Raw genomic sequence first — 52,408 nt, forward strand, 5'->3', positions numbered from 1 at the left:
GGTCGTGGCGCTCATGCGGCGCACCGCCCGTCGGCGGTGAGTATTCGAACGAGAACGTCCATGACCATCTCCCCTTCACGCTACCCATGTAACTTTACGGCCGTAAGTAGAGCATGAGAACTTACGGCTGTAAAGTCATCGCCATGGCTCCACCGGCAGCACGCAGACGCAACCCCCGAGGTCAAGGAGGGCAACTCCGCGACGAGATCGTGGCCGCGGCCCGCGAGCTGCTGGTCGAGACCGGATCTGACAGCGCGGTGACACTGCGGGCGATCGCCCGCAAGGTCGGCATCGCGCCGCCGTCGATCTACGCGCACTTCGACACGCCCGACCAGATCGTCGAGGCCGTGATCACCGAAACCCGCTCGCTGCTGGTGCGTCAGCTCGAGACCGCCCGGGCGGGAGCGGATGACGCGCGTGGACGGCTCCTGGCCGACTGCCGCGCCTATCTCGTCTTCGGTGCCGAGCAGCCCGAGCTCTACGCCCTGCTGTTCTCCCGGCCGCGGCCCAGGGGCAGCAGCACCACAGAAGAACGCGTCGACCAGGCGGTACGCCAACTCGCGCCCATCGTCGGCGAGACCGTCGCGAGTCAGCTCGCTTCCGCCGAAGCGTTCTCGATCCTTCTGCGCGACGTCGCCGACACGATGCACGACGGCACGTCCCGTGCGGAGGACGCGTTCACCACGGCGACCGCGATCTGGGCGGCCCTGCACGGCCTCATCCTGCTCCGCGCCCGCATTCCCCGGTTCCCGTGGCCGCCACCCGGTCCGCTGGAGGACGAGATCATCACTCGGCTCGCGTTCCCGTAGGCCCTGCCTCCGGATGACGAGGTCCTGCGCACGGCCACGCGGGATGCGCGACATCCGCTCACGTCGTCGCGAGGATCGCCATCAGCAGGCCGCCGATGCAGAGGGCGGTGAGCGCGCCGGTCCAGAAGGCGTCGTCGCGGAGGGCGCGGGGGGTCCGGAACCGGCGGCGGCGACGGGGTGCCTGCGGTGCGGGTGGGGGTGTGGCTGGTGGGGGTTCCGGCGGTCGTACGGTCGGCATGAGCGGGGGCGGGCATGCCTGGACCGGGAGTACCTGGATCAGCTGGTGGGGCAGCGGGCGGTTCATGCGGGGTGGGCCTCGCTCCGGTGTTTGCGCAGCAGGACGTTCGCGTCGGTCTCGGTGCTGTAGTCGTGTTCGGTCCGTGCGCTGGACCGGAGTTGGGCGAGTTCCGCGCAGGTGTCGCAGTCGTCGACCGGCCGGGGCGGGGCGGCGACCAGGAACGGACCGTCCGTCCGCGCACGGGCGTTGGCCGCGCGGACCCCGGCACTGAGGCGTTCCTGGTCCGTCGCCGGTCGCAGCGACGCGGGGTCGGCCTGCCATTCGCGCCCACCGCCGACGGGGCGCAGCAGGGCGTAGGGGCCCGACCTGTCCTGGTACTCGCCGACCCTGTCCGTGGCCGGGTCGTAGAGCAGCGCTCCGGTTTCCATCGGCTCCTCCTCCTTTTTGTACAACTTCCATACAGAATGCGACAGTTGAACTACTCTGTGCATTCCTGGGTGTTACGAGGATGGCCCAGGTCGGAGGCGGATGCAGCGCCAACGGGCTCAACTTCCGCACGGGGCGCGCCAAATTCCACAAATTCCACAGGAGGTCGTAATGCCGCAACGGCTGGTGGTCACGGAACGCAGCCATGAGCCCAGGAAGCGGTTCGCCGAGGAGTTGCGGCGGTTGAGGGTCGAACGGGGCCTGACCCTGCGGGACTTGTCGAGGGAGGTCGGGTGGGACGCGTCGCTGTTCGGGAAGATGGAGAGCGGGAACACGCTGGGTGGGCCTGAGGTCGTACAGGCGCTGGACCAGTACTACGGGACGGGCCCGCTGCTACTCACCTTGTGGGAGCTGGGGTTGGGGGACCCGACCCAGTTCAAGGAGCAGTACCGCCGGTACATGATGCTTGAGGGCGAGGCGACGAGCTTGTGGCAGTACTCCGTGAGCATCGTGCCCGGTCTGCTTCAGACGGACGCGTACGCCCGCGAGGTGCTCTCGCTGGGTGGCTACCGAGGCAAGGAGCTGGACCGGCAGGTCGAAGCGCGCACCGGTCGGCGGAAGTTGCTGGAAAGGCTGGAGGACTCGCCGCCGTTCCGCGCGCTCCTCTCCGAAGCGGTGCTGCGCACGCCTTTGCAGGACAAGCAGGCATGGCGGCACCAGCTTGAGTATCTGGCGGAAGCGGGTGAGCGGCCGGACGTCAACATCCAGGTTCTGCCGTACAGCGCCGGACTGTCAGGGTTGGTGAGCACCGACGTGATGTTCCTGCGGCTGCTGGACGGCACTACCGTGGCCTACACGGAGAACGCGCACCGTGGTGAACTCATCGAGGAAAATGCCCCGGTTGAGCAGTTGCAACGTGCGTACGATGCGATGCGCGACGTGGCGTTGTCCCTGCCTGAGTCGCGATCGTTCGTCCTGCGGATGTTGGAGGAAGTACCGTGCGAGCCATCGACCTGACCAACGTGACGTGGCGCAAGAGCAGCTACAGCAACCCGGACGGCGGCAACTGCATCGAGATCGCCCCCAACATCCCCACCCTCGTCCCCGTCCGCGACAGCAAGAACCCCGCCCACGGCACCCTCGTCTTCGGCACCGACACCTGGGCGGAGTTCGTCAACTCGGTCAAGACTCAGTAGACGAGCGCCTGCGTCTCGTCGGCCATCGCTTCCTGCACGAACACCTGCGCCCCGGCGATCCGTACGCCCTCGATGACGTCCTTCTCCGTGATGTCCCGTCGGGCCGCGCACTGCGTGCACAACGTCACGCGGCCGGCGGCGAGGATCGAGTCGAGCAGGTCGGGGAGCGGTGCGGCGTGCGGGAGTTCGAACTCGGCGGCGCGGCCCGGCAGCGCGAACCACGCCGACTCGCCGGTCAGCCACAGGGAGACATCGACCCCGCTGGCAACGGCCACCGCCGCCACCGTGAACGCCTGTGAGCAGCGTTCGGGGGCGTCGGCCCCCGCGGTCACCTTGATCACGAGCTTCTTCGCCATGACCGAATCGTAATCAACTTCCTTACAACTCCCTGCAACGGCCATGAGTCTCCTGTGCGCGCATATGGAATGCGCATGCCAGGTTCCGTGGGGGACGTTGTGGAAGTACCAGAAGAACCAACTGAAGAACCAACTGAAGAAGCGACAGCCGAAGGAGCAGTGGCCGAAGAGGCGCCCCGGCCGCCGCGCCGCCGTGGCCGCACGACACTCCTGATCGCGGTCGCCGCGGTGCTCGGTGTCGTCGCCGGAACCTGTACGGGTTTCGTGGTGCAGGCGAACCGCGCACCCGACAAGCTTCCTTCGCTCTCGCAGGCGACGCTGACGCAGGCGAAGGGCCCCGCTCCGGAGCCGCTGTCCGCCGCCGAGGACCGGAAGGTCAAGACGGACGGCGACCTGCGCAAGCTGCTGCTGAAGCGGCCGAGCGGGGCGCGGGACGCGGGCTACGAGGTCGGCGCGGACGGGTGGATGGACCTGGCCGAGGACGCGGAGACGTTCGACAAGCCGGCCGGCGCGTTCAGCGACCTCGTCGCGAGCGAGTTCCGCCGCGCCGCCGTCGCCAACTGGCGTGAGGGCAGCTCGCTGTACGTAGAGATCCGGCTCGTGCAGTTCCGCCAGGAGGACGAGCTCACGGTCTCTTCCGACGCGGAGGACGCCTACTACTGGGCCGAGAAGGAGTCCCACACTGACAGCTGGCCCATCCCGGGCACGGGCGACGGAATGGCGTACGTCCACAACTCGCCGGACACCAAGGCCGGTTACACGGACGTCTACAACGCGGAGGCGCACGCCTGGCGCGGTGACGTCGAGATGGACATCTGGGTCTCCTCGTCGAAGCCCGTCCCGAAGAAGAAGATCATGGACTTGGCCGAGCGCCAGATGGAGCGGCTGTGACCACCGAGAACCAGCCGGAGCAGAAGCCGGAGACGGACCTGCTCGTGCCCGAACTCGTCGGCAGCTCCGAGGAGTTGACCGCAGAGGTCGTCAAGAAGCCGGTGCGCAGGGGACGGGTCGCGGCGATCGCCGGGGCCGCGCTGCTCGCCGTCGCCGTGATCGGCGGGGTCGGGTACACCGTCGTGGCCGTGAACGGCGCGGACCGGGACGCGGGGGACGCCGTATGGACGCTCCCGAAGGTGAGCTCGGAGAAGGCGGTGGGCGGCAAACCGAGCACGCTCGCGGCGGCGCTCGTGCCGTACGGGCCGGACGGGTGGAGCCAGGGGCCCGACATCGCGGAGTACGGGCACGACGTGGACTACACGGGGGCGCAGGCGACGGCGTTGCGCAAGGACGAGCTGAAGGAACTCCCGCTCAAGCAGCGCAAGCGGCTGGAGAAGGAGATCGACAAGCAGCACACCAAGGGCCTGGCGATGCGCAGCTACGTCAGCACCGACGCGCAGGCGTCCGTCTACACGGACAAGGCGTCGACGGTGAGCATCGTGCTGGCCCAGATCGCGGACAAGACGGCGGTACGGAACGCGTCCCGCTTCCAGAACGAGCTCTTCGACTCCCTGGGCGTCTTCCGCCCCGGCCCGTCGATCAACGGCTACAAGGACGCCAAGTGCTTCCTCTCCCCGAAGGACGCCGACGAAAAGCTCGACACGATCTACTGCTCCGCCTACCAGGGCGAAATCCTCGTCACCCTCACCGCGAAATCCGCCCGCCCGATGCAGACGTACGCCATCGGCCGCCTGCTCCAGGAACAACTCGACCGCATCAAGGACCCGGGGGAGGCGGTATGACCGACCAACAGCAAGAGACACCAGCACCGACACCGACGAACACACCACCGCCCCCTACGCCGACGATCCCTGCGCAGGCCTCGGAGCCCGCGGTCGACGCCACTGAGGTCCCGGCCGCACCGGCCGCACCGGTCGCTGCCGAAGCTCCGGCTGCGCCGGTGGCCGCGGAATACCCGGCAGTCCCGGCCACGTCCGAGTCTCCGGCCGCTCCGGCCGTCGTCGACGAGGCTTCGGTTGTCCCGGTCGCTGCCGACGTTCCGGCCGCACAGACGGTGGCGGTATCCCCGGCAGTCCCGGCTGTCTCCGAGGCTCCGGCTGCTCCGGTCGTCGTGGCCGCTGCTTCGGGCGTCCCCGTGGCTACCGAGCCTCCCGTCGTCCCGGCCGCCTCCGAAGCTCCGGCCGCTCCGGCCGCTCCGGTCGTCGTCGACGAGGCTTCGGTTGTCCCGGTACCCGCGGCACCCCCGCTACCCACCCAACCCCCGCTCCCCCCGACGCCTGCCCCAGAAGATCAGCCCATCACCCCCCGGAAGGACCGTCGGGTCCTCCGCGCCGTGCTGCGGTGGGGCGCCGCCGTCGTCGTGTTCGCGGTGGTCGGGGCTGGGACGGCCTATGGGATCACCGAGATGAAGCGGTCGGACGTGCCGGGGCTGAAGACGGCGTCGGACGGGCGGTGGACGTTTCCCACGGTCAGCAAGCCGCCGTTGCCTGCGGGCAGCCCGGGGCCGTTCGCCACGGCTAACGCGGCGGGGGCCCACTTCGCCGACCTGCGGGCGCTGGTGCTGCCGGCGCCGAAGGGAGCCGTAGGGGACAAGGCGCTGGACGGCAGCGACGGCTGGCTGGCGACGAAGGTGTTCCTCGCCGAGTTCTCCGCGGCCGACGACCGCACCGAGATCGCGCAGCAGCTGACCGACCAGGGCCTGCGGCACATCGCGGCGCGCGGCTGGACCACCTCGGACGGCACCCACACCCGGATCTACCTGCTCCAGTTCGACACGGCGACGGTCGCCGACGAGATCTCCAAGGGCCTGGCCGGCTACGCGTCCCCCACCCACCCGGTCCGCGGCGCCGACAGCTACGAGTCGGACGACGACTTCCCGGACGCGGCCAAGGTCACGAACGTCTCGCTCCAGCCGTACGTCGAGACGAAGCCGTACGGCGCCGAACAGGTCCGCCTGGGCTTCGTCACGGCCGGCGACACCTTCGCGATGATCGTGCAGTCGAGGAAGGGGCAGGCCGAGGCCGTTCCGTTCCAGCAGACGGTCACGTTGCAGAGCGAGCTGCTCGGCTAGCCGTACCTCGCAGCGAGCACCGGGCCCCGGCCGACTAAGCTGGGGCCCGGCCCTGATTACGCGCATCGCTCAAGGAGCACCCGTGGAGATCTTCTTCGAAACCCTGCTGGTCCTGGTCTGCGTCGGCGTTCTCGCCTTCGCCGGACTGACCGTGAAGAAGCTGTACCAGGGCCAGCGCTGACCCCCACCGAGGAACTGCTGACGTCATGATCGAGATCCCGTCCGACCTCCACAAGGACCTGGTCCCCCTCGTCTTCCTGCTCGGCGAGTGGGCCGGCGCGGGTGTGCACGACTTCCCGGGCTCCGAGAAGTGCAACTTCGGCCAGGAGGTCTCCTTCACGCACGACGGCCGCGACTTCCTGGAGTACCGCTCCCACACCTGGGTCCTGGACAACGACGGCAACAAGGTCCGCCCCCTGGAGACCGAGTCCGGCTTCTGGCGCATCGACGCGGACCGCAAGGTAGAGGTCACGATGACCCGCGACGACGGAGTCGTCGAGATCTGGTACGGCGAGCTCGCCAAGCAGAAGCCCCAGATCGACCTGGTCACGGACGCCGTCGCCCGCACCGCCGCCTCCGGCCCCTACACCGGCGGCAAGCGCCTCTACGGCTACGTCAAGAGCGACCTCATGTGGGTCGGCGAGAAGCAGACCCCCGAGGTCGAACTCCGCCCCTACATGTCCGCCCACCTGAAGAAGGTCGTCACCCCGGAGGATGTCGAGAGGTGGGCCAAGGCCCTGCCGGACGACATGCCGGACGACGGGATTGCTTTCTTCAAGTAGGCCTAGACTCGTGGGTGTGGTGAGCACCCAAGGCACAGACCAAGGCACTGACCAGGGCACCGACTGGAAGAGTGATCTGCGGCAGCGCGGTTACCGGCTGACCCCGCAGCGGCAGCTCGTGCTCGAAGCCGTGGACACCCTGGAGCACGCGACCCCCGACGACATCCTCGTGGAAGTGCGGAAGACCGCGTCGGGGGTCAACATCTCCACGGTGTACCGGACCCTGGAGCTCCTGGAGGAGCTTCAGCTGGTCAGCCACGCCCACCTCGGGCACGGGGCGCCGACGTACCACCTCGCCGACCGGCACCACCACATACACCTCGTCTGCCGCGACTGCACGAACGTCATCGAGGCCGATGTCGAGGTCGCCGCGGAGTTCCGGGCCAAGCTGCGCGACACCTTCGGCTTCGAGACCGACATGAAGCACTTCGCGATCTTCGGCCGCTGCAAGGACTGCACGCAGAAGAATCCGACCGGCAAGACGTCAGCTGAGTCTTCAATTACCGAGTCGTAGGCTTACCCGTATGAAGAGCCCACTGCTGTCCCTGCCCGGCGCCGTCTCCGCCGAAGGAGTGGACGAAGGCGTCGCCGCCCACTACGGCGACCTGTTCCGCGAGCAGCGCGCCCTCGCCGACGGCGCCGGTTTCGTGGACCTCTCGCACCGCGGTGTGGTCGCCGTCACCGGCGGCGACCGGCTGAGCTGGCTGCACCTCCTGCTCACCCAGCACGTCACCGACCTCCCCGTGGGCGTCGCCACCGAGGCGCTGATCCTCTCCGCGCACGGCCACATCGAGCACGCCCTGTACCTCGTCGACGACGGCGTCACGGTCTGGATGCACACCGAACCCGACACCCAGGACGCGCTGATCGCCTACCTGGAGTCGATGAAGTTCTTCTACCGCGTCGAAGTGGCCGACCGCACAAGCGAGTTCGCGGTCGTCCACCTCCCCGCCGGTTCCATCGCCCCGGTCCCCGACGGCGTCGTCGTACGCGAGACGCCGTACGGCCGTGATCTCTTCCTCCCGCGTGCCGACCTGGAGTCGTACGCCGAGAAGGCGGGGCCGCCGGCCGGACTCCTCGCCTACGAGGCGCTGCGCGTCGAACACCACCGCCCCCGCCTCGGCTTCGAGACCGACCACCGCACCATCCCGCACGAACTGGGCTGGATCGGCACGGCGGTTCATCTGCAGAAGGGCTGCTACCGGGGCCAGGAGACGGTCGCCCGCGTACAGAACCTCGGCAAGCCCCCGCGCCGCCTCGTCTTCCTCCACCTCGACGGCAGCGAGGTCCATCTCCCGGGCCACGGCACCGAGTTGAGGCTCGCGGAGGAGGGGGAGGACGGCCGGAAGATCGGCTTCATCACCACCTCCGTACGCCACCACGAACTCGGGCCGATCGCCCTGGCGCTGGTGAAGCGGAACGTGCCCCTGGACGCGCCCCTGCTGGCCGACTCGACGGCCGCGGCCCAGGAAGTCGTCGTAGAGCCGTAGAGCCGTAGAGCCCTAGAACCTTTAGAGGTCGACGACCACCGTGAACGGGCCGTCGTTCGTCAGCGCGACGCGCATCTGGGCGCCGAAGCGGCCCGTCGCCACCGTGGCGCCCAGGGCGCGGAGTTGGGCGACGACCTCGTCGACGAGCGGTTCGGCGATGTCGCCCGGGGCGGCGGCGTTCCAGGTGGGCCGACGCCCCTTGCGGGCGTCGCCGTACAGCGTGAACTGACTGATGACGAGGAGCGGCGCATCAATATCACTGCACGACTTCTCGTCGTGGAGCATGCGGATCGACCAGAGTTTGCGGGCCAGTTGGGCCGCCTTCTCCTTGGTGTCCTCGTGGGTGACGCCGACGAGGACGCACAGCCCCTCGCCCTCGATCGCCCCGACCGTCTCGCCCTCGACCACGACGCTCGCGCCGTCCACCCGTTGCACCACTGCTCGCATGGGTCCCATGATGCCGTGCGGGTGGGAAGTGGTAGCGGCGGGCCTATTTTTGTTCCTTAACCCCCCATCTGGGGCCGTTCGGGGGCACTCGGTCACATAGCGGCCAGTTGGGGTGGCACGATGCTGTCCACACGCCGGTCGAGGGGACGGGTAGAGGCACATGAGCACACCGAGTACCGGGCAGCCCCCCGGGACTGTCTCGCTGATCCGCGCGGGAGGCACGGCCACGCGCCGTCCGCCCGTGCAGCGCATTGACAGCCCGCTGCTGCCCGCCGAACCGGCCGCACCCGACCTGACCGCACTGCGCCTCCCGGAGCTGCGCGCGCTGCGCCGCGACGCCCAGCGCGACGAGGCCGACCTGAGTTACGTACGACGGCTCCTCCAGGGCCGTATCGACATCCTGCGGGCCGAACTCGCCCGCCGCTCCCCGGCGGGCGCGGCCTCCGTCGTCGACCGTCTCTCGGAGATCCTCACCGACGCGCCCGCCCGGCACCGCTCCTCGGCCCGGCACGTCACGCTCGGCACCCCGCACAGCGAGGAGTACCGGCTGCTGGCCGCCGAGATGCTCGCCGAGGTCGAACTCTCCGACCTGGAGGCGCGCACCGACCTGGAGCTGACCACCGCGATGGGCCGGCTCGTACGGTACGAACAGCAGGTGTCCCGCCGCCGTCAGGTCCTCCAACACACGGCCGACGGCTGCAGCGCGGAGATCGCCCGCAGGTACCGTGAGGGCGAGGCGCAGGTGGACGACCTGCTCGTGTGACTCGTGTGAGGGGTGCGCGTGACGGCCGAGGATTCCTTCATCGCACCTCCGGTACTCGCCGAGGTGGTCCGCTCCGGCTTCGTCGAGAGCCGCCACCGGGGCAGCCTGGTGGTACTGGCGCCGGACGGCTCCGTGGAACTGTCCCTGGGTGACACGACCACCCCGATCTTCCCCCGCTCCTCCAACAAGCCGATGCAGGCAGCGGGCGTCCTCCACGCGGGCCTCGACCTCTCCGGCGAACGCCTCGCGATCGCCGCCGCGAGCCACTCCGGCGAACTCTTCCACCGAGATCTCGTACGACAGCTTCTCGCCGAACACGGCCTGGACGCGGGCCAGTTGCAGTGCCCGCCTGACCTCCCGCTCGACCCCGTCGAGCAGGAGACGTACCTCGCCTCGGGCGCCGTACGCGACCGGATCGCCATGAACTGCTCCGGCAAACACACCGCGATGCTGGCGGCGAGCGCGCGGAGGGGCTGGCCGCTGGAGTCGTATCTGGACCAGGACCATCCACTCCAGAAACTTATCCACAGGGTTGTGGAAGAAGTGTCGGGGGAGCGGGTGGCGGCCGTGGGAACGGACGGCTGCGGCGCCCCGCTCCTGGCGATCACCCTGACCGGCCTCGCCCGCGCCTACCGCTCCTTCGTCCTCGCCGCCCCCGACACCCCGGAACGCCGAGTCGCCGACGCGATGCGCGCCCACCCCGAGTACGTCGCCGGCACCCGCCGGCCCGACACGCTGCTGATGCGCGCGGTACCTGGCCTGTTGTCGAAGATGGGTGCGGAGGCGGTACAGGCGGTGGCGTTGCCGGACGGGCGTGCCGTGGCGTTCAAGGTGGAGGACGGGGCGGGGCGGGCGCTGGGGCCTGTGCTGGGGAGGGTGCTGGATTTGATGGGGGTGCGGGTGGAGGGGTTCGGGAAGGTGGCGGTGTTGGGTGGGGGGCGTGCAGTGGGGGAGATTCGGGCGGCGTTCTAGGCGGGCCTCCGCTGCGGTATTTCAGCCCGTCCGGCGTTTGAGGACGAGGCCGTTCAGGCCGAAGCGGGGGTCTGGGGGCGCAGCCCCCAGGGCAGGGGTGGCGGGGGCGAAAAAATCCCCGCCGCACCACCCCCCACCCGCCCTACCGTGACCCCATGACCAGCCCCGCACACACCCTCCCCGTACGCCCCGTCACAGAGCCCGAGATCCCCGACTGGATCCGCGCCCTGAACACAGGTTTCCTCCGCACCCCCACCGTCGACGACGCGGAACTCACCGACCGCAGCACCTACATCGACCCGCCCCGCACCCTCGGCGCCTTCGACAACGGCCGCTGCGTAGCGACCTTCCGCTCCTTCCCCCAGGAGATCACGGCGGTGGGCGGCACCCCCGTCCCCGCCGACGCCATCACGAACGTCAGCGTCACGGCCACCCACCGCCGCCGAGGCCTGCTCACCCGCATGATGACCGAGGACCTGACCGCCGCGAAGGAGCGCGGCGACGTCGTGGCGACGCTCATCGCCGCCGAGTACCGGATCTACGGCCGCTACGGCTTCGGCCCGGCCACCTCGGCGACTCAATGGGATATCGACGTCCAGCGCGCGGGCCTGGACCCCCGCTGGTCGGCCCCGGAGGACGGCGCCCGTATCGACCTGGTGGACGCCGAGGACGTACGCAAGCTGGGCCCCGAACTGCACGAGCGGCTGCGCCGCCTCCTGCCGGGCGCGATCAACAGGGACGACCGCTGGTGGCAGGTCAGCACGGGCGCCGTACGGCCGGGCCGGGTGTCGTGGACCGAGCCGTTCTACGCCGTCCACCGCGCGGCGGGCGGCGAGGTGGAGGGCCTGGCCGCGTACTACTGCGACGGTGCCTGGACCGACGCCAAGCAGCCGGGCGAAACGGCCACGGTGAAGGACCTGATCGCGACGACCCCGGCCGCCGAACGCGCCCTGTGGCAGCACGTCTGCTCGCTCGACTGGGTGACGAGGGTGAAGTCGGGCTGGCGTTCCCCCGACGACCTGCTGCCCCACTTCCTGCCGGACCCGCGCGCGGCCACGATCACCACGCAGGCGGACTGGCTGTGGGTGCGGATTCTGGATGTCGTACGGGCCATGGAAGCGCGGTCGTACGAGGGAACGGGCACGCTGGTCTTCGAAGTGACCGACGCGGCCGGACTGACGGGCGGACGCTACCGGTTGGACGCTTCACCACAGGGGGCGTCCTGCGCGCCGACCACTGAGAGCGCGGAACTCACGCTTGATGTGCGGGAGTTGGGTGCGCTGTGGCTCGGTGACGTGTCGGTGCCGCGACTCGTGGCGCTCGGCCGGGTGCGGGAAGAACGAGCGGGCGCCGCCCGAGTGGCCGACGCCCTGCTGCGTACGTCCAGGCGGCCTTGGTGCCCGGACATCTTCTGAACGCTCCTTGCTGTGCGGCCGGTTGGCGGCGGGTGGGTGGACTCATCCGTAGCTGTTCAGTTGTGGTTGTCGTCGTGCGGTGGAGCCGGCCGACCGGGCTCTCGGCTCCCCTCCAGGAGAGAGGTCCGGTCGGCCAAGTTACCTAAGTTGGTAACCAACTCTTCTCTAGTTATCTCCTCTTGGATGCGTCTCATAACCACCTTTCCATGAACTGCCCAAAGATGGCGAGAAGTTGTAGGGTTTGGTCGTGGAGCCCGAACACGCCACCGTCAATGGACGGTCGAGGTCACCACGGCCACCGCGGTCACACCGCGAACTGGCCGACGAGCTGCGCACCAGGATCAAGTCCGGTGTCCTGCGGCCCGGCCAGCGCATGCCCACCCAGGCCAAGCTGGCGGACGAGTTCGGCGTCGAGCGCGGGGCCGTACGGCAGGCCCTGCGCATCCTGCAGTCCGAGCGACTGCTCACCAATGTGTCCAAAGGGAGCCCGGCGACCGTCGCCCCCGACCTCGGACCGGCCCTGACCGGCCCCGGAGCCCCGCCGCAGCCCACGATGGTGGGCTTGGCCCCGCGCATCGCGGAGGCCTTCGCGCAGCCGCACGTGGAGATCGAGGCGCTGTGCCTGACGGCGGTCTCGCTCACGCTGGCCATCGGCGAGCCGCTGCGTCAGATCCACGCCGGGGAGCTGAATCCGGCCAAGGTCGATGTGCGGGTGCTGCTGCCGAGCAGTGACATCGAACTCGCGTTCCCGTCCCTGGTGGACGCCCCCGACGACAGCCGGCCGCAGCAGCGCTGGCTGGCCCAACGCAACGCGCAGGGCCAGGTGTTGAGCCACAATCTCCTGGCCCTGCGCGCGACGCACGGCATAGACGTGCACATCACGTTCCGCGCCCTCCCCTTCACCCCGCCCGTGAAGCTGTACCTGCTCAACGGCTCGGAGGCGTTATTCGCCTACTACACGGTGAGTCAGCGCGAGGAGGAGCTCGGTCAGGAGCAGGTGGAGATGTACGACGCGGAGGGCACCCAGTCGATGCTCTTCGCGTTCGAGCAGGGTGCGGGGCTGCGGGACACGACGTTCGTGGAACAGTCCCAGCTGTGGTTCAACGCACTGTGGGAGACGATCAGTTCGGAGCTGAGGCTGACGAGCTGATCGCCTCCCGCGGTGGCTGATCCGGAGGGCGGCTTTCGGATCACAGAGCGGGTCCGGTGAACAGCAGGGCCAGGACGACGGCCCCGATGGAACTGATGGCCGGGCTCTTGGCCTTGATGCCGATGGAGAGCAGGAGCAGGCCGATGATGCCGGTGGCGCCGAACTTCCACTGGACGATCTGTTCGAAGCCGACGACGAAGACGGCGGACAGGAGGGCGATGGCAGGCACGGTGTTTCCCCCTTCGGGCTGCGGAAGCAAAACTTCCACCAACTTGGAGAAGTTGGCAGCCAACTCTGCTTGAGTTGTTCCCATTTGGTACCTACTCACACCTACTCGCCATCAAGTTCCAAACAACTCCCCTTAGATGGGGCAGAGTTATACCGTTTGGTTGTGACCCAGGAGAACGTGGCAGTGAACGGCAGCAGAAGCTTCTCGCCCCAGGAGATCGCCGACGCCCTACGCGACCGTATCCGCGCCGGCGACCTCAAGGCGGGCGACCGCCTACCCACCCAGGCCGACCTCGCGGAGGAGTTCGGCGTGGAACGGGGCGCCGTACGGCAGGCGTTGCGGGTTCTCCAGGAGGCGGGGCTGCTCACCAACGTGAGCAAGGGGAGCCCGCCCAGGATCGCGGAGCCGGCGGCCCGCACACACGGCGAACCCCAGCCGACGATGGTGGCGCTGGCGCCGCAGCTGGCGGAGGCGTTCTCGGCGCAGGATGTGCGGATAGACGTGGTGTGCCACACCGCGGAGACGCTGGGGCTGGCCCTGGGTGAGCCCCTCCGCCGGATCCATGAGGGCCGCCTTCGCCCGCAGTCGATCGAAGTCCGCATCCTGGTGCCGTCCAGGGAGATCAACCTCGCCTTCCCCGTCCCTGTCGAGGGGCACGGCGAGGATGACTCGGTTCACCAGCGCTGGCTGGCGATGCGCAACTCCGGAGGCCAGGTGCTCCGGCACAACCTGCTGGCCCTGCGCGCCACCCACCGCATGGAAGTCAACGTCACTTTCCGCGCCCTCCCCTTCACTCCACCCGTGAAGCTGTACCTGCTCAACGGCGAGGAAGCGCTGCTCGGTTACTACATGCTGGAGCGACGGGAGGAGGAGTACGGCAGCCAGACCCTGGACATGTACGACGTACTCGGCAGCCAGTCCCTCCTCTTCTCCTTCCAGCGGCAGGCCGGCCAGCGCGACACCGCCTTCGTGGAGGAATCGCAGAAGTGGTTCGACGCCCTCTGGGAAACCATCACCACGGACCTGACACTCTCCTAGTGACTCCTGATACGGCGCAGACTGTTCCGGTGACAGAAGAGACAGGCAACGTACGCGAATTGATCACCGGCGCTCGCTTCGTCCTTTTCGACTTCGACGGCCCGATCTGCCGGCTGTTCGCGGGACTCTCGGCGGAGGGCGTGGCGAAGGACCTGGTGTCCTGGCTGGAACGGCAGGGGCTGAAGGAACTGCTGACGCAGAGCGAGCGGGTGCACCCCGATCCGCACGTCGTCCTGCACGCGGTCAACAAGCGCCACCCGCGCAGCGATCTGGTCGACGAACTGGAGGAGTTGCTCACCCAGCACGAACTCAAGGCGGTCGACTCGGCGTACCCCACCCCGTGGGCGGATGTGCTGATACGCACCTGGAACGCCGTCGACATCCATCTCGCCGTCGCCACCAACAACTCCCCCCGCACGGTCACGGAATACCTCCACGGCCGGGGCCTCCTGGAGTGCTTCACCCCGCACATCTACGGCCGCACCAACGACCTCGACCTCCTCAAGCCGAACCCCCACTGCCTGAACCGCGCCCTGCGTGCGATGGGCGCCCGCCCCGCCGACGCCCTGATGATCGGCGACACCCCCTCGGACTTCGAAGCGGCCCGCCAGGCGGGCATCCCGTTCCTCGGCTACGCGCGTAACGAGTTCAAGGAAACGTTGCTGCGGAGGGCTGGCGCGGAGTCCGTGGTGCATTCGTTGCGGCCGGTACTCGACTTGGTACGGCGGACGTAACGACACAGTAACGCCGCTGACCTCGGTCGGACGTGCGTGTCTTCGCTCGCGGCGGTTCAATGGGCGGGTTCTCCGGCGTTGCTTGACGCCTCTGGAGTAACGTGCCTCATCCCTTACTCATCGGCTCAACCGGAACGGGCTGAACCCAGCGAATGACACACCAACTCACCGGTGTTCGGCAGCGCGCCGACGAACTGGTCGGCGAAAGCGGCGTGGTCGCCGGCCCCCTTGAGGGCTATCACCACGAGACCTATGTGCTGACCATGCCGGGCGAGACGCGGATCGTGAAACTCCGGGAACCGCGCGAGCGGATCCTGTGGTTCGACCGCAGGTGCTTCCGGTCCGAAGAGGCCCTGCTCCGCGCACTGGACGGCCGGATCAGCCGTATCCCCGTCATCCACGAGGTGGAGGGCATGGCACTACAGGTCTTCATCGAGGGCCGCACCCTCAAGTCCCGCCCGTGGGGCGACCGGCGGATCCCGGAGGGGGTCCGCAGCCAGATCGTCGACCTGTTCGGGGAGTTGGCGCATGTCACGCCCAACACCCTTCAGGTGGACCGCAGTTGCGGGGCCAAGGACCGCGCGGACGAGGGCGACTGCGACGGCTTCCTTGAGCGCCTCATCGTCTTCGTGGAAGAACAGGTCTACCAGAAGAACTCCCGGGACTTCGGGCAGCTCTTCACCGAACTCGGCCTCCACCCCGACGCGTTCGTGCAACTCAGAAAGAACGTTTCCGGCCTGACCCGACGCGACTTCTGCCTGCTCCACGCGGACCTGCATCGAGAGAACTTCATCCTCGACCCCCTCAACCAACTCTGGTCCATCGACTGGGAGTTGGCGATGCTGGGAGACCCGCTCTACGACCTCGCCACCCATCTCTACCTGATGTCCTATCCGGAGGACCAGGAACGCCGGATGGCCGAGGACTGGGCGAGTGCCGTCCACAAGGTACGTCCCAGCAGTGTGCGGGGCTGGCAGGACGACCTGGACCGCATCCTCGCCTTCAAGAGAGCGCAGTCGGTGTTCACCGACGTCATCCGGCTGTCGCTGTCCTTGCGCGGCGGATCGACCGTGAAATGGGCCCGGTTCCCGAAGGCGGTCCGGAAACTGCAGGCGATCATGACGACCGCGGCGGGCCCCCTGGGCCTGGCCGAGGTTCCGAGCGGGCCCCGGATCGCCGCGGCACTCGCGCGCTGGGCCAACACGGCCGACCCGGCCGGCATGGACGGAGCGGTAGCGTCCGGGGCATGACTGATGCCACCGACTTCACCGACTTCGAGGACATCCCCACCACCACGCTCGCCGAACTGCTCGGCCGCGAGCGGGTCATGGACATCGGTATCCGGCCCCTGTGGGGTCCGCTGCCGCGTCTCGCCGGTCCGGCCTTCACCGTGCGGTGTCCGCCCGGCGACAACCTCATGCTGCACGCGGCCATCTACCGCGCCGAGCCGGACTCGATCGTCGTGGTGGAGTCGGGCGACCTGGACTACGCCCTCGCCGGCGGGAACGTCTGCGCCATCGCCCAGCGGCGGGGCATCGCCGGCTTCGTCCTCGACGGCGTGATCCGCGACCTGGGAGAGGTACGGGCCGCGGGCTTCCCCGTCTTCGCGCGCGGTGTCATCCCGATCCCGGGCGGCAAGAAGGCCGTACTCCCGTTGAACGAGCGCGTGAGCTGCGGGGGAGCCACCGTCCACGCCGGGGACATCGTGGTGGCCGACGAGGAGGGGATCGTCGTCGTTCCGGGCGACCGTCAGGCGGAGATCCTCGCCGGGGCCCGGGCCCGCCTGGCGAAGGAGTCCGCCGAGACCCTCGACGACTGGGAGAAGGCGCATCGGGCGCGGGTCGACGAGCTGTTGCGCGCCGGCGGCTTCGAGGAGTGACGTGAGAAGGGGTGACGTGAGAGGGGCCCTCTGATGCTGCTCTTCCTCGATGTCGACGGGACGCTGCTGCCTTTCGGCGCGTCCCGGCCGTACCCGGTCCACGAGTCCCGCTTCGCGTCGTCCGCGCCCGACGCGCCCCCGCTGCTGACCCGCATCGATCCCTCGCTCGGACCACGGCTCGCGGCCTTGCGGTGCGAACTGGTGTGGGCGACGATCTGGATGGACGACGCGAACACGTGCGTCGCGCCCTGGCTCGGTCTGCCTCAACTGCCCCTGGTGGACTGGCTCGACCCGGCCGAGGACAGGGTGGGGGACGGCAAGGGCGGCTGGCTGCACTGGAAGACCCGGCCGCTCGTCGCCTGGGCCGCCGGGCGGCCCTTCGTCTGGGTGGACGACGAGATCGGGGACGCCGACCGCGACTGGGTGAGCGCCCATCACCATGAACGGGCCCTGCTGCAGCGCGTCGACCCTCGGTACGGGATCACGGATGCCGATTTAGCGGCGATGGGGGAGTGGGTGGCGGCCAATCGCTGACGGGGTCCCTCTACAACAAGGGCTCCTCGGACGACAGTTTCAGCAAGGTCTTGGCGCTCTCCGTCGCGCCCGCCGCACGCGTCGCCGCGGAGGCGCCCGGGAAGTGGCGGTTCCAGGCTGCCGCGCGGCCGATGACGCCGAGGCGGGTCGCGAGGGTTAGCGCGCGGCGGAGTTCCGTGGTCGTGTGGCCGTTTTCCGTCCAGGGCTCCAAGTAGGCGTCCCGTAGCCGGGGGACCGCCTCGGGGCCGTACCGTTCGCGGACCCGTCCGGCCGGGACCAGGAAACTGCAGAAGGGGTGCGAGACGGCGGCGTCGCCCCAGTCGAAGAAGGTGTAGCGGCCGGCGGCCGGGTGGAAGAGCTGGCCGTCGTGCAGGTCGGAGTGGTCGAGGGAGTCGGGGATGCCCAACTCGGCCAGTTCAGCGGACAGTTCGAGCAGCAGCGGCCGTAGGGCATGCAACTGTGCAGGATCGGCGGCCGGTTCGGTGGTGGCGGCGATGAACTGCACTACCCCGTCGAAGACTTCGGGCAGGGCCGTCGTCCGTGCACTGGGGACGCCGAGTTGTTCGAGGTCCTTGGTGTGCGGGACCAGGGCGCGTTGCATCGTCGCGTACTGGCGCAGCGGTTCTTCCCAGGCGCGGGGATCGGTGGGGGTGCGGTCGAGGAACTGCCGGAACAGTTCGCCGCCGTGGGGGAGCAGGGACCAGCCGCGGTCGGCGTCGACGGCGAGCGGTTCCAGGACGTACTCCGGGACCCAGCGGGCGAGCGCAGCGGTGAGCAGTGCCTCGAAGGCGCCGGCCGGCGGATTTGCCTTCAGCCAGACGGCAGTTCGGGCCGCCGTCGCACCCGACCCTGCTACGGGAATCCGGACCAGGACCGACCACGGGCGCAGCCGTACCCCCAGCCGGCCCGTCTCGCGCAGCCCTCGCGCGGCGAGTTCGCGCCGGGCCCAGCCGAGGGCCGCGTTCCGCCAAGTCTCCTGATCCCAGGGTGACTTGGTGCCCTCGTACTGTCCGCGGTCGATGACCTGCGACGTCTCGTCGTCGTGCATCGCGTCATTCCAGCATCCCGGCCGATGGGTGATCCATCGGTTTACCGGCCCGCGCTACCGTGGTGATCATGGCGGACTGGGGGATACGGCCTGCGGTGCGGGCGGACGTCGAGAGCGTGGCGGAGTTGCGGGCGGTCGTGCTGCGGGACGATCTGGAACGGCTCGGGCGCTACGACTCCCGGCGCGTGCGGCAGCGGCTCCGGGACGGGTTCGAGCCGGCGCACACCTGGGTGATCGAGGTGGACGGCCTGTTCGCCGGATGCGTGGCGCTACGACCCGACGCGGACGGCCGCTGCCACTGGCTGGAGCACTTCTACCTCGCGCCGGAGTTCCAGGGCGCCGGTATCGGGTCCGGTGTGCTCGGCGAGCTGCTGGAGCGGTGCGACCGTGACGGTGTCCCTGTCGTGCGGCTGAATGTGTTGCGGGGGAGCCCTGCCCGGCGGCTGTACGCGCGGCACGGGTTCACCGTGGAGACCGGGGACTACGAGGATCCGGTGGACGTGTTCATGGTGCGGGAGGCGTCCACTCGACGTCGGCCCTGACAGCCGCCCTGACATTCTCGGGGGCTGCGTCGTCGTAGACGTATGAACAGAATCCGGTACGTCAGCCTCGGCCTGCTGGCCGTGGTCAGCCTGTACACAGGGACCTGGGCCTATTTCTCGCCGACGGGGTGGTACGCGAACTTCCCGGGGCTCGGACTGAGCTGGTTGCCTCAGCTGGGGCCCTACAACGAGCACCTCGCCAAGGACGCGGGAGCGATGTTCCTCGCGCTGGCCTGTCTGACGCTCGTCGCGCTGCGACAGGTGCGGAACACCAGGCTGGTGCAGACGACGGGTGCGGTGTGGCTGGTCTTCAACGTGCTGCACTTCAGCTATCACGTACAGCACCTCGACATGTACGGGACGCGGGACCAGGTCTTGAACGTGGTCTTCCTGGCCGCGCTCGTACTGCTGGCGGCGGTGCTGCTGGTGCCGGTGACGGGACTCCCGGCGCGACGGGGTGACACCAAGTGAAGGAGCGGGACGGTATGCGGATCGCGGTGGCGGGCGGGACCGGGCTGGTCGGCCGGTACGTGGTCGAGGAGCTGGTCGCGGCCGGACAGGAACCGGTGGTGCTGAGCCGGTCGCGGGGCGTGGACCTCGTCGCGGGCGGCGCCGGGCTCGATGCCGCGCTGGAGGGGGTGGACGCGGTCATCGACGTGAGCAATGTGACGACGACCAGCGCGAAGAAGGCCGTCGCGTTCTTCGACACCGTCGGACACCACCTGCTCGACGCGGGCGCACGGGCCGGCGTACGGCATCACGTGGTGCTGTCCATCGTCGGCATCGACCGGGTCGGCCTCGGCTACTACCGGGGCAAACTCCGGCAGGAGGACGTGGTGTCGAACGGCCCGCTGCCGTGGACCGTGCTGCGCGCCACCCAGTTCCACGAGTTCGCCGCGCAGACCCTCGACCGGGTTCCGGGGCCCGTCGCGGTGGTGCCCCGGATGCGGACCCAGCCCATCGCGGCACGCGAAGTGGCCCGGCACCTGGTGGAACTCGCCGTCGCCCCCGCCCGGGGCATGGCCCCCGACCTCGCCGGGCCGCACGTCGAGCAACTCGTCGACATGGTGCGCCGGTTGCTGCGGGCCCGGCACCAGCGCCGGCTGCTGCTGCCGGTACGGATGCCGGGCGCGACCGGTGCGGCGATGACGGGGGACGGGCAACTGCCGCTCCTGGGCGGGCCGTTGGGGCCGCGTGGCCGTCAGACCTTCGACGAATGGCTCACCCAGCATGTTCAGCGAGTCGGGTCCGTCGAGAAGCCCACTGTCCAGGAAGGATGACCGCGCCGTGCCCGACTCGGGTCAGGATCCGACCCTCGGTTCCCTCATGGCCGAGCGCCGCCGACTGCTCAACCTTGGGTACCGGATGCTCGGTTCGGTGCAGGACGCCGAGGACGTCGTACAGGAGACGTACGCCCGTTGGTACGCCCTGTCGGAGGAGGCGCAGCGGGAGATCGAGGCGCCGCTCGCGTGGCTGACCCGGGTCGCCTCGCGGATCTGCCTCGACCAGCTCGGGTCGGCGCGGGCCCGGCGCGAGCGCTACACCGGGGAGTGGCTGCCGGAGCCGGTCCGGCGCAGCGGTACCTGGGCCAGCACGGGTGGCGCGGGCGCGGACGATCCCGCCGACCGCATCACCCTCGACGAGTCCGTCAGCATGGGCATGCTCGTGCTGCTGGACTCGATGACTCCGGCGGAGCGCGTCGCCTTCGTCCTGCACGACGTCTTCGGCCTGCCGTTCAGCGAGATCGCCGAGACAGTGGGCCGTACCCCGGCCGCCTGCCGCCAGCTCGCCTCGTCCGCGCGGCACCGACTGGCCCGCAAGCCGCCCGGCGCCAGTACGGCCGAGGAGCACGGGCGGGTCGTCTCCGCGTTCCGCGAGGCGTGCGAGACCGGTGACTTCGACGCGCTCGTCGCCCTGCTCGACCCCGGCGTCGAGTCGCGCAGCGACGGCGGCGGCAAGGTGCGGGCCGCGCTGCGGCCGGTCGTCGGCCGGGACAAGGTGGCTCGCCTCTTCCTCGGCCTCATGCGCCGGGCTCCCGAGATGGAACTCGTCGAGGAGGACGTCAACGGCATGCCCGGTGTCTCGGTCCGGATCGGCGGTACGACCTTCGCCGTGCTCGCGGCGCAGGTGCGGGACGGGCTGATCACCGACCTGTGGCTGGTGGTCAACCCGGACAAGCTGCGGGCGTGGACGGGGTACTACGACGGTAATCACGACGGCGGTGATGCGGACGCTCTCGGCTAGCCGGTGTCCGCTACTCGGACTGCCGGGCGTGCGCGGCCCGCTCCGTGCAGCTGTGGGCGACCGTGTCGGCGAAGGTGCGGGCGAGCGGGGTGAGGGAGTCCCAGCGGCGGACGGCCCAGCCGACCGGGAGCGGGGGCAGACCGGGGAGGGGGACGAGGCGGAGCGGGCCGGTGCCGGGTGTCTCCCAGCCGGGCAGGAGGGGTACGACGGCGTGACCGAGGCCGAGTTCGGCGAGCAGGAGGGCGGTGTCCCAGTCGGCGACACCGGTGTCGGAGCTGCTGCGGACGCCGAGTTCGGCGAACGCGGCGTCGAGACGGGCGCCCGAGGTGGAGTTCGGGGGCAGGCGGATGATGCTGATGCCGTCGAGTTCGGCGCTGTCGACCCGGGACCGGGCCGCGAGGGGATCGTCGGCGCGGACGGCCAGTACCCACGGCAGTTCTACGATGGGACGCTGCTCGATACCGCGCACCGGCCCGTCGATCGTGACCCATGCGAGGTCCAGGTGACCGGCGGTGAGCGCGTCGAAGCAGGCGCGGCTGGAGGTCTCGGTCCGGAACTCGAGACCCACCCTCGGATATTGCTGCCGGAAGGCGACGACCGCCTCCGCCATGAAGTGCCGAACGGTGGTCCCGCCCGTCGTGACCCGTACCGAGCCGCTGTCGCCGTTGACGAGGTCCCCGAGCCGCCGCATGGCCAGCTCAAGCCCGGCCACACTCTCCGAGGCGGCCTCGCACAACACCCGCCCCGCGTCTGTGGGTACGACACCTCGCGGTCGGCGCTCCAGCAGGCTCATGCCGGCCTCCCGCTCCAGCCGCTTCACATGCTGGCTCACCGCCGACTGGGTGCGGCCCAGTTCGCGGGCGACGGCGCTGAGACTTCCCGCCCGGCACACGGCCACGAAGACACGCAGATCCTCCAGAGTCACAACTCCAAGCTACAGCTTGGGTGTTGACGGAAATACATAGGATTGACCAGGGTCAGGGACTCGACCATGCTCAGCACAGGGCCCAGGCGGCAACCCGTCCGGCGCCTTCGCCGGGTCCGGACCAGGGCGAAGACACGGACGGGTGCCGACCTCCGACCTCAGATCAGCGAAGGGAGGACGCCGGGTCGTGTCCGACTTTCCTACGTCAACTGGTCACCCGCCTGGCGCTGTTGACGCGGCCGCAGCACTGCTCCGCCGGCTCGGCGCCGCCGACATCGCGCACCCGGGCGGCACTCTTCTCGCCCACCTCCAACGCGTCCAGGACCTCCTCGCCGCATGGGGTGCCCGCCCCGCCCTCCAACTCGCGGGCCTGTGCCACGCCTGCTACGGCACCGACGGTTTCCCCGCTGCCCTGTTGCCGGTGGACACGGGCCGCGCCCAACTCGCCGAGGTGATCGGCGCGGAGGCGGAAGGGATCGTGTATCTCTACGGCGCGTGCGACCGGAAGGCCACATATCCCGGGCTCGCGGAGGCCGACGGGCTCTTCCGGGACCGTTTCACCGGCGCCCTCCACCCACCCGGTCCGCAACTCCGCCGGGACCTCGCCGAACTCACCGCCGCCAACGAACTCGACCTGGTCCGCCACGACTTCACGTTCCGCGACCGCTGGGGCCCTCAACTCCTCGCCCTCTTCACCCCTTTCGAGCCCCTGCTGAGCCAACCCGCCTGGGCGGACTGCCAGATGACCCTCACGCCGTGACGGACTCCGCGATCCGCAGGGCGGCCTGGTCGTGCGTGAGGTGGGTGGTGTCGACAACATGGGCCTCGCGGTGCAGCCAGGTGCGGGCCGCCTCGGCGTAGGGCTCCAGGTAACGGAGCCCGAACGGGGAGCCGGAGCCAAGGACGGTGTCGCCCGCGATGCGTTCGCGCAGGGTGTCCTGGTCGGCGTGGAGGACGAAGTGCCGTACCGGAATGGCGTGTTGGGCCAGGCCCGCGCTGATCTCGGGCCAGTACTGCTCGACCAGGACGGTCATCGGAACGACCAGGGTGCCGCCCGTGTGGTCGAGTGCGCGCCGGGTGGTCTCCACGACGAGCTGCCGCCAGGGCGGCCAGTGCTGGAAGTTGTCCGTCGCGGGCAGCCCCGGCGAGATGTCCATGAGCGTCTCGCCGGCCTTCTCGGCGTCGAACACCCTTGAATCCGGGATGAGTTGCCGCACGAGCGGGCTCGTCGTCGTCTTGCCCGCGCCATGGGTGCCGTTGAGCCATACGATCATGGGCCCGACGCTGGCGTGGAGCGGGACATCAGGTCCGCCGGTTACGTCGGCGGCTGGGCGAGCTTGGCGGCCACCGCGTCGAGGACCCACTCCAGGCCGGTCGTGAAGGACGTCTCGGCGTCCACGTCCGTGCCGTCGTGGACGGCCTTGGACAGTGCGGGGAAGCGGCCCGTGGCCAGCATTCTCGTCACATGCGGGCCGCGGGAGCGCTGCCAGTCGCGCTTGGAGAGGCCCGTGGCGCGCTCGGCGCGCAGGTTCGCGATCTCGCGTCTGATCGCGCCGGTGGAGTAGGCGCTGACGGTCTCCACGGCGCGCATGACGGTGTCGATGTCGGCGAGACCGTCGAGGGCGGCCAGCGTGGCCTCGGTCACGGCGAGGCCGTTCGGGCCCAGGCTCGGCCGGCCGCCGAGCAGGTCGGCAAGCCATTCGTGGCGGAGGGCGGCCCGCCGGGTGCGGTGGGCGAGGGCGCGCAGCGCCTCCCGCCAGTCACCGGGCGGCTCCTCGGGGAGGATCTCGGCCTGGACCTCGTCCACCATGAGGTCGAACAGCTCCTCCTTGGTGGAGATGAAGCCGTACAGCCGCATCGGGCCGGCGTTCAGTCGGGCGGCGACCTTGCGCAACGACACCGCCTCCAGCCCGCCCTCGTCGGCCAGCGTGACGGCGGCGGCGACGATCCGCTCCCGGTCGAGCGGCACGGGCCGGGTCGGCGGCTCCGGACGGTCCCACACAGTCATGGATACATCGTAGATGCATCGTACTGTTGCGATACACCAACCCGAATCAATACAGTGTATCGACATGAGACAACGCATCGCCGTGGTCGGGGGAGGCCCCGCCGGCCTCACCTTCGCCCGAGTCCTGCACCGCTACGGCCACCCCGTCACCGTCCTCGAACGCGATCCCGCCCCCGACGCCCGCCCTCCCGGCGGCACACTGGACCTGCACGAGAAGCTCGGCCAACTCGCCCTGGACAAGGCGGGGTTACTCGCCGAGTTCCTGTCGCTCTCGCGCCCCGAGGGACAGGCCATGCGCATCCTGGACCCGGACGGCACCGTCCTGCGCGACTGGCTGCCCGGTCCGGACGACCTGGCCAACCCCGAGATCGACCGCGGCCAACTCCGTGACCTGCTGACCGGCCCCCTCGACGTGCGATGGGGGTGGGGCGTGACGCGGGTGGTGCCGGGCGGCCGGGACGGCGTACTCGTCCAGTCGGCCGACGGGCGGCAGGAGACGTACGACCTCGTCGTCGGCGCGGACGGCGCCTGGTCCCGGGTCCGCCCGGCGGTCTCACCGGTGGCACCGCACTACACCGGAGTCACCTCGCTCGAGACCTCCCTCGACGACGTCGACACCCGCCACCCCGACCTCGCCCGGCTGATCGGCGACGGTTCCGTAGCGGTGTACGGCGCGAACCGGAGCCTCGTCGCGCAGCGCAACAGCGGTGGCCACGTGAAGGTGTACAGCAAGTTCCGCGCACCGCTGGACTGGCACAAGGACCTGGACCTGGACGTGGACCTGGCCGATGCCGAGGCCGTGCGATCGAGCCTGCTGACCCTGTTCGACGGCTGGTCCGCCCCCGTTCTCGACCTCCTCCGCCGAGGCACCGCCTTCGCCCACCGCCCCTTCTACGTCCTCCCCGTCTCCCACACCTGGCCCCACACCCCCGGCGTGACCCTCCTGGGCGACGCCGCCCACCTCATGCCCCCACTCGGCGTCGGCGCGAACCTCGCGATGCTGGACGGCGCCGAACTCGCCGAGTCCGTCGCCACCGCCCCCGGGAACTTGAACGAGACCGTCCGCGCCTTCGAGGAACGGATGTGGGCCCGGTCCGCCAAGTGGGCCGAGATCACGACGGCCGGCCTGGAACGCCTGGTGAGCCCGGACCCGGCCGAAGCGATCGCGGTCTTCGACGAGGTGCAGTCGTAGGGACACCCAAGGGTTTTACAGGCCGCCCAGCCGCTCGTGCAGCGAGTCGAGAGTCGGCCAGGGCGGACCGTCGTGCAGTGCGCGCAGGAGGCCTTCCCCGAACAGTCTCCCGTTCGGAAACTGGTCGCCGAGCTCCCAGCGCCACGCGGCGACCATCGCGAGGACGACCTGTCGGCACTCGTCCAGCAGCCCTTGGTCGACGTTCGGGTAGTGCTCCCGGACCGCCTCGGGAACATGGGCGAGGTCGAACTCCACGGGTCCCCGGCAGCACGTCTCGAGGTCGATGAACAGCGGGCCGTTCCTCGTGCCGAGCACATTGCCCGGATGCGGCTCACCGTGGAGCAGCTGCTCCACGGCGCCGCGGTCGTCGATCGCCCGTCGCAGGCTCGCCAGCCTGCCGCCGAGGAACTCGCGTTCCGCGTCGGGGAGTTCCGGCGAGCGGGACGGGTCGGCGACGACTGCCTCCGCCTCCGTGATCCGGTCCGTGAACCTGGGGCTCGGCACATCGACCTCGCGCATGGCGGCGTGCAGCTGCTCCAGCGCCTTGGCGTAGTCGACCGGCGCGGTGTGCGGTGACACGGGCTCGCAGTAGGTCCACAGCGTCACCGCGAAGCCGTCCCGCCTGTACACCCGCGGGTCCACCCGAGGCTCCAAGGGACACACCGGGCAGCCGACTTCGGCGAGCCGCTGCGCGAGTTCGACCTCGAACTGCGCGACCTCTTCCCCCACACGGGCGACCCGGGCGAAGACATCGCACGGCGTCAGCCGCAGTGCCAGCTTGTTCGAATTGTGCAGAACGACCGCCTCGTCGGCGGGCAGACCGAGCGATACGGCGATCGAAGTCGCGGCCGCGATCGCGCGCGTGGCGTCGGTGATCTCCATCCGCGCATCCTGGCATGCTGAACGAGTGGCGTGGCGCACTTTTGCAAGCAGGTGCTTGCAAAAGTTAGCAGTGGTGGTGCAAGGTGAAGGCATGGCATCGCTCAACGTCGGCAATCTTGGTGAGTATCTGCGGGAACAGCGGCGCACCGCGCAACTGTCCCTGCGGCAGCTCGCCGATGCCGCCGGGGTGTCCAATCCGTATCTGAGCCAGATCGAGCGCGGGCTGCGCAAGCCGAGCGCGGAGGTGCTGCAGCAGGTCGCCAAGGCGCTGCGGATCTCCGCCGAGACGCTGTACGTGCGGGCCGGCATCCTCGACGCCGAGCGGGACCGGGACGAGGTCGAGACACGTGCGGTCATCCTCGCCGATCCCACGCTCACCGAACGGCAGAAGCAGGTGCTGCTTCAGATCTACGAGTCCTTCCGCAAGGAGAACGGGTTCGAGATCGCCGACGGGGACGAAGGCGTGGAGAGCGGTCCCGGCGTGAGCGACGGTGCCGACGGCAGCGACGCCGACCCGCGGGAGCAGACGGCCGGTTGACGACGACACAACCCGTTGACGACGACACGCCCGTCCGCCGAGCGCGGAAGCAACCCAAAACCCTCAGCTGATAGCAACCGGGAAGGACCATCACCATGGCCATCACCGATGACCTGCGCAAGACCCTGAGCGACCCCACCCCCCTCTACTTCGCCGCCGGCACCGCCGACCTCGCCCTCCAGCAGGCCAAGAAGGTTCCCGGCCTGGTCGAGCAGCTGCGTGCCGAGGCCCCGGCCCGGATCGACGCCGTGCGCGGCACCGACCCCAAGGCCGTGCAGGAGAAGGCCGCCTCCCGCGCCAAGGAGGCCGGCGCCAAGGCCAAGGAGGCGCAGGAGACGCTCCAGACCAAGGTCAACGAGTTCCTCACCAGCCTCGACGGCGACCTCAAGAAGCTCGGCAGCACGCTCGACGCCGACCTCAAGAAGTTCGGCGAGTCCGCCCAGGACTTCGCGCTGCGCGGTGTCGGCGTCGCCGCCGAGTACGCCGTCAAGGCCCGCGAGGCGTACGAGAAGGTCGCCGAGCACGGCGAGCAGGCCGTGAAGACCTGGCGCGGCGAGGCCGCCGACGAGATCGAGGAGCTGGCCGTCGCGGTCGAGCCCGACCCCGAGCCGGTCGTCGTGAAGGCCGAGGAGCCCGCTCCGGTTCCGGCCCCGACCGCGGCCGCCCCGGCGAAGAAGCCCGCCGCCAAGAAGGCGCCGGCCCGCAAGACCACCGCGAAGAAGACCACGCCGCCCGCGAAGTGACACGAACGGGTGATCGGTAACGGGTCGGGCACTCCACGAGTGCCCGACCCGTTCTGTCTTCAGCGGCAATCCGGTTGCGGGTACGGTGACCGCGTAACGACTAGCCGAGTCTGGTGGTGGACGTAGTGCTGATGCAGGGCTTCGCAGGGTTCATGTGGCTGTTGAGTGTCGCCCTGATCGTGTTCAGCGGCTTCGCGCTCGTCGACGCCGCCACGCGTCGCGAGGACGCCTATCGTGCGGCGGACAAGAAGACCAAGCCGTTCTGGCTGATCATCCTCGGGCTCGCCTTCGTGGTGAACCTGATCTTCAACATCCTGTCGTTCCTGCCGATCATCGGCCTCGTCGCGACGATCGTGTACATGGTCGACGTCCGCCCGGCCCTCCGAGGCCTCCCCGGCGGCGGCCGCAGCCGCAGAGGCGGCTCCAGCAGCGACGGCCCCTACGGCCCGTACAACGGCGGCCGCTGAAGGACTACGGCCAGGTAGCCGGGGTCACTTACGGCGCCCGGTCCAGCAGTACCACCGCCACGTCGTCCGTCAGCTCGCCGCCGTTGAGATCGCGGACCTCGTTCACCGCTGCCCGGAGCAGTTCCTCACCGCGCAGACCCTCCGCGAGCTGGCGGCGGACCATCGCCACCATGCCGTCCTGGCCGAGCCGTTCGCGGCGGCCCTCGCCGATCCGGCCCTCGATCAGACCGTCGGTGTAGAGCATCAGGCTCCACTCGGCGCCCAGCTCCACCTGCATCCGCGGCCAGCGGGCACCGGGGAGCAGGCCGAGGGCGGGGCCGTTGTTGTCGTAGGGGAGGAGCTCGGCCGGGCGGCCGGGGCAGGCCAGCAGCGGGGACGGGTGGCCGGCCAGGCAGAGGCCCGCGCGGCGGCCGTCGGGGGCGATGTCGACCGTGCAGAGCGTCGCGAAGATCTCGTCGTCGGAGCGCTCGTGCTCCAGGACCTGCTGGAGCGTGCCGAGCAGCTCGTCGCCGCACAGCCCGGCCAGCGTCAGCGCGCGCCAGGCGATGCGCAGCTCCACGCCGAGCGCGGCCTCGTCGGGGCCGTGGCCGCAGACGTCGCCGATCATCGCGTGCACGGTGCCGTCGGGGGTGCGCACGGTGTCGTAGAAGTCGCCGCCGAGCAGCGCGCGGGAGCGGCCGGGGCGGTAGCGGGCGGCGAAGTGCAGCGGGGAGCCGTCGAGCAGGGGCGTGGGCAGCAGTCCGCGTTCGAGGCGGGCGTTCTCCTGGGCGCGCAGCTTGGACTCGGTGAGCTTGCGCTCGGCCCGGTCGGAACGTTTCCGCTCCACCGCGTAGCGGATCGCGCGGCTCAGCAGCCGGCCGTCCAGCTCGTCGCGGAAGAGATAGTCCTGGGCGCCGACACGGACGGCCTCGGCGCCGCGCTCGGTGTCGCCGGACGCGGTGAGGGCGAGGACGGCGTGGCGGGGCGCGATCCTCAGCACGTGCCTGAGCACGGCCAGCTCGTCGTCGGCGCCGTCCGCGGTCCGGCCGGGGGCGGGCAGCGCGAGGTCGAGCAGGATGCAGTGGACGTCGTCGGTGAGCAGCCGCTCGGCCTCGGTGAGGTTGCGGGCGGTACGGACCCGGATCGGTTTGCCGGTCGGGTCGAGCAGCTCGGGCACGATCGGCGAGCCGCCGGGGTCGTCCTCGATCATCAGCAGGGTGAGGTGACCGGCGGGACCGCCGGGACCGGCGCCGGTGACCGTGCCGTCGTTCACCGTGTCCTGCGTGCGCGGGGTCTCCGGGCGCGGGGCTTCCGTGCCTTGGGAAGCGCTCCCCGGCAGCTCGCTGGTGGTGCCCCCGGAGGTGTCTCCCGAGGTGTCGCCGATCGTGGGTGCGGCCGGCGCCTGACCACTTTCCGCGGCCGGGATCGCTCTCTGCCGCGGTATGGGTGCGGGCATCGTCCTGTTTCCTTCCCTCCCCCCGAGGGCGCGGCGGGGCGAGGGACCTCGACCCACCGACCGGGACCATAGCGGTAGTGGGCGCCGGAAAGGAATGGTGTGAGGCAGGTCGCCCGGCAGGCGGCCACAGTCATATGCCGTGTTCCGTACCGCAGTTGGGCAGGACGGCGGTGGGGCCGGGATGACGAAGGTCACGCCGGGCCGGGGTTTGGGGCGGGTGGTGCGTGTGCTGCGTCACGTGGCTCGGGTCACCGGCCGCAACCCCGCCCACCGGACGGACGAATCACGCATCAGGTCGCACAACGCCCAATATCGGCATCGAGCCGGCCCCCGCGATCGTGACCGTACGCCCCGGTCGCGGGGCGTGGATGATCGCGCCGTCGCCGATGTACATCGCGACATGGCTGGCGTCGTCGAAGTAGATGATCAGGTCGCCGGGCCGCATGTCCTTGACGTCGACGTGCTTGAGCTGCTTCCACTGCTCCTGCGAGGTGCGCGGGATCGGGTCGCCGGCGCTCGCCCAGGCCTGTGAGGTCAGCCCCGAGCAGTCGTACGACTTCGGGCCCTCGGCGCCCCACTCGTACGGTTTGCCGAGCTGGGCCGTCGCGTACGCCACCGCGGCCTTGCCCTCGGCGGACGCCTGGCCGCTGATGTCCTTGAGGACACCGGAGTCGAGCCAGGCGGTCTGCGCCTTCAGTGCGGCCTGCTGCTCCAGCTTCGCGAGGCGCTCCTTCTCCTGCTTCTCCAGCTGGGACTCGAGCTTCTCGGCCGCCGCGATCCGGGTCGTGATCTCCTTCTTGGCGGCGGCCTTGGCCTGGCGGTTCTTCTCCAGCAACTGCCACTGGGTGGAGGCGTCGGCGGTGTACTGCTTCAAGTCGTCCTGGGCGCGGGTCAGTTCGGCGATCAGGCCCTTGGTGGCGCGCTGGCCCTGGAGTATCCGGCCGGCACCGTCGAGGAAGGCCTGCGGGTTGTCGCTCAGGATCAGCTGCGCCTCGTCCGGGAGTCCGCCCGTGCGGTACTGGGAGCGGGCCGCGGCACCGGCGCGGTCCTTCAACTCGTCCAGTTTCTCCTGGCCCTTGACGATCTTCCTGGCCAGTTCGACGATCTGCGCGGACTGCTTCCGCGCCTGCTCCTCGGCCGCGTTGTAGGCGTCGGTGGCGACGGCGGCGTCGTGATAGAGGTCGTCGAGTTTCGCGCGTACGGCCTCAAGGTCCTTGTTGGTCACGGGGGTCGGGGACGCGGTCGTCGAGGGGGTCGGCGTGGGCGACGGACTCGCGAAGGCGATACCGGGTGCCGCCAGCACGGTGACCGCGCAGACGACTGTGACGGCCGTCGTGATCAGGGCTCGCCTGCCCGCTCCCATACCCCTGCCCCCACATCCCGTATCTGATTGACCGTCAGTAACTTACGGACGCCTGGGGGATCGTGCCATGTCCGCTCAGAAAACGACAGAGGCAGCACTACTCGTACTTCTCCCCTTTCCTTCCAGGTCATGACCGGTCACGGCGATTTCCCCGCCCATGTGACGAACGGCCGACGGAGATCGTTCCCCGCGGGCCGCCCGTTCACCCCAGCGGGGCCAAGGCCCGCCATTCCACGGTCACTTCGCCCTGCCGCCACCGCACCGGACCGTCCACCACCGGCCAGTCGGCCGTGAGGTCCCGCACCGCGCGGATCCAGCGCTGACGGGCGCCGTAGGAGGTGTAGGGCGCGGCGGCGGCCCAGGCGCGGTCGAAGTCGCGGAGGAAGGCGTGCACCGGTTCGCCGGGCACATTGCGGTGGATGAGGGCTTTGGGAAGCCGTTCGGCGAGGTCGGACGGCCGCTCCAGCGAACCGAGCCGCGCCGCGAAGGTGACCGTCCGCGGCCCCTCGGGCCCGAGCGCGACCCACACGTGCCGCCGCCCGATCTCGTCACAGGTCCCCTCGACCAACAGCCCGCCCCGGGAGCCCCCGCCCGCCGGCGCGAGCCGCCCGCACAGCCGCGCCCAGACCTCGGCGACCTGCGCCTCGTCGTACTGCCGCAACACGTTCGCCGCGCGGATCAGCGACGGCCGCTGCGGCACGGGGATCTCGAACCCGCCGTGCCGGAACACCAGTCCCTCCCGCTCGTACGGGCGGGCCGCCGCGACCCGCGCCGGTTCGATCTCGACACCGGCCACGCGCGCGTGCGGGGCGACGGACCGGAGCCGCTCCAGCAGTTCCACGGCCGTCCAGGGCGCGGCGCCGTACCCGAGATCGACGGCGAGGGGCTCGTCGGCCCGCCGCAGCTCCGCGCCGTGCGTCGCCACGATCCAGCGGTCCATGCGGCGCAGCCGGTTGGGGTTGGTCGTCCCGCGGGTCACCGTTCCTACCGGGCGGGAGGCTGCGCGGGCTGTCATACGTACGAGGGTAGGCGGCGCGGGACAAGGGCCGCCGCACCGGGCACCGGCCGAAGCCGTCGCTCTCCCGTCCCGTTGTCAGTGCCGCCTGGCAGGATCGGAGATCAAGTCGCCGAGGTGAGGGTGGGGCCGATGAAGGTGCTTGTCACGGGAGAAGTCCACGTCGACTACGGCCAGATGTTCGTGGAGAGCGGCGGGGACGAATGCGACCTGTACGACGCCTTCGCCGGGCAGGACGGCGTCGGGCTCTGCGGGGGAGGGACGGCCGGGACGCTGCTTCTGCTGACCGGCCTGCACATCGGCGGCGTCGACTTCACCGCCGAACTGCACGACGGCCGGCCCGAGGTGGACGAGACGTGGGAGGAGATCGTCGAGGTCCCGTTCCGGCCGGTGTCGCAGGAGACGAAGCTGCGGCAGTGGAACTGGAAGAACTCGTGGGAGCTGGGACTGGAGGAGCGCGACTACCGCGTGCGGTACTCCGCCATCGCCATGGACGCCGGCCGGAGCAAGAACGTGCGGGAGGACGACGAGCCCGCGACCGGCGACCGGTATCTGCTGCAGATATGGCCTGCCGAGCCCGAGCCGGCCCGGCTGCTCAAGCAGACCGGCGGCGCGGCCGCGTACTGGCACGCCTTCGCCACGGCACCCGTGGGCTGACGCCCTGGACGGACTCGGCAGACGCACTCTCGCCTCGAACGGTTGAGCGACAGGGGGTAATGCCTCGGTAAAATCCCCATGCGCCGGAATGAGAATCCCGCCTCCGGGCGTTGCAGCCCCTTGGAGGGAACCGCACGCCCTCCCTCAGGCATGCCCGCAGCGAGGAGGAACGCCACGTGAGCCAGTACGTCAGCAGGCTCGGGCGGCGTTCCCAGGCGCCGTCGGCCCGGCTGCGGCTGCACCGGAAACCCCGCCGGGTCGCCATGCTCTCTGTGCACACCTCGCCGCTGCACCAGCCCGGCACGGGCGACGCCGGCGGCATGAACGTCTACATCGTGGAACTCGCGCAGCGCCTCGCCGCGATCAACATCGAGGTGGAGATCTTCACGCGCGCGACCACCGCCGTCCTGCCCCCGACCGTCGAGCTGGCCCCGGGCGTCCTCGTCCGGCACGTCGACGCGGGGCCGTACGAAGGTCTCGCCAAGGAGGAACTCCCCGCCCAGCTCTGCGCGTTCACGCACGGAGTGATGCAGGCGTGGGCCGGTCACCGCCCCGGCTACTACGACCTCGTCCACTCGCACTACTGGCTCTCCGGCCACGTCGGCTGGCTCGCCGCGCAGCGCTGGGGCGTTCCCCTCGTGCACGCCATGCACACCATGGCCAAGGTCAAGAACGCCAACCTGGCCGACGGCGACACCCCCGAGCCCGCCGCCCGCGTCATCGGCGAGACCCAGATCGTCGCCGCCGCCGACCGCCTCATCGCCAACACGGCGGAGGAGGCCGACGAACTCGTACGGCACTACGCGGCCGACCCCGCCAAGGTCGCCGTGGTCCACCCCGGCGTGAACCTCGAACGCTTCCAGCCCGCCGATGGCCGGGCGGCGGCCCGTGCCCGTCTCGGGCTCCCGCAGGACGCACTCATTCCGCTCTTCGCCGGGCGCATCCAGCCTCTGAAGGCGCCGGACGTGCTGCTGCGCGCCGTCGCCGTGCTGCTCGACGAGCGGCCCGAGCTGCGCTCGAACATCGTCGTCCCCGTCGTCGGCGGCCCCAGCGGCAGCGGCCTCGCCAAGCCGGAGGGGCTGCAGAAGCTGGCCGCGCGGCTGGGCATCGCGGATGTCGTACGGTTCCGGCCGCCGGTCGGGCAGGAGCAGCTCGCGGACTGGTTCCGGGCCGCGTCCGTGCTGGTCATGCCGTCGTACAGCGAGTCCTTCGGACTGGTCGCCATAGAGGCGCAGGCGGCCGGTACGCCGGTGCTCGCGGCCGCGGTCGGCGGCCTCCCGGTGGCCGTGCGCGACGGCGAGACCGGGTTCCTCGTCCAGGGCCACGACCCCGCCGCCTACGCGCACGTCCTGCGCACCCTCGCCGACGACCCGCACCTCGCGCCCCGCATGGGCGAGGCCGCCGCCCGGCACGCGCAGTGCTTCGGCTGGGACACGGCCGCCGCCGCCACGGCCGACGTCTACGCGGCCGCGGCCCAGGCCCACCGCCGTCACGTACGCTCGCACCATGGGTGAGAAAGCGGACCAGGACCGGGCGGCGCAGGTCATCGAGGGTTTCCTCAAGGGCGCCGAACTCGACTGGGAGAGCCCGGAGCCGGGCACCTTCGTCGTCCAACTCCCGGGCACCCGCAAGCTGTCGACGACCGTCTCCCTCCTCGTCGGCCGCCACTCCCTCTCGCTCAACGCCTTCGTCATCCGCCACCCCGACGAGAACGAGACGGGCGTCCACCGCTGGCTCCTGGAGCGCAACCTCAAGCTGTACGGCGTGAGTTACGCCGTCGACCAGCTCGGTGACGTGTATGTCACCGGCCGGCTGCCCCTCTCCGCCGTCACCGAGGCCGAGATCGACCGCCTCCTCGGCCAGGTCCTGGAGGCCGCCGACGGCAGTTTCAACACCCTCCTGGAACTGGGCTTCTCCTCCGCGATCCGCAAGGAGTACGCGTGGCGGGTGTCGCGCGGGGAGTCCACGCGGAACCTGGACGCGTTCACTCATCTGACCCAGCGGCCGACCGACTGACCCCAGCCCGACCTCTTCCCCGTCGATGGGGCTTCGTGGCATGCTCACCGCCAGCACATTTCTGAACGTCGTTCACATCCATGAAGAGCCGCGTGGGAGGACGTACGTACATGAGCCACACCCGTCTCACCAGACGAACCCTGCTCGGAAGCACGCTGGCCCTGGCGGTCCCCCTCCCGAAGGACGGATCGCGAGGGCAAGTCCCTTCCCTCTGGCGGGAGTTCACCCGCACCCCGTACACCCACCCGCAGATCCCGTACATCGGAAGGGCGGGCGCCCGACGCCACTCCCACCCCTCCTCCCGGGTGTTCGACGTCCTCCGCTACGGCGCCGTCGCGGACGGCGCCACCGACTCCGCCCCCGCGATCAACCGTGCCATCGCCGCTGCCGGCCGGGCCGGCGGTGGCACGGTCCACATCCCGCCGGGCACCTTCCGCATCGACGACGTGATCCGCGTCGGCCACTCGAACGTCGTGGTCAGGGGCGCGGGCAGCGACCGTACGAAGCTGTGCGCGACCCGCAGTCTGACGGAACTCATCGGCGTCTACGGCTCCCGCTACGGCGGCGAGAAGTCGGCCTGGTCCTGGGCGGGCGGCCTCATCTGGCTTGCCCCGGCAGCCCGTTGGGACTCACTGGTCGCCGCGATCAGGGCGAAGGCCTGGCCCTTCGAGGGCTGGACGGGCAACAGGCGTGACGAATGGCGGCAGTTGACGACCGTCGAACCGGCCCGGCAGGGCGAGTGGACGGTGCGGGTCGCGGACGCCTCACAACTCGAGCCCGGCACCCTGGTGTTGCTCCGCCTCGCCGACGACACCGCCCACACCCTCCTCCAGCACATGGCGGGCGGCGGCCCCGGCCCCGAGGCGTACTACTGGGACGACAAGACGAAGCTCCTGTCCTACGTCCCCTACGAATGGCCCGTCCGCATCGCCCACGTCCACGGCCGCAGGGTGACGCTCGAACGCCCGCTGCCCCTCGACCTCCGCCCCGAGTGGAACCCCCAACTCACCACTCACGTGCAGGAGTTGACGGGCTCGGGTGTCGAAGGCCTCACCCTGGAGGCGGTCGAGACCCCGCAGCAGCCGCACCTCCTCGACAAGGGTTACAACGGAGTCGTCCTCCAATGCGCCTACGACTGCCGGCTGGACGACGTGACGGTCCGTCACGTCGACAACGGCTTCGGCCTGGTGGCCGCCTCGGCGTGCACCCTGCGCGGTACGACGGTCGCGGGCCGCGGCTCCCACCACCCCTACTTCTGCCGCGAGGGTTCGCACGACAACCTCATCGAGGACTTCACGATCGAGGACCGCACGGTCCCGGCCCCGCCCAACACCCAGCTCCACGGCATCAACGTCGAGGGCCTGTCCTCCTACAACGTGTGGTCGCGCGGCGACATGCGCATGGGCACCTTCGACAGCCACCGCGGCCTGCCCTTCGCCGACGTCCGCACCGACATCACGGTCAACAACAACGGCCGCCACGGCGGCGACACGAACGCAGGACCGCTCTTCGGCGCCCGCTTCACCCACTGGAACGTCCGCGTCACCAACGGCCGCGCGGGCCTGATGAAGATCGACCAACTGGCGCCGTACAGCGCCACGGTGGGCCTCAACACGGTCACCGAGTCCGACCAGATCGACGTCCCCGACTTCACCGGCGACCTGCACTCACGCCTGGAGCTCTACGGCACGACGAACGTCGTACGGCCGCGGAACCTGTACGAGGCGCAGCGGGAGCTGTGAGTCACGGGCGCGCCACCGGGCCCCTGCGCCTCAGGTGCGCCACAGGGTGTTGTAGCCGATGAAGTCGAACATGCGCTGTCCGGGCGGGAGCCCGCGGTTCTCGCCGGTGAAGCGGTGGGCGCCGACGGACGCGGGGAGCGCGGGGTCGGAGACCCACAGCCGCTCGAAGCCGCGCTCCTCCAGCCAGGCGCAGATCTGCGGGACGAGGTCCGGGGCCTTGCGGTTACGGGTCCAGACGACCGTGCCCCCGGTCCGGCACAGCGCGGTGCAGTGGTCCAGGAGGCGTTCGACGTCCGGGTCGGTGATGTTGCCGAGGACTCCGCAGAGGAGGACGAGGTCGGCGGGTGCGAGGTCGGCGTACTGGTCGGTCGACGAGGCGTCCCCGGCGACGACTTCGACCCCGGTGAGGCCGGCGGCCCGGGCGCTCTCCGCCGCATGGGCGACGTTGCGTTCGTCCAACTCGACCAGCCGGGCCCGGACTTCGGCCCGGCGCGGATGGTCAGCCAGTACGCCGATCAGGTCGCGGCCCTGTCCGGCGCAGAGGCTGATCGCGGTGAGGGGGCCGGGCGGGGCGGTGTCGAGGGCGTACCGGACGCGTTCCTGGACGCGGGCGAGGCGCTCGCTGAGGTAGGAGTCGGGGGAGTCGTAGGCGTCGTGCCACTCGTGCCAGTCCATGCCGCGAACTAACCGCGGTGCTGATCCCTGTCGCGTGAATAACGCCCCGGCGTGACCCCCACCAACTTCCGGAAATGGCGGGATAGATGGGACTGGTCGTAGAAGCCGGTCGCCGCCGCGACCTCGCCCGGCGGGCGGCCGTCCAGGAGGAGCCGGCGGGCGCGGTCGACGCGGCGGGACATCAGGTACTGGTGCGGTGCGATGCCGTAGGCGCCGCTGAACGCCCGTACCAGATGGGCGGGATGGGCGTGCACGAGCCGCGCGGCCTCGTCGAGCGCGATGCCCTCGGTGACGCGTTCGTCGAGGAGTTCGCGCAGGGTGCGGGCGAGGGCGGGGTCCTCGGCGGGGGTGGGGGAGGACGGCCGTAGGTGGGCGTGCAGCCGTTCGGCGATGAGGGTCAGGCGGCTCTCGGCCTCCAGTTCGTCACCGGGGTGATCGAGCGCGGTGTGCAACTGGCCTACGCGCAGCCGGAGTTGGGGATCACGGAGGTCGGGACGGTCGACGGCGGAACCGATCAGGTCGTCCGGGAGATGCGTGCCGTCGAGATACAGGACCCGCTTGCGGAAGCCGTGCGGCGTGGCGGGGGAGCCGTTGTGCGGGACGTGCGGCGGGAGCAGGGACACCGTGTCGTGCGGGGTGCCGTGCTCGTGCCGGTCGAGGTCGTACCGTACGGCGCCGTCGTCCACGATCAGCAGCGTCCACGCGTCGTGTACGTGCATCGGGTACGCGTACTCGGTGAAGTGGGCGTGGAAGACCTCGACGACACCGGGGATGCGGGGCCGCCACGCGGAGACTTCCTGCTCGGGGCGGGCAGGGCCGTGGTGCGGGGCCATGCAAAGAACGTACAAGACGGGGGCGCGGGGCGGTCGGCAGTCTCGGTGCATGAGCACTGACATCGCTGGTGAACCGATCCGCTTCGACACGAAGATCGCCGTCCTGCTGCGGGACGACCTGGAACCCTGGCAGCGGCTGAACGTCACGTCCTTCCTGGTCAGCGGCCTGGGCACACAGATCCCCGAGGTGATCGGGGAGCCGTACGAGGACGCCGACGGGGTCGGCTATCTGCCGATGTTCCGGCAGCCGGTGATGGTCTTCGAGGCCACCAAGGAGGTCCTGGTGGCGGCCCACGCCCGGGTCCTGTCCCGGGCCCTGCCGCGCGCGGTCTTCACGTCCGACCTCTTCGCCACCGGCAACGACCGGGACAACCGGGCGGCGGTACGGGCCGTCGCGACGGCCGACCTGGACGTGGTGGGGCTGGCGGTGTACGGGCCGCGGAACGGGGTGGACAAGGTGGTGAAGGGGGCGCGGATGCATCCGTGACGCCATCCGTGACGCCATCCATGACCGAATCTGCACAGGGCGTGCGCAACCGCGGGGCGGGCGGGGCCCGTTGGGGCCGAGTTGTCCGGTTCGAACCGGCCGCCGAACTGCCTGTCAGCCCGCTGTGCGCCGCCGCCTGTAGAGAACTCGGACCCAACTCGTGTGCACACTCACACGGTTCGGCCGCCGCCGGGTTCAACTGTCCTGCGGGGAGCGGGATCGGACTGGATGCCCCGCACGTCGCGTGGTTTGATCCTGCGCATCGCGGCCCGCAGCCTGTCCCCCGGCGGGACCGCATCCCCATGTGGACCACCACGCGAAGGGAAGTTTCCCCATGAACTCCGCTCCCCAGGTTCAGACCCTTGAGATCTCCGACACCGAGCTCGACACCGTCTCCGGCGGGGTGAGCCCGCAGGTCAGCGTCAGCGTGGGCTCGACGACCCTCAGCAGTGCGGACCTCCTCGCCGAGGTCGACTCGGTCAAGGCAACTGTTCTGGGCACCCTCGGCGGCACCCTCGGCGCGCTTCCCCACAGCGTCGGCGTGAACGTCGGCTACTGACCGGTGTCTGTCGGCGGTCATCGCCGGTCACGACGACGAGCCCCCTACCTGCAGAAGACGTGCGGGGGAGGGGGCTCGTCGTCGGGTATGTCATCCTCGGGAAGGTGACGGCGTGGCCGTGTCGTCGTAGGGCCGTCAGGCCGCGCTGACCTCCGGCTTCGCCGCCACCGGGGTCTCGACGCCGACCGGTACGGCGGCCGGAAGCCGCCGCATCAGCACGCCGTATCCCACCGCCGCCCCCGTCCCCACGACCGCGCACAGCCCCCACAGCCACTCCGCCCCGAACCGGTCGATGACGAAGCCGGACATCAGCGGGGCGACGAGTGCGGCTACGGCCCACGACAGGGTGTACATGCCCTGGTAGCGACCGCGTCCCAGGACCGGGGAGAGACGGACCACGAGGCCCGTCTGCGTCGGCGCGTTGATCATCTCGCCCAGGGTCCACACGCACACCGTGAGGGCGAAGACGCCGACCGAGCCGGCGAACGCGGTGAGCCCGAAGCCGTAGCCCGCGAGGAGCGAGGAGACGACCAACAGCCGCTTGGCGTCCCGGTGTTCGATGAGCCGGGTGACCGGGATCTGGAGGGCGACGATGAGGAAGCCGTTGACGGCGATCGCGGTGCCGTAGTCGGCGGGCGTGAACCCGGCCTCGCCCATCGCGACCGGGAGTCCGACCGAGCCCTGCTGGAAGACGAGCGCGACGAGGAAGGACAGTCCTACGACGCTCATGAACCGCCCGTCGCGCAGTACGGTCCCGATGCCCACCGGGTCCACGGCCTTCCTGCCGTCGTCGTCCATGGCGACCGTGGGCCGGGACTCGGGCAGCTTCAGGAAGACGACGACCGCGCAGGCCGCCGTCATCCCCGCCTCCAGCAGGAAGCCGGCGCGGTAGCTGACCTCGGCGATGAACCCGGCGGCCATGGAGGAGACGGCGAAACCGAGGTTGATCGCCCAGTAGTTGAGGGAGAACGCCCGGACGCGGTCCTCGGGCCGCACGATGTCGGCCATCATCGCCTGCACCGCCGGGCGGGACGCGTTGCTCGCCATCCCGACCAGGAACGCGACACCCGCGATGGCGAGGGGGTCGTGCATGAAGCCGAGCAGCGCGACGGCCGCAGCGGTCGAGGACTGCGCGATGAGGAGGGTGGGCCGCCGCCCGAGCCGGTCGGTCATGACACCCGCGCCGATGGACGAGACGACCCCGCCCAGCCCGTGCAGCGAGGCGACGAGACCGGCGTAGGTCGCGGAGTAACCGCGGTCGAGCGTCAGATACAGCGCCATGAAGGTCGAGACGAACGCCCCGAGCCGGTTGACGAGGGTGCTGGTCCACAGCCACCAGAACTCGCGGGGCAGACCGGAGACGGTTTCCCGGGCGGCACGTCTCAGGGCGGCGAGTGGCATGGATCGATCCCCCATGTAAGCGGCTACGGCGGTGAGCACAACTTACGAACAGGACGCCCGGTCGGACCACTCAATTAACAGAAGCCGTCAACTGTCGGACGGGGAGGCGGGCCCCCGACCATGGCCCGAATGCGTGGATTACGCTCTGAGGCATGGCCGACGCACCGTACAAGCTGATCCTCCTCCGCCACGGCGAGAGCGAGTGGAACGCGAAGAACCTGTTCACCGGCTGGGTGGACGTCAACCTGAACGAGAAGGGCGAGAAGGAGGCGGTCCGCGGCGGTGAGCTGCTCAAGGACGCCGGCCTGCTCCCCGACGTGGTCCACACGTCCCTCCAGAAGCGAGCGATCCGCACCGCGCAGCTCGCCCTCGAATCCGCCGACCGCCACTGGATCCCGGTCCACCGCAGCTGGCGCCTGAACGAGCGCCACTACGGCGCCCTCCAGGGCAAGGACAAGGCGCAGACCCTCGCGGAGTTCGGCGAGGAGCAGTTCATGCTGTGGCGCCGCTCCTACGACACCCCGCCGCCCCCGCTCGAGGACGGCACGGAGTTCTCCCAGTCCGCGGACCCGCGCTACGCCTCCATCCCCCCGGAGCTGCGCCCCCGCACGGAGTGCCTGAAGGACGTCGTCGTCCGCATGCTCCCGTACTGGTACGACGGCATCGTCCCCGACCTCCTCGCCGGCCGCACGGTCCTCGTCGCCGCCCACGGCAACTCCCTCCGCGCCCTCGTCAAGCACCTCGACGGCATCTCCGACGCCGACATCGCGGGCCTGAACATCCCGACGGGCATCCCCCTGTCCTACGAACTGGACGCATCCTTCAAGCCGCTCAAGCCGGGCGGCACTTACCTTGACCCGGATGCGGCTGCGGCTGCTATTGAGGCGGTCAAGAACCAGGGCAAGAAGAAGTAAGCCGGAACGGTCAAGGCCCCTACCTGCGGTTTGTCCGCCGGTAGGGGCCTTGTTGCTGTGCTGGGGCGGTCTCTGGGACCTCAGCGGTCAGCGGGTCAACGTCGCTTCTCGGCGTCGCACAGAATCGCGACGAGGGTCTCGAAGGCCGCCACGTTCTTCGGGGACCTGATACCGAGCCGCTGCGCGGCAAGCTGCAGGGTCAGCTTGCCGTTCGGTGGCGGGGCTTTTCCCTCCAGCACTCCGGCTGCCTTGAGCAGATCCTGCTGCGGTACGTCCAGGGCCACCGCCAGGGGCTTGAGCAGATCGGTCGGGACCTCGAACGTTCCCGCGAGGATCTTGGATATGTCGCCCTCCGGCATGTCCGCTGCTTTGGCGAGCACGGCCCTGCCTTTCCCCGACGAGGAGTTGAGGGCATATCCGGCGTTGTCGGCCGCACGCGTTACGTACTCAGCAAACTTCTTCGTAGCAGGATTCGGACGCGTTGCCACTTGCTGCCCCTTCCGTCGCAGGATGAAGCAGGTTCCCACTCTGCCTGCCGTTTCCGGTAGGGCACGGCTCCGACTCCCCAGGGTCCCGCCCCGGAAGCGGATCGGAAGCGGATCGGTTCTGGTGGCGGAAGCGGTGGCGGCGGTGGCATGCGAGGTGTCCCTCAGCCTCTGTGCGACGGGTGGCTGAAGTCAGCGCACTGTCGCGACCGTTGGAGTGCCCCATGAACGACCCCATGAACTACCCCATGAACGACCTCGGACCGCCGCCGTCCGCCCCCGCTCCCGCCGTGCCGAACCCGCCGGCCTCCTACCGTGCCGGCGGGCTGGTCCCGCCCCCTGGAGCCGCCCGCACCTGGGGGCTCACCGTCATCGGTGTGCCCTTGCTGATCGTCCTGCTCCTGGGGCTGGTCGACGGTTCCTTTTCGACCGGGGGCGGAGGCGGGGGCGGGCAGGCGCAGGCCCAGCCGTGGAACCCGCCCACGGCGTCGTACACGTACACCGGATCCGTCGAGGCGAGCCCCTACGGCGCCTCCGACCCGGCCACCACACCCGACCCGGTCACCACTACCGCCCTGACCCCGACCGACCAGGCGACCCGGACAGGCACCGCCACCGCCGCCGGGCCGGAAGCCGCCGTCACCGCCTACTTCGCGGCGATCAACAACCGTGACTACTCGACGGCCTGGGCCCTCGGCGGCAAGAACCTGGGGGACCCCGACTACGACGCGTTCGTCGCGGGCTACGCCACCACCGAGCGCGACACGATCAGCCAGGTGTCCGTGCGGGGGAGCGTCGTGACGCTGGTCCTCAACGCCTTTCAGACGGACGGCACTTCGCACGCGTACAACGCCGCCTACACGGTGCTCGACGGTGTGATCACCCAGGGCACGGCAACCCCGATCGGCTGACCATCCCGCACGAGTGGAGCGCTGAACCATCGTGAGCACACAGGCACCGCACCGCAATCCGCCCGGCCCGCCGCCCGCGGCGCCGCCACCGGTCACCCGCGTGTACGCGCGGACCAAGGCCACCCGCCTGCTGTCCGCAGGAACCTACCTCGACCCCGGCTACCGCAAGGACGTCATCCGCGAACTGCTCAAGAGGCGCTTCAGAGTGGTCGCGCCGTCGTACGGCTACGACGCCGTGTCGGTCCTCGCCCACGCCCTCGCCGCGCGCCGACTGCGCCGTATCCAATGGGCAGTTGGGCTCGGATCGGCGGTTCTGCTGCTGATCCTGCTGAGCGACGGCGCGCTGGGGCCCCTCGTCGCCGTGCCGCTCCTGTTCTGGGTGCTGTGGGGCGCGGCCTATCTGCGCCGGGTCGTCACCCTGCACATCCTGATGACCCGCCTGAAGGAGACCGGCCCGGCCGGCGGCTTCGACGGTGGCTACCCCGCCAACGGCAGGCTCACCCCGGCCCTGATCGGCAAGATAGACGCCGAGCAGGGCAGCCACGAAGGCCTGGTCTTCTACGGCGGGTTCCGGCCCTTCGTCGGCGCCGGGCTGCCCCTGCGCGACTGGGCCAACGCCCAACTCCTGCTCGGCGCGCCCAAGAACCGCCTCGCCGCGCGCAAGGACTTCGACGTCAACGGGACGGGATCCGGGGCCGACCTGGACGAGGTGGAACGCAAACCGGTCAAGCCGTTCACCGTCCACAAGATCACCTCGCACGTCGCCGCCCGGATGGACGCGGAACTGCGCGACGAGGTCCGCCAGGACGAACGGATCGAGGGGCTGGCCGTCGAGCAGCGCCGCTACACGACGGCGATCCGCACCAACGACCGTACGCTGGGCATCGGTTGGTCCCAGCTGCCCGGCATGGACGATCTGCCGGACATCCACTGGCGGGAGGACTACGACGCGGCCCGCGAGTATTTGTGCGTGCGCGTCGGATCCTGGAACGAGGAGCTGGTGACCTCGATCTTCGTCGGGTTCGACCTCAAGGGCGACACCCTGCACACCGAGTTCTACACCTATGTACTCGGGCCGCTGGTAAGGGAGTTCCACCTCGTCGACCGACTGCCCGACTCCTTCGACGCCCGGCTGGCGGTGCGGGTCGCGTGGGACATGGTCAAGGCCGTGCCGAGCTGGTGCGTGGCGTTCGGACTGTCGCCGCTGCGACTGTTCCCCGAGCGGTTCCTGCCGGGGCGGGTGCGCCGGTGGGTGCGGCCCCGGCGGGGCGGGCGGTCCGCCATCGAGTTCACGGCGGCGGGCGCGACGGTCGACACCAGCGAGTTCCGGCTCGCCCGCTACGCCAACGAGTCGGTGGACTGCGGCGCGCTGACCAGCGTCCGGGAGATGGCCACCAGCGACACCTACCACCACTTCTTCCAGAAGACCGATGCCCTGAAGTACTCGCAGATCGTCGAGCGCCGACTGCTGCACACCATCCGCCAGTTCCTGGAGGAGCAGGACGTGGATCTCGCCGACCACGACCGCGCGCAGACCAACATCCTTTTCGGGGACAACGCTCAGGCGATCCTCGGCGGGCACAACGAGAACTTCGGGTACAACTACCGCCCGCAGGGCCCCGATTCGTCCGGCAGCCAAGGGGATCAGTCATGAGCGAGAGCCACACATTCGGCGACAACAGCCAGGTCATCCTCGGCGGGGAGAACAAGGGCTTCGGCTACAACTACCATGCTGCGCCCGAGACTTCGGACACCCCGTCGCAGCCGTCCGACCAGTCGTCCGCGCAGGCGCCCGCCGGTCACGACCGCGGTCGTAGCGTCTTCGTCGTGCACGGCCGGGACGAAGAGGTGCGGCAGGCGATGTTCGGGCTGCTGCGCCGGCTCGACCTACGGCCGCTGGAATGGGAGGAGTTGGTGCGGGCCACCGGCAAGACCGCGCCCTTCCTCGGCGAGGTGGTCATGAACGCACCGGCGCAGGCACAGGCCGCCCTGGTCCTGCTCACCCCGGACGACGTCGCCAAGCTCCACCCGCACCTGCTCGGCAACCGCGAGCCGGACGACGAGACCCAACTCACCGGCCAGCCAAGGCAGAACGTGCTGATCGAGCTGGGCATGGTGCTGATGGCCTACCCCGAGCGCACCGTCATCGTCGAGGTCGGCCGGCTAAGGCATGTCGCCGACACCGCGGGCATCAACGTCATCCGGTTCGACGGCACAGAGTCCTCCCTCGCGAAGATCTCCGCGCGGCTGAGGCTGGCCGGCTGCCAACTCGACGACAGCGGACCGGAATGGCGCGAGACCCGGCACTTCCAGAACCTCTCCGCGTATCGGAGGCTTGCCTGAACCCGGGAGAGAAAGGGGGAGGGTACGGACGCTCAGGCGGCCGTACCCTCCCCTCTTTTTGCTACACGCGGTCGAGTCCCGAAGCGAGAACCCGCAAGAAGGCCGCCACCTCCCGCATGTCGATCCGCTCCAGATCGGCGGGCCGCACCACCACCCGCAACTCCCGGCAGACCGCGCCCTCCCGCGACCGGGCGACGAAGGACATCAGGATCAGCCGCAGCAGGCTGTCCTGGTCGAGATGGTCGAGCCGGGACAGCCCCGAGCCGACCAACGGCATTGCCACGCGCTCCAGTTGGGCGTGCCGGTGCAGCGCGTCCCACAGCCGGCCGAGGCCGAGCCAGAGCTCCTCCACACTGGACGCGGCCACACAGTCGTTGCCGATACGGCTGTACGCGACCGCGAACACCAGCCTCGGCCGGGCGCCCAGCACCGCCACCGTGCCGACCGGATAGCGGTCCAGTTTGCCCAGCGGCTTGTGGTCCCGGTCCTCCCGCGCGACCGGCGTGATCCCGGCGAGCGCCGCGAGCAGTTCCGCGTCGAGGCGCCGTACGTCACCGTCGTACCGCCGGAGCAGCAACTGCCCTTGCACGCTGCCCGCGTTGATGACCTCGCCGGCGGCCGACGCGGTGTCGAAGGTGTCGCAGAACCCGACGACGAGATGCGCAGACTGGTCGAACACGTCGCCCGCCTCGATCACCACCGTCAGATCGGGCCGCCGGAACACCTGCTCCACCCGCTCCACCGGCCGGGCCTGGACCAGCCCCCACACCAGACAGGCCGCCACCGACACGACTGTGACCGTGCCGGGATCGGGAAAGCTCCGGGGGAAGAACTGCCCGACGAACTGAAGCACCGCCGATATTCCGCCGAAGGCCACCATCGTGTTGCGGGCGAAAACCCTTCGGGCGCGCCCGGTGCCGTAGAGCCGCAGAAAGCGGACCGGTATGCGGAGTCGGGACCCACGGTTTCTCCAAGGCATCATGATAATGTTCTTGTCACTTCTCGGTGACACAGGGTGATACAGGGGCGCGGCGGGGGCGACGCGGGTGGCCGAAGGACAAGTGCGTATTCAGGTCAAAGTGCTGGGGCCGGTCCGGCTCGACGTCGACGGGATTCCGGTCAGGCTGACCCCGTTGACCACCCGGCTGCTGGTCCGTCTGGTGGCCGCCGAGGGCGAGGCCGTGCCGGTACGTCAACTGCGGCGTGACGTATGGGGGTTGGCGGACGGGCCCCGCCATCTGGACCAGCGCAACCGCAACGAGGTGCAGAAGCGCGTCCTGGAGCTGCGGCGCGCGCTCGATCCCGGCCAGGACGGCACGGCCGCCCGCGTGCTGCGCACCGAGCAGCAGGTCACCGTGCACGGTCCGGAGACCGCCTACCGGCTGGTGCTGCGGCCCGAGGAACTGGACAGCGCACGGTTCACGGCCGTCGTCGGGGCCGCCCTGCTGGCCCCGCCCGCCACGGCCGCCCACGAACTCGCCGAGGCGCTGGACCTGATCCGCGGCCGGCCGCTGGCCGAGGTCAACGGCGAGAGCTTCGCCGACCCCTTCATCCGCCGGCTCACCGCGCTGCTCGACTCGGCCCGGCGTGAACTGGTCCGCGTGCAGGCCGACTTGGGCCGTCCGGACCTCGCGCTGCCGGTCGCGGAGCTGATCGTGCGCGACCATCCCGACGACCTCGACGCGGCGCGCGCCCTGGACACCCTGCGGGCCGCGCTGCGTGCCCGCCACGGCGCCGAACTGCTGCGCCACCGGGTCCCGTTGCCCGGTCAGCGGGCGGATGTCGTCCTCGTCCGCGGTGACTTGTTCGAGCAGACGGACTGCAATCTGGTGGTCGGCTTCACCGACACCTTCGACACGGAGACCGACCAGGACATCGTCATCAGCCGCGACAGCGTGCAGAGCCAACTCGTCGACCGGCTCTTCGGCGGCCGGCGCCGCCTGCTGGACGAGAAGCTGAAGACCGGGCTGCGTGCCGTGCGGGCCGTCGGCACGGAGAGCGCACGGGCCAAGCCGCGCGGCCGACGGGTCCGTTATCCGATGGGTACGACCGTTGCCGTACCCGTCGAAGGCCGCCGGATCTTCGCGGTCGCCTACTCGCGGCTCGGCAACGACCTGGTGGCCCGGTCCGGTGACGAGGACCTGCGCTCCGGCCTGGAGAACCTCTGGGCCTCGGTGGCCGTGCACGGCCTGTTCAGACCGGTCGCCGTCCCGCTCATCGGCTCCGGGCTGGCCCGGGTGACCGACCTCGACCGCAGCCAGCTCGTGGCGCTGATCGTCGACTCGTTCATCGCCGCGTGCCGCCGATACCCCGCGCTCACTCCCGAACTGCGCATAGTGGTCCGCCCGGAGGACCTGGCCAGCACCGATCTGTCGCCGGTCGAGCGGCGATTCCACGAACTGGTGCCGGATCTGGAGCCCGCCCCGGGGCCCGACCGGGTGGAATGACCAGGAACAGCAAGGAAGTTGAGGCCACGGAGCCCGAGCCCGAGCCCGAGCCAGTGCCCGCGCCCGAGGTGAGACCGGGTGGCCCTCGGCGTCCGTCCCCCGCTCCGACAGGTTCCTCCGCATCTACGGCTCCCCCACGCGGCATCGCCCGCCGGTCCTGGTCCGCCACAGCCACCCGGCCTCACCGGATCCCAGTGCACCGCCGCCGCCGCTTCCGCCGGTAGCCACCATCCGCTTCCGATCCGATTCCGACGCCGGCGGGCAGGCCTCGGGGCAGCGGCAGTTTCGGCGGCCGCCACTCCCGCAGCTCGCGCGCCGGAGGCCGAGCCACCTGGGCACCGGGATCGGGGACGATCACGTCGTAGGCGATGCGGTCGGCGTGTCCGGTGTCCTCGGTCGCCGTCGCCTCCTCTTCCCAACCGGCGGGTCCGCACGGCACGATGGCGCCGCAGGAACGCAGGGGCAGGGGATGCCGTGGGAAACAAAGAGACCGAACAGGCCGCGATCACCCACGTGTTGGCCGTGGAACGGGCGGCCGGCCGCGACCCGAGGGACGTACGGACCACGGGCCTCCCGTACGACATCGACAGCGCGCCCCGCATGATCGAGGTGAAGGCGTTCAGCGGTTCGGCGCGCAGCGAGACGCTGGCGCTGGAACACCGGCAGATCACCGCCGCCCAGGCGAACCCCGAGCGCTTCTACCTCTACGTCGTGGACAACCTCGCCCGCCCGGACGGAGCCGAGGTCGGCGTACGTGTCCTGCACGGCGAGGTCCTCCTGGCGATGATCGAACGCTCCCGCCCCGCGATCACTCACTGGCCCACGTTCCGCGCGGCGGAGTACGACCAGGCGGAGCGGCTGGGGTGAGCGACCGGTGATCAGGGTCGAATACCCCCGCACCGGCCCCTACGTGGACCAGGGCCACGAGAACCGCGAAGGAACGCTGGTACTACTTCCTGTCCGGCCTCAGGTTCACGATCGACGAGGCCGTGCTGACCCCGCCGTGGTCGTGGACGCCCGTTTTCGACTTCCTGTGGTCGGCGAAGGGGGCACTCGACCACCTTGAGCGGGGCGAGCGTACGACGATCGGTTTCACCGAGAACGCGGAACTGATCGAGTTCGTCCCGGAACCGGATGGCGAGCGGGTACGGATCTCGTGCACGTACACACCGGTGGAAGCGGGTTGCGAGCGCCGTGCTCTCAAGGACGCCTGGCTGACCCTTCGCGAGGCCGTGCTGTCACAGCTCGGCGACGAGTACCCCGACCTCGCGGCCAACCCCGTACTCGCCGAACTACGACTCTGAGCGACCGGCCGACGCCGACGACGAGTCCTGCTCCGCGGTCCCCAACTGCCCTTCCCGGCAGAGCGACAACAGACATGCGGCGCCTGGACGGAGTCCGCCCGGAGGAAAGCCACTTGGCGTACCGCCGGGACGATTCTCTCCCCAGTGACGCGATTCCACGCGATACGTGCCAAGTAGGCTGCCGCTCATGACCACTTCTCCTGATCATGTCAACAGCAGAGAAGACCTGTTCGCCTTCGTCGTGGACCTCCACCAGAACTACACCGAGGAGGGCCACACATGGGAGAACGCGGACCTCGGGCGTTACCTGGACGCGCTGGCAGCGTGGATCCACAGCGCGCCCGGCTGGTACAGCAACTTCGGCCGCACCATGCCCGCCGACGGTGACTGGAGCTTCTTCGCGCGAGCTCTTTCAGCTGCGAGGCACTACGAGTAGTGGCGGAGGAGTCGAAGTGGTGGTGGGGACCCGCTGGCTCACGTGCGCTGCTCTCGGCGTTCAAGGTTTGCTGCTCGGGCGTATGCCGGGAAAGTGGCTGCAGCGTCATGTTCGGCACCCGAGACTCAGGGGAGCGGGTGCGTTGGTCGTGGTCGGGATCGGTCTGATCGCCCTGGGGCATGTCGTGAAGCCGGAAAATCAGCGATTTGGGGGAGCAGCGATGCTGCGGTTCATGGACTGGTCCGTAGTTGCCATGGGATGCCTGCTGGTTCTCGCGGCTCTCGGTGGGCGGTGGTGGGAGCGGGCCAAGGAAGGTGGTCCCGGTCAGGAGACGCGGTTCCTCTGGGCGTGGCTTCCTCTGCTTCTGGGCCTGGGGATGATCTGCGGCAACCTGCCGCGACTGCTGCACGCGTCCCACGCCGCCGTCATGACCATGGACACCCTCAACCTCGTACTGGCGGTCACGACGGTGGTCCTGGTTCTCCGGGCCGCGCGTCACTTCTTCCAGGAGCGAGGGCTTCGCACCCTCGAATGAATGCCCCGCTCTGGGACGCGGACGGCCCGGGTTCGCGTGGGATGGGATGCGAACCCGGGCCGTCGGTACGGGAGTTCAGGGGGTTCAGAGAACCCCGCGGACCCTCAGTGCTTCCAGCTCGCCTTGGCCAGCGCCGGAACGAAGCGCAGCGCGTCCACCGTGCCGATGCCCGTCGCCATGTCGTAGCCGTTGCCGGCCGTGTAACCGGTCACGCCCGCGTACGTGTTGTTCGTGCCGTCGTTGACGTCGACGATGCCGTTGCTCTTGGCGCCGTGCCGAGCGAGGGCGTACAGCGCCGAGTTGATGTTGCCGACGCGGTGTCCCGCCGCCTGGTCGGCGAGGGCGATGATGCCCGAGAAGAGCGGGCTGGCCTCGCTGGTGCCGCCGTAGACGTCCCAGCCGATCGCGGTCGGGTCGTAGCTGGAGTAGACCCAGGCGCCGCCGTTGACCGCCGCGGCCATCGACACGTCGGGCGTGGCGCGCTGGGTGCCGACGACGCTCTTGACGCCGTTCTGGAAGGACGGGCGGGAGAACACGTGGGACTGGCCGCCGCCGCTCGCGCCGTAGTCGTTGTAGACGCTGTCCGGGGTGACGCGGTTGCCCTTGTCGTTCAGGTGGAGCTGTGTGCCGCCGATCGACGTGACCAACGGGTCCGAGGAGGGCCAGGAGTTGACGGGCTTGTCGTAGAAGGCCGAGCCGTCCAGGTTGTAGTCGGTGGCGCCGCCGTCGCCGGAGGAGGCGAGAACGGTCACGTGCTTGCGGTTCGCGTCCTGGAACGCGTAGCGCAGCTTCTTGATGCTGGAGAAGTCGCCCTGGTCGAAGCCGGGGAAGGTGTTCTCGGTGGCGCCGAAGCTCTGCGTGATGACGTCGCCGACGCCGTGGTCGATCAAGTACTTCTCGGCGTCCATCATTTCGGGCAGACCGGTGACGCCCTCGGTCTCGGCGACCGCCGTCTCCACGAGCACGATCTTCGCGTCGGGCGCGACCGCGTGCGCCATCTCGACGTCCAGGGTGGTCTCGCCGGCCCACCCGGTCATGTCGGCGTTCTTCGGGTCGAAGACCGGGACCTTGCCCCACTTGACCACGTTGACCTTGGCGCTCTTCAGGCCGAACTGCTTGCTGTAGACGTCGAGATCGTGCTGGATCGTCGGCGAGCCGAACGAGTCGACGATGACGATCGTGCGTCCCTTGCCCGTAATGCCGTGCTTGTAGAGCGAGTTGAGGTTGTACGCGGTGCGGTACTGCAGCGGGTTGTAGCAGGCGATGCCCCACTTGGCCTCGCACTGCTCGCTGGAGAGCGGGCTCGGCACGTCACGGGCGAGGGTGTGCCCGGTGATCGCCGGGATCGCCTTCGTCTGCGGTACGGCGGCGGACGCGGCGCCGCTGACACCGGCCAGCGGGGCGGTCGCCAGGGCGGCGACGGCGAGGGTGGCGGTGGCGGCCGTGGAAGCCGCGATGCCGCGTCTGGTGCGCGCTATGTGCATGAATCGCCCCTGGATGATCGTGAGTTGCACGCGATGGTGTGCGTGCATCTCATCCAGTGAGACATGCACAGGACAAGTCAGTTGAACTGCCGATGCCGAAGCTTTTGCCCAAACAGCACCCAATGCTCGAACGGTCCTGGTGGGCGGACGGGTTCGATCAGGCCGCGGACCCGGACCCGGCCAGCCGCCGGAACGCCTCGGTGGTGCGCGGATGCGCGATCTCGTCCAGCAGGTGCCGCCACTCGGGATCACCCTCGGCGGGATGCGCCAGGTCCCACGCGGCCAGCAGCGGAGCGAGCGCGCTCTCGCCGGAGACCTCGGCCGGGTCCGTGAACTGCCTTGATTCCATGGGACGTTCCTTCCGGGCGGGCGAGCGGTGGGAATCGGCCGGTGGCCAACTGGCTTCTACGATGCCTTCGTCCGCCCGCACCCACCATGCAGCGCCCCACCCGACCGCGGGTGGGGCTGACCGCACCCCCGGGTACCCCCGAACACCCCCGGTACGGCGTCAGATCGAGTACGGCACCGGGTGCACCTCGTCAGCCCGGTGCCCCGCGCGCTCGTGCACCCGCTGGACCGCCTCGGGCGACGGCGCCTCCGACAGGCAGTACACGGTCCCGGACTCCGGATCCGCCCAGGCCCGCTCGAAGTGGACGCCCTCGTCCTTCTCCACGGCGAGATCCGCCTTGTGGGCCGCCATCAACTGGTCGGCCGTGATGCCCTTCATTCCGTGATGTACGTCCATGTACTGAGCCATGGCCTCGCACCTCCTCGTGCTGTTCCCCCCTCCCCATGCTGCGCTCCCACGGCCTCCGGGGCTACCGTGCGGAACGATCACGGGGAGGGTGACAGGACGTGACGAGGGGCATCCGTTCGGGGACGCCCGGGCCTGCGAGGCGAGCGACCTGCCGTTGCGGGCGGTCCTGGACCTCGTAGGGCTGCCGCTGCCGGCCGGGGCGAAGGACGTGCACTATGTGACGCACTCGCCCGCGGCGGCGGGGCAGGTGTCGCCGGCCGTCGCCTTCCGGGTCTCCGGGTCTCCGGGTCTCCGGGTCTCCGGGGCGGTGATGGACCGCTGTCTGCGGGCGAACGGGATCGTGCCCGCCGGGGTCGACTGGCTCACCAACGGGCCCTACGCGACCGGGGACTCCGGCGCCGACCCGGCGAGCCTGGGGCTGTGCGGGGAGGGGTGAAGGAGATCTTCGCGCCCTCCGTGCTGGTCGACAAGCGGTTGGACGCCCTGGACGGGAGCCGCCGTGCGGTCGACTTCGCCATCGCGCTGCCCGACGGCTAC

At 70.0% G+C, this 52,408-nt stretch carries 66 protein-coding genes (2 of these 66 cut by a window edge); 44 read left to right on the top strand and 22 right to left on the bottom strand.

The window, feature by feature from the left end; genetic code table 11:
* Window positions 1-15 carry the start of an MBL fold metallo-hydrolase gene (locus tag ACFXC1_RS17685; RefSeq protein ID WP_381243663.1) on the bottom strand. The gene continues 663 nt to the left of window position 1, outside the view, so only the first 15 of its 678 coding nucleotides appear in the window; the start codon lies at window positions 13-15; its stop codon lies off the left edge, out of view.
* A gap of 128 nt (window positions 16-143) precedes the next feature.
* On the opposite strand from ACFXC1_RS17685, the gene ACFXC1_RS17690 reads away from it, so the two are divergent.
* On the top strand, window positions 144-809 hold the full coding sequence (locus ACFXC1_RS17690; RefSeq protein ID WP_381243665.1) for a TetR/AcrR family transcriptional regulator: 666 nt from the start codon (window positions 144-146) through the stop codon (window positions 807-809).
* Window positions 810-867: 58 nt separating this feature from the next.
* Here the strand turns inward: ACFXC1_RS17690 and ACFXC1_RS17695 are convergent, their stop codons facing one another.
* Both ACFXC1_RS17695 and ACFXC1_RS17700 read right to left on the bottom strand, forming a co-directional pair.
* On the bottom strand, window positions 868-1,113 hold the full coding sequence (locus ACFXC1_RS17695) for a hypothetical protein (protein WP_381243667.1): 246 nt from the start codon (window positions 1,111-1,113) through the stop codon (window positions 868-870).
* Window positions 1,110-1,475 (bottom strand): hypothetical protein, encoded by a 366-nt coding sequence (locus ACFXC1_RS17700; RefSeq protein WP_381243669.1) that lies wholly within the window; start codon window positions 1,473-1,475, stop codon window positions 1,110-1,112. Before ACFXC1_RS17700 ends, ACFXC1_RS17695 begins: the two co-directional genes overlap by 4 nt.
* Window positions 1,476-1,644: 169 nt before the next feature.
* On the opposite strand from ACFXC1_RS17700, the gene ACFXC1_RS17705 reads away from it, so the two are divergent.
* Complete coding sequence (locus ACFXC1_RS17705) at window positions 1,645-2,490, top strand: helix-turn-helix domain-containing protein (RefSeq protein ID WP_381243671.1); 846 nt, start codon at window positions 1,645-1,647, stop codon at window positions 2,488-2,490.
* On the top strand, window positions 2,472-2,669 hold the full coding sequence (locus tag ACFXC1_RS17710; protein WP_381243673.1) for a DUF397 domain-containing protein: 198 nt from the start codon (window positions 2,472-2,474) through the stop codon (window positions 2,667-2,669). The genes ACFXC1_RS17705 and ACFXC1_RS17710 overlap by 19 nt, the downstream gene beginning before the upstream one ends.
* On the opposite strand, the gene ACFXC1_RS17715 is transcribed toward ACFXC1_RS17710, so the two are convergent.
* Entirely contained in the window at window positions 2,663-3,025 is a 363-nt protein-coding gene (locus ACFXC1_RS17715) for a DsrE family protein (protein ID WP_381243675.1), read from the bottom strand. The genes ACFXC1_RS17710 and ACFXC1_RS17715 overlap by 7 nt on opposite strands.
* 159 nt (window positions 3,026-3,184) lie before the next feature.
* Between ACFXC1_RS17715 and ACFXC1_RS17720 the strand changes: the two genes are divergently transcribed.
* The 6 genes from ACFXC1_RS17720 to ygfZ all read left to right on the top strand — a co-directional run bounded on the left by ACFXC1_RS17720 (window position 3,185) and on the right by ygfZ (window position 8,322).
* Window positions 3,185-3,916, top strand: coding sequence for a hypothetical protein (locus tag ACFXC1_RS17720; protein ID WP_381243677.1), 732 nt, complete (start codon window positions 3,185-3,187; stop codon window positions 3,914-3,916).
* On the top strand, window positions 3,913-4,761 hold the full coding sequence (locus tag ACFXC1_RS17725) for a hypothetical protein (RefSeq protein ID WP_381243679.1): 849 nt from the start codon (window positions 3,913-3,915) through the stop codon (window positions 4,759-4,761). Before ACFXC1_RS17720 ends, ACFXC1_RS17725 begins: the two co-directional genes overlap by 4 nt.
* Window positions 4,762-5,312: 551 nt before the next feature.
* Window positions 5,313-6,050, top strand: coding sequence for a hypothetical protein (locus ACFXC1_RS17730; protein ID WP_381243681.1), 738 nt, complete (start codon window positions 5,313-5,315; stop codon window positions 6,048-6,050).
* Between the two features lie 206 nt (window positions 6,051-6,256).
* On the top strand, window positions 6,257-6,832 hold the full coding sequence (locus ACFXC1_RS17735) for a heme-binding beta-barrel domain-containing protein (RefSeq protein ID WP_019073751.1): 576 nt from the start codon (window positions 6,257-6,259) through the stop codon (window positions 6,830-6,832).
* A 10-nt stretch (window positions 6,833-6,842) separates the two neighbouring features.
* Window positions 6,843-7,346, top strand: coding sequence for a Fur family transcriptional regulator (locus tag ACFXC1_RS17740; RefSeq protein ID WP_381243683.1), 504 nt, complete (start codon window positions 6,843-6,845; stop codon window positions 7,344-7,346).
* A gap of 10 nt (window positions 7,347-7,356) precedes the next feature.
* Complete coding sequence (ygfZ, locus tag ACFXC1_RS17745) at window positions 7,357-8,322, top strand: CAF17-like 4Fe-4S cluster assembly/insertion protein YgfZ (RefSeq protein WP_381243685.1); 966 nt, start codon at window positions 7,357-7,359, stop codon at window positions 8,320-8,322.
* A gap of 21 nt (window positions 8,323-8,343) precedes the next feature.
* Here ygfZ and dtd read toward each other — a convergent pair whose 3' ends face one another.
* A complete protein-coding gene (gene dtd / locus ACFXC1_RS17750; RefSeq protein ID WP_262061464.1) occupies window positions 8,344-8,769 on the bottom strand; it encodes a D-aminoacyl-tRNA deacylase in 426 nt (141 codons plus the stop codon).
* Between the two features lie 160 nt (window positions 8,770-8,929).
* On the opposite strand from dtd, the gene ACFXC1_RS17755 reads away from it, so the two are divergent.
* From ACFXC1_RS17755 to ACFXC1_RS17770, 4 genes are all read left to right on the top strand, one after another.
* Window positions 8,930-9,532 (top strand): RsiG family protein, encoded by a 603-nt coding sequence (locus tag ACFXC1_RS17755; RefSeq protein WP_381243687.1) that lies wholly within the window; start codon window positions 8,930-8,932, stop codon window positions 9,530-9,532.
* 12 nt (window positions 9,533-9,544) lie between these two features.
* Complete coding sequence (locus ACFXC1_RS17760; protein WP_381243689.1) at window positions 9,545-10,504, top strand: asparaginase; 960 nt, start codon at window positions 9,545-9,547, stop codon at window positions 10,502-10,504.
* 155 nt (window positions 10,505-10,659) lie between these two features.
* A complete protein-coding gene (locus ACFXC1_RS17765; protein ID WP_381243691.1) occupies window positions 10,660-11,919 on the top strand; it encodes a GNAT family N-acetyltransferase in 1,260 nt (419 codons plus the stop codon).
* 241 nt (window positions 11,920-12,160) lie between these two features.
* Window positions 12,161-13,069: a winged helix-turn-helix domain-containing protein gene (locus ACFXC1_RS17770; protein WP_381243693.1), complete on the top strand. Its 909-nt coding sequence runs from the start codon at window positions 12,161-12,163 to the stop codon at window positions 13,067-13,069.
* A gap of 40 nt (window positions 13,070-13,109) precedes the next feature.
* Here ACFXC1_RS17770 and ACFXC1_RS17775 read toward each other — a convergent pair whose 3' ends face one another.
* Complete coding sequence (locus ACFXC1_RS17775; RefSeq protein WP_019073759.1) at window positions 13,110-13,298, bottom strand: hypothetical protein; 189 nt, start codon at window positions 13,296-13,298, stop codon at window positions 13,110-13,112.
* 156 nt (window positions 13,299-13,454) lie between these two features.
* On the opposite strand from ACFXC1_RS17775, the gene ACFXC1_RS17780 reads away from it, so the two are divergent.
* The 5 genes from ACFXC1_RS17780 to ACFXC1_RS17800 all read left to right on the top strand — a co-directional run bounded on the left by ACFXC1_RS17780 (window position 13,455) and on the right by ACFXC1_RS17800 (window position 17,483).
* Window positions 13,455-14,336: a GntR family transcriptional regulator gene (locus ACFXC1_RS17780; protein ID WP_381243695.1), complete on the top strand. Its 882-nt coding sequence runs from the start codon at window positions 13,455-13,457 to the stop codon at window positions 14,334-14,336.
* A complete protein-coding gene (locus tag ACFXC1_RS17785; RefSeq protein ID WP_381243697.1) occupies window positions 14,336-15,070 on the top strand; it encodes an HAD family hydrolase in 735 nt (244 codons plus the stop codon). The genes ACFXC1_RS17780 and ACFXC1_RS17785 overlap by 1 nt, the downstream gene beginning before the upstream one ends.
* Before the next feature lie 152 nt (window positions 15,071-15,222).
* Window positions 15,223-16,320, top strand: coding sequence for a phosphotransferase (locus tag ACFXC1_RS17790; protein WP_381243699.1), 1,098 nt, complete (start codon window positions 15,223-15,225; stop codon window positions 16,318-16,320).
* Window positions 16,317-16,949 carry an RraA family protein gene (locus ACFXC1_RS17795; RefSeq protein WP_381243700.1) on the top strand — a complete coding sequence of 211 codons (633 nt, stop codon included), beginning with the start codon at window positions 16,317-16,319 and terminating at the stop codon, window positions 16,947-16,949. The genes ACFXC1_RS17790 and ACFXC1_RS17795 overlap by 4 nt, the downstream gene beginning before the upstream one ends.
* Before the next feature lie 33 nt (window positions 16,950-16,982).
* Window positions 16,983-17,483 (top strand): HAD domain-containing protein, encoded by a 501-nt coding sequence (locus ACFXC1_RS17800; protein WP_381243702.1) that lies wholly within the window; start codon window positions 16,983-16,985, stop codon window positions 17,481-17,483.
* Window positions 17,484-17,493: 10 nt separating this feature from the next.
* On the opposite strand, the gene ACFXC1_RS17805 is transcribed toward ACFXC1_RS17800, so the two are convergent.
* On the bottom strand, window positions 17,494-18,531 hold the full coding sequence (locus tag ACFXC1_RS17805) for an aminoglycoside phosphotransferase family protein (RefSeq protein ID WP_381243704.1): 1,038 nt from the start codon (window positions 18,529-18,531) through the stop codon (window positions 17,494-17,496).
* 68 nt (window positions 18,532-18,599) lie between these two features.
* On the opposite strand from ACFXC1_RS17805, the gene ACFXC1_RS17810 reads away from it, so the two are divergent.
* From ACFXC1_RS17810 to sigJ, 4 genes are read left to right on the top strand one after another with little or no spacing between them, the layout of a single operon-like run.
* Window positions 18,600-19,073: a GNAT family N-acetyltransferase gene (locus ACFXC1_RS17810; RefSeq protein ID WP_381243706.1), complete on the top strand. Its 474-nt coding sequence runs from the start codon at window positions 18,600-18,602 to the stop codon at window positions 19,071-19,073.
* Window positions 19,074-19,115: 42 nt separating this feature from the next.
* Window positions 19,116-19,544 carry a hypothetical protein gene (locus tag ACFXC1_RS17815; RefSeq protein ID WP_381243708.1) on the top strand — a complete coding sequence of 143 codons (429 nt, stop codon included), beginning with the start codon at window positions 19,116-19,118 and terminating at the stop codon, window positions 19,542-19,544.
* 14 nt (window positions 19,545-19,558) lie between these two features.
* Complete coding sequence (locus tag ACFXC1_RS17820) at window positions 19,559-20,353, top strand: SDR family oxidoreductase (RefSeq protein WP_381243710.1); 795 nt, start codon at window positions 19,559-19,561, stop codon at window positions 20,351-20,353.
* Window positions 20,354-20,360: 7 nt separating this feature from the next.
* Complete coding sequence (sigJ, locus tag ACFXC1_RS17825; RefSeq protein ID WP_381243712.1) at window positions 20,361-21,317, top strand: RNA polymerase sigma factor SigJ; 957 nt, start codon at window positions 20,361-20,363, stop codon at window positions 21,315-21,317.
* 10 nt (window positions 21,318-21,327) lie between these two features.
* On the opposite strand, the gene ACFXC1_RS17830 is transcribed toward sigJ, so the two are convergent.
* A complete protein-coding gene (locus ACFXC1_RS17830) occupies window positions 21,328-22,242 on the bottom strand; it encodes a LysR family transcriptional regulator (protein WP_381243713.1) in 915 nt (304 codons plus the stop codon).
* A gap of 187 nt (window positions 22,243-22,429) precedes the next feature.
* Between ACFXC1_RS17830 and ACFXC1_RS17835 the strand changes: the two genes are divergently transcribed.
* Window positions 22,430-23,002 carry a DUF6817 domain-containing protein gene (locus tag ACFXC1_RS17835; protein WP_381243715.1) on the top strand — a complete coding sequence of 191 codons (573 nt, stop codon included), beginning with the start codon at window positions 22,430-22,432 and terminating at the stop codon, window positions 23,000-23,002.
* Here ACFXC1_RS17835 and ACFXC1_RS17840 read toward each other — a convergent pair.
* Both ACFXC1_RS17840 and ACFXC1_RS17845 read right to left on the bottom strand, forming a co-directional pair.
* A complete protein-coding gene (locus ACFXC1_RS17840; protein ID WP_381243717.1) occupies window positions 22,992-23,516 on the bottom strand; it encodes an AAA family ATPase in 525 nt (174 codons plus the stop codon). The genes ACFXC1_RS17835 and ACFXC1_RS17840 overlap by 11 nt on opposite strands.
* Window positions 23,517-23,557: 41 nt before the next feature.
* Window positions 23,558-24,250, bottom strand: a complete 693-nt coding sequence (locus ACFXC1_RS17845; protein WP_381243719.1) for a TetR/AcrR family transcriptional regulator — start codon at window positions 24,248-24,250, stop codon at window positions 23,558-23,560.
* 64 nt (window positions 24,251-24,314) lie between these two features.
* On the opposite strand from ACFXC1_RS17845, the gene ACFXC1_RS17850 reads away from it, so the two are divergent.
* Window positions 24,315-25,442, top strand: a complete 1,128-nt coding sequence (locus ACFXC1_RS17850) for an FAD-dependent oxidoreductase (protein WP_381243721.1) — start codon at window positions 24,315-24,317, stop codon at window positions 25,440-25,442.
* Between the two features lie 15 nt (window positions 25,443-25,457).
* On the opposite strand, the gene ACFXC1_RS17855 is transcribed toward ACFXC1_RS17850, so the two are convergent.
* Window positions 25,458-26,324, bottom strand: coding sequence for a phosphotransferase enzyme family protein (locus ACFXC1_RS17855; protein WP_381243722.1), 867 nt, complete (start codon window positions 26,322-26,324; stop codon window positions 25,458-25,460).
* A gap of 91 nt (window positions 26,325-26,415) precedes the next feature.
* Between ACFXC1_RS17855 and ACFXC1_RS17860 the strand changes: the two genes are divergently transcribed.
* The 3 genes from ACFXC1_RS17860 (at window position 26,416) to ACFXC1_RS17870 (ending at window position 28,072) form a co-directional block, all read left to right on the top strand.
* Entirely contained in the window at window positions 26,416-26,862 is a 447-nt protein-coding gene (locus tag ACFXC1_RS17860) for a helix-turn-helix domain-containing protein (protein WP_381243724.1), read from the top strand.
* Between the two features lie 95 nt (window positions 26,863-26,957).
* Complete coding sequence (locus ACFXC1_RS17865) at window positions 26,958-27,605, top strand: hypothetical protein (protein ID WP_381243725.1); 648 nt, start codon at window positions 26,958-26,960, stop codon at window positions 27,603-27,605.
* Window positions 27,606-27,736: 131 nt separating this feature from the next.
* Window positions 27,737-28,072: a DUF2516 family protein gene (locus tag ACFXC1_RS17870; RefSeq protein ID WP_352183333.1), complete on the top strand. Its 336-nt coding sequence runs from the start codon at window positions 27,737-27,739 to the stop codon at window positions 28,070-28,072.
* 28 nt (window positions 28,073-28,100) lie between these two features.
* Here the strand turns inward: ACFXC1_RS17870 and ACFXC1_RS17875 are convergent, their stop codons facing one another.
* From ACFXC1_RS17875 to ACFXC1_RS17885, 3 genes are all read right to left on the bottom strand, one after another.
* Window positions 28,101-29,507 (bottom strand): PP2C family protein-serine/threonine phosphatase, encoded by a 1,407-nt coding sequence (locus tag ACFXC1_RS17875; RefSeq protein WP_381243727.1) that lies wholly within the window; start codon window positions 29,505-29,507, stop codon window positions 28,101-28,103.
* A gap of 283 nt (window positions 29,508-29,790) precedes the next feature.
* Window positions 29,791-30,870 (bottom strand): C40 family peptidase, encoded by a 1,080-nt coding sequence (locus ACFXC1_RS17880; RefSeq protein ID WP_381243729.1) that lies wholly within the window; start codon window positions 30,868-30,870, stop codon window positions 29,791-29,793.
* A gap of 202 nt (window positions 30,871-31,072) precedes the next feature.
* A complete protein-coding gene (locus ACFXC1_RS17885) occupies window positions 31,073-31,885 on the bottom strand; it encodes a class I SAM-dependent methyltransferase (RefSeq protein ID WP_381243731.1) in 813 nt (270 codons plus the stop codon).
* Between the two features lie 132 nt (window positions 31,886-32,017).
* On the opposite strand from ACFXC1_RS17885, the gene ACFXC1_RS17890 reads away from it, so the two are divergent.
* From ACFXC1_RS17890 to ACFXC1_RS17905, 4 genes are all read left to right on the top strand, one after another.
* Window positions 32,018-32,542 carry a hypothetical protein gene (locus ACFXC1_RS17890; RefSeq protein WP_381243733.1) on the top strand — a complete coding sequence of 175 codons (525 nt, stop codon included), beginning with the start codon at window positions 32,018-32,020 and terminating at the stop codon, window positions 32,540-32,542.
* A gap of 176 nt (window positions 32,543-32,718) precedes the next feature.
* Window positions 32,719-34,056: a D-inositol-3-phosphate glycosyltransferase gene (gene mshA / locus ACFXC1_RS17895; RefSeq protein ID WP_381243735.1), complete on the top strand. Its 1,338-nt coding sequence runs from the start codon at window positions 32,719-32,721 to the stop codon at window positions 34,054-34,056.
* The gene (locus tag ACFXC1_RS17900; RefSeq protein ID WP_381243737.1) at window positions 34,049-34,558 is read left to right on the top strand and encodes a type III secretion system chaperone family protein; all 510 of its coding nucleotides are present in this window, start codon (window positions 34,049-34,051) and stop codon (window positions 34,556-34,558) included. The genes mshA and ACFXC1_RS17900 overlap by 8 nt, the downstream gene beginning before the upstream one ends.
* Window positions 34,559-34,668: 110 nt before the next feature.
* Window positions 34,669-36,300, top strand: a complete 1,632-nt coding sequence (locus ACFXC1_RS17905) for a glycosyl hydrolase family 28-related protein (protein ID WP_381243739.1) — start codon at window positions 34,669-34,671, stop codon at window positions 36,298-36,300.
* A 30-nt stretch (window positions 36,301-36,330) separates the two neighbouring features.
* On the opposite strand, the gene ACFXC1_RS17910 is transcribed toward ACFXC1_RS17905, so the two are convergent.
* Both ACFXC1_RS17910 and ACFXC1_RS17915 read right to left on the bottom strand, forming a co-directional pair.
* Window positions 36,331-36,975 carry a methyltransferase domain-containing protein gene (locus tag ACFXC1_RS17910; protein WP_381243741.1) on the bottom strand — a complete coding sequence of 215 codons (645 nt, stop codon included), beginning with the start codon at window positions 36,973-36,975 and terminating at the stop codon, window positions 36,331-36,333.
* An 8-nt stretch (window positions 36,976-36,983) separates the two neighbouring features.
* Window positions 36,984-37,808 (bottom strand): helix-turn-helix transcriptional regulator, encoded by an 825-nt coding sequence (locus ACFXC1_RS17915; protein ID WP_381243743.1) that lies wholly within the window; start codon window positions 37,806-37,808, stop codon window positions 36,984-36,986.
* A gap of 49 nt (window positions 37,809-37,857) precedes the next feature.
* Here ACFXC1_RS17915 and ACFXC1_RS17920 point away from each other — a divergent pair, with 49 nt between their 5' ends.
* Together ACFXC1_RS17920 and ACFXC1_RS17925 are read left to right on the top strand one after the other, a co-directional pair.
* The gene (locus ACFXC1_RS17920) at window positions 37,858-38,295 is read left to right on the top strand and encodes a DUF2000 family protein (RefSeq protein ID WP_381243745.1); all 438 of its coding nucleotides are present in this window, start codon (window positions 37,858-37,860) and stop codon (window positions 38,293-38,295) included.
* Window positions 38,296-38,629: 334 nt separating this feature from the next.
* Window positions 38,630-38,854 (top strand): hypothetical protein, encoded by a 225-nt coding sequence (locus tag ACFXC1_RS17925; RefSeq protein ID WP_381243747.1) that lies wholly within the window; start codon window positions 38,630-38,632, stop codon window positions 38,852-38,854.
* A 135-nt stretch (window positions 38,855-38,989) separates the two neighbouring features.
* Here ACFXC1_RS17925 and ACFXC1_RS17930 read toward each other — a convergent pair whose 3' ends face one another.
* Window positions 38,990-40,255 (bottom strand): MDR family MFS transporter, encoded by a 1,266-nt coding sequence (locus tag ACFXC1_RS17930; RefSeq protein ID WP_381243749.1) that lies wholly within the window; start codon window positions 40,253-40,255, stop codon window positions 38,990-38,992.
* 152 nt (window positions 40,256-40,407) lie between these two features.
* Between ACFXC1_RS17930 and ACFXC1_RS17935 the strand changes: the two genes are divergently transcribed.
* On the top strand, window positions 40,408-41,169 hold the full coding sequence (locus ACFXC1_RS17935) for a phosphoglyceromutase (RefSeq protein WP_381243751.1): 762 nt from the start codon (window positions 40,408-40,410) through the stop codon (window positions 41,167-41,169).
* Window positions 41,170-41,264: 95 nt separating this feature from the next.
* Here ACFXC1_RS17935 and ACFXC1_RS17940 read toward each other — a convergent pair whose 3' ends face one another.
* Window positions 41,265-41,549: a hypothetical protein gene (locus ACFXC1_RS17940; protein WP_381243753.1), complete on the bottom strand. Its 285-nt coding sequence runs from the start codon at window positions 41,547-41,549 to the stop codon at window positions 41,265-41,267.
* Between the two features lie 329 nt (window positions 41,550-41,878).
* Between ACFXC1_RS17940 and ACFXC1_RS17945 the strand changes: the two genes are divergently transcribed.
* Genes ACFXC1_RS17945 through ACFXC1_RS17955 form a run of 3 tightly spaced genes read left to right on the top strand, consistent with a single transcriptional unit; the run spans window position 41,879 to window position 44,908 of the window.
* On the top strand, window positions 41,879-42,565 hold the full coding sequence (locus tag ACFXC1_RS17945) for a hypothetical protein (RefSeq protein WP_381243754.1): 687 nt from the start codon (window positions 41,879-41,881) through the stop codon (window positions 42,563-42,565).
* Between the two features lie 31 nt (window positions 42,566-42,596).
* On the top strand, window positions 42,597-44,219 hold the full coding sequence (locus ACFXC1_RS17950; RefSeq protein WP_381243756.1) for a hypothetical protein: 1,623 nt from the start codon (window positions 42,597-42,599) through the stop codon (window positions 44,217-44,219).
* A complete protein-coding gene (locus tag ACFXC1_RS17955) occupies window positions 44,216-44,908 on the top strand; it encodes a TIR domain-containing protein (protein ID WP_381243758.1) in 693 nt (230 codons plus the stop codon). The genes ACFXC1_RS17950 and ACFXC1_RS17955 overlap by 4 nt, the downstream gene beginning before the upstream one ends.
* A gap of 61 nt (window positions 44,909-44,969) precedes the next feature.
* Here the strand turns inward: ACFXC1_RS17955 and ACFXC1_RS17960 are convergent, their stop codons facing one another.
* Complete coding sequence (locus ACFXC1_RS17960; protein ID WP_381243760.1) at window positions 44,970-45,890, bottom strand: macro domain-containing protein; 921 nt, start codon at window positions 45,888-45,890, stop codon at window positions 44,970-44,972.
* Window positions 45,891-45,969: 79 nt separating this feature from the next.
* Here ACFXC1_RS17960 and ACFXC1_RS17965 point away from each other — a divergent pair, with 79 nt between their 5' ends.
* The 5 genes from ACFXC1_RS17965 (at window position 45,970) to ACFXC1_RS17985 (ending at window position 49,630) form a co-directional block, all read left to right on the top strand.
* Window positions 45,970-47,355, top strand: a complete 1,386-nt coding sequence (locus tag ACFXC1_RS17965) for a macro domain-containing protein (protein WP_381243762.1) — start codon at window positions 45,970-45,972, stop codon at window positions 47,353-47,355.
* A gap of 474 nt (window positions 47,356-47,829) precedes the next feature.
* Window positions 47,830-48,222 (top strand): protein NO VEIN domain-containing protein, encoded by a 393-nt coding sequence (locus ACFXC1_RS17970; RefSeq protein WP_381243763.1) that lies wholly within the window; start codon window positions 47,830-47,832, stop codon window positions 48,220-48,222.
* Between the two features lie 122 nt (window positions 48,223-48,344).
* On the top strand, window positions 48,345-48,659 hold the full coding sequence (locus ACFXC1_RS17975; protein WP_381243765.1) for a hypothetical protein: 315 nt from the start codon (window positions 48,345-48,347) through the stop codon (window positions 48,657-48,659).
* Window positions 48,660-48,846: 187 nt separating this feature from the next.
* On the top strand, window positions 48,847-49,095 hold the full coding sequence (locus ACFXC1_RS17980) for a DUF7660 family protein (RefSeq protein WP_381243766.1): 249 nt from the start codon (window positions 48,847-48,849) through the stop codon (window positions 49,093-49,095).
* Window positions 49,096-49,315: 220 nt separating this feature from the next.
* On the top strand, window positions 49,316-49,630 hold the full coding sequence (locus ACFXC1_RS17985) for a hypothetical protein (protein WP_381243768.1): 315 nt from the start codon (window positions 49,316-49,318) through the stop codon (window positions 49,628-49,630).
* 104 nt (window positions 49,631-49,734) lie between these two features.
* Here ACFXC1_RS17985 and ACFXC1_RS17990 read toward each other — a convergent pair whose 3' ends face one another.
* The 3 genes from ACFXC1_RS17990 to ACFXC1_RS18000 all read right to left on the bottom strand — a co-directional run bounded on the left by ACFXC1_RS17990 (window position 49,735) and on the right by ACFXC1_RS18000 (window position 51,871).
* Window positions 49,735-51,114, bottom strand: a complete 1,380-nt coding sequence (locus ACFXC1_RS17990) for a S53 family peptidase (protein ID WP_381243769.1) — start codon at window positions 51,112-51,114, stop codon at window positions 49,735-49,737.
* 157 nt (window positions 51,115-51,271) lie between these two features.
* Window positions 51,272-51,463: a hypothetical protein gene (locus tag ACFXC1_RS17995; RefSeq protein WP_381243771.1), complete on the bottom strand. Its 192-nt coding sequence runs from the start codon at window positions 51,461-51,463 to the stop codon at window positions 51,272-51,274.
* Between the two features lie 159 nt (window positions 51,464-51,622).
* The gene (locus ACFXC1_RS18000) at window positions 51,623-51,871 is read right to left on the bottom strand and encodes an SCO4226 family nickel-binding protein (protein WP_019072371.1); all 249 of its coding nucleotides are present in this window, start codon (window positions 51,869-51,871) and stop codon (window positions 51,623-51,625) included.
* A gap of 88 nt (window positions 51,872-51,959) precedes the next feature.
* Between ACFXC1_RS18000 and ACFXC1_RS18005 the strand changes: the two genes are divergently transcribed.
* Both ACFXC1_RS18005 and ACFXC1_RS18010 read left to right on the top strand, forming a co-directional pair.
* Window positions 51,960-52,307, top strand: coding sequence for a hypothetical protein (locus tag ACFXC1_RS18005; RefSeq protein WP_381243773.1), 348 nt, complete (start codon window positions 51,960-51,962; stop codon window positions 52,305-52,307).
* A protein-coding gene (locus ACFXC1_RS18010) for a hypothetical protein (RefSeq protein ID WP_381243775.1) crosses the window boundary here: on the top strand, window positions 52,304-52,408 show its 5' portion. It continues 57 nt past the right edge of the window; 105 of the gene's 162 nt are visible here — the first part of the coding sequence; its start codon is at window positions 52,304-52,306; its stop codon lies beyond the right edge, outside the window. The genes ACFXC1_RS18005 and ACFXC1_RS18010 overlap by 4 nt, the downstream gene beginning before the upstream one ends.

Origin of the sequence: Streptomyces hokutonensis (assembly GCF_042751305.1) — a bacterium.
Taxonomy (GTDB): domain Bacteria; phylum Actinomycetota; class Actinomycetes; order Streptomycetales; family Streptomycetaceae; genus Streptomyces; species Streptomyces hokutonensis_A.

What these genes read in the sequence shown, in the direction of transcription:
- ACFXC1_RS17805 (WP_381243704.1), bottom strand. Translation starts at nt 18,531, where the DNA reads ATGCACGACGACGAGACGTCGCAGGTCATCGACCGCGGACAGTACGAG.
- ACFXC1_RS17690 (WP_381243665.1), top strand. Translation starts at nt 144, where the DNA reads ATGGCTCCACCGGCAGCACGCAGACGCAACCCCCGAGGTCAAGGAGGG.
- ACFXC1_RS17840 (WP_381243717.1), bottom strand. Translation starts at nt 23,516, where the DNA reads ATGATCGTATGGCTCAACGGCACCCATGGCGCGGGCAAGACGACGACG.
- ACFXC1_RS17820 (WP_381243710.1), top strand. Translation starts at nt 19,559, where the DNA reads ATGCGGATCGCGGTGGCGGGCGGGACCGGGCTGGTCGGCCGGTACGTG.
- ACFXC1_RS17920 (WP_381243745.1), top strand. Translation starts at nt 37,858, where the DNA reads ATGAGCACTGACATCGCTGGTGAACCGATCCGCTTCGACACGAAGATC.
- ACFXC1_RS17810 (WP_381243706.1), top strand. Translation starts at nt 18,600, where the DNA reads ATGGCGGACTGGGGGATACGGCCTGCGGTGCGGGCGGACGTCGAGAGC.
- ACFXC1_RS17715 (WP_381243675.1), bottom strand. Translation starts at nt 3,025, where the DNA reads ATGGCGAAGAAGCTCGTGATCAAGGTGACCGCGGGGGCCGACGCCCCC.
- ACFXC1_RS17935 (WP_381243751.1), top strand. Translation starts at nt 40,408, where the DNA reads ATGGCCGACGCACCGTACAAGCTGATCCTCCTCCGCCACGGCGAGAGC.
- ACFXC1_RS17985 (WP_381243768.1), top strand. Translation starts at nt 49,316, where the DNA reads ATGCTGCGGTTCATGGACTGGTCCGTAGTTGCCATGGGATGCCTGCTG.
- ACFXC1_RS17960 (WP_381243760.1), bottom strand. Translation starts at nt 45,890, where the DNA reads ATGATGCCTTGGAGAAACCGTGGGTCCCGACTCCGCATACCGGTCCGC.
- ACFXC1_RS17980 (WP_381243766.1), top strand. Translation starts at nt 48,847, where the DNA reads ATGACCACTTCTCCTGATCATGTCAACAGCAGAGAAGACCTGTTCGCC.
- ACFXC1_RS17795 (WP_381243700.1), top strand. Translation starts at nt 16,317, where the DNA reads ATGACTGATGCCACCGACTTCACCGACTTCGAGGACATCCCCACCACC.
- ACFXC1_RS17755 (WP_381243687.1), top strand. Translation starts at nt 8,930, where the DNA reads ATGAGCACACCGAGTACCGGGCAGCCCCCCGGGACTGTCTCGCTGATC.
- ACFXC1_RS17845 (WP_381243719.1), bottom strand. Translation starts at nt 24,250, where the DNA reads ATGACTGTGTGGGACCGTCCGGAGCCGCCGACCCGGCCCGTGCCGCTC.
- ACFXC1_RS17930 (WP_381243749.1), bottom strand. Translation starts at nt 40,255, where the DNA reads ATGCCACTCGCCGCCCTGAGACGTGCCGCCCGGGAAACCGTCTCCGGT.
- ACFXC1_RS17990 (WP_381243769.1), bottom strand. Translation starts at nt 51,114, where the DNA reads ATGCACATAGCGCGCACCAGACGCGGCATCGCGGCTTCCACGGCCGCC.
- ACFXC1_RS17955 (WP_381243758.1), top strand. Translation starts at nt 44,216, where the DNA reads ATGAGCGAGAGCCACACATTCGGCGACAACAGCCAGGTCATCCTCGGC.
- ACFXC1_RS17945 (WP_381243754.1), top strand. Translation starts at nt 41,879, where the DNA reads ATGAACGACCCCATGAACTACCCCATGAACGACCTCGGACCGCCGCCG.
- ACFXC1_RS17700 (WP_381243669.1), bottom strand. Translation starts at nt 1,475, where the DNA reads ATGGAAACCGGAGCGCTGCTCTACGACCCGGCCACGGACAGGGTCGGC.
- ACFXC1_RS17885 (WP_381243731.1), bottom strand. Translation starts at nt 31,885, where the DNA reads ATGACAGCCCGCGCAGCCTCCCGCCCGGTAGGAACGGTGACCCGCGGG.
- ACFXC1_RS17905 (WP_381243739.1), top strand. Translation starts at nt 34,669, where the DNA reads ATGAGCCACACCCGTCTCACCAGACGAACCCTGCTCGGAAGCACGCTG.
- ACFXC1_RS17875 (WP_381243727.1), bottom strand. Translation starts at nt 29,507, where the DNA reads ATGCCCGCACCCATACCGCGGCAGAGAGCGATCCCGGCCGCGGAAAGT.
- ygfZ (WP_381243685.1), top strand. Translation starts at nt 7,357, where the DNA reads ATGAAGAGCCCACTGCTGTCCCTGCCCGGCGCCGTCTCCGCCGAAGGA.
- ACFXC1_RS17880 (WP_381243729.1), bottom strand. Translation starts at nt 30,870, where the DNA reads ATGGGAGCGGGCAGGCGAGCCCTGATCACGACGGCCGTCACAGTCGTC.
- ACFXC1_RS17800 (WP_381243702.1), top strand. Translation starts at nt 16,983, where the DNA reads ATGCTGCTCTTCCTCGATGTCGACGGGACGCTGCTGCCTTTCGGCGCG.
- ACFXC1_RS17705 (WP_381243671.1), top strand. Translation starts at nt 1,645, where the DNA reads ATGCCGCAACGGCTGGTGGTCACGGAACGCAGCCATGAGCCCAGGAAG.
- ACFXC1_RS17765 (WP_381243691.1), top strand. Translation starts at nt 10,660, where the DNA reads ATGACCAGCCCCGCACACACCCTCCCCGTACGCCCCGTCACAGAGCCC.
- ACFXC1_RS17865 (WP_381243725.1), top strand. Translation starts at nt 26,958, where the DNA reads ATGGCCATCACCGATGACCTGCGCAAGACCCTGAGCGACCCCACCCCC.
- ACFXC1_RS17995 (WP_381243771.1), bottom strand. Translation starts at nt 51,463, where the DNA reads ATGGAATCAAGGCAGTTCACGGACCCGGCCGAGGTCTCCGGCGAGAGC.
- ACFXC1_RS17695 (WP_381243667.1), bottom strand. Translation starts at nt 1,113, where the DNA reads ATGAACCGCCCGCTGCCCCACCAGCTGATCCAGGTACTCCCGGTCCAG.
- ACFXC1_RS17910 (WP_381243741.1), bottom strand. Translation starts at nt 36,975, where the DNA reads ATGGACTGGCACGAGTGGCACGACGCCTACGACTCCCCCGACTCCTAC.
- ACFXC1_RS17815 (WP_381243708.1), top strand. Translation starts at nt 19,116, where the DNA reads ATGAACAGAATCCGGTACGTCAGCCTCGGCCTGCTGGCCGTGGTCAGC.
- ACFXC1_RS17850 (WP_381243721.1), top strand. Translation starts at nt 24,315, where the DNA reads ATGAGACAACGCATCGCCGTGGTCGGGGGAGGCCCCGCCGGCCTCACC.
- ACFXC1_RS17890 (WP_381243733.1), top strand. Translation starts at nt 32,018, where the DNA reads ATGAAGGTGCTTGTCACGGGAGAAGTCCACGTCGACTACGGCCAGATG.
- ACFXC1_RS17915 (WP_381243743.1), bottom strand. Translation starts at nt 37,808, where the DNA reads ATGGCCCCGCACCACGGCCCTGCCCGCCCCGAGCAGGAAGTCTCCGCG.
- ACFXC1_RS18000 (WP_019072371.1), bottom strand. Translation starts at nt 51,871, where the DNA reads ATGGCTCAGTACATGGACGTACATCACGGAATGAAGGGCATCACGGCC.
- ACFXC1_RS17860 (WP_381243724.1), top strand. Translation starts at nt 26,416, where the DNA reads ATGGCATCGCTCAACGTCGGCAATCTTGGTGAGTATCTGCGGGAACAG.
- ACFXC1_RS17790 (WP_381243699.1), top strand. Translation starts at nt 15,223, where the DNA reads ATGACACACCAACTCACCGGTGTTCGGCAGCGCGCCGACGAACTGGTC.
- ACFXC1_RS17925 (WP_381243747.1), top strand. Translation starts at nt 38,630, where the DNA reads ATGAACTCCGCTCCCCAGGTTCAGACCCTTGAGATCTCCGACACCGAG.
- ACFXC1_RS17870 (WP_352183333.1), top strand. Translation starts at nt 27,737, where the DNA reads ATGCAGGGCTTCGCAGGGTTCATGTGGCTGTTGAGTGTCGCCCTGATC.
- dtd (WP_262061464.1), bottom strand. Translation starts at nt 8,769, where the DNA reads ATGCGAGCAGTGGTGCAACGGGTGGACGGCGCGAGCGTCGTGGTCGAG.
- ACFXC1_RS17735 (WP_019073751.1), top strand. Translation starts at nt 6,257, where the DNA reads ATGATCGAGATCCCGTCCGACCTCCACAAGGACCTGGTCCCCCTCGTC.
- ACFXC1_RS17855 (WP_381243722.1), bottom strand. Translation starts at nt 26,324, where the DNA reads ATGGAGATCACCGACGCCACGCGCGCGATCGCGGCCGCGACTTCGATC.
- ACFXC1_RS17900 (WP_381243737.1), top strand. Translation starts at nt 34,049, where the DNA reads ATGGGTGAGAAAGCGGACCAGGACCGGGCGGCGCAGGTCATCGAGGGT.